Raw genomic sequence first — 57,671 nt, 5'->3', positions numbered from 1 at the left:
TTTTCATGGTGGCCTCCGGCATCAACTTCTCTCTGTATTATGCACTCTACCGCAACCGGCTGCGGGATATTTACCAAAATGAGGAGCTGCGATTCTATCTGCTGATCATTGGCACTGCCACGCTGCTGATCTTTTTCAATCTACAGTGGGAGTATCATGGCAGCGTCTTTACCACGCTGCGCCACGCCTTTTTTCAGGTGGCCTCCATCACCACCACCACCGGCTATGCCACGGTGGACTATGAAGTGTGGCCCCAGTTCAGCCAGTCCATTCTCTTTTTCCTCATGTTTGTGGGTGGGTGTGCCGGTTCCACCGGTGGCTCCATCAAGGTGATTCGTTTGCTGGTATTGGTGAAGTTGATTAAGCGGGAAATCATGCGTATTCTGCATCCCCGGGCAGTGGTGCCGGTGCGCATTCATCACCGGATGTTGGAGCCTGATGTGATTGCCAGCGTCACCAGCTTCTACATTCTTTACCTGCTGATTATGGCAGTGGGAACCATGCTGCTCAGTCTTGAAGGGCTGGACCTGACCAGTGCATTCAGTGCGGTGGCCGCCACCCTTGGAAACATTGGGCCTGGTTTCGGTTTTGTGGGGCCCGCACAGAACTATGCTGCTTTCAGCATGCCTGCCAAAGGACTCATGTCTCTTTTTATGCTCATGGGACGGCTGGAGCTTTTCACCGTTTTTATACTCATAACTCCCGACTTTTGGAAAGAACAGGCATAGTTTCTTGACAGATCATATAGTTTCTTGACAGATCAAAAGAGCAGGCGTATAATCAGTCATATAAATGAAACCTTCAGAATAGCCATGACACGGGACATGTCTCGGGCATTTCTTCAGTTGACAGAGAAAAGACGACCTGGCTGAAAGCGTCTTACTGACAGAATCCTGAGGTACCATCCGAATAGCTGCTTTCATTAATTGAGAGCCGGTGACTCCGTTATCGTCTTAATGAGATGACTGACCAGAATACAGTCAATTCAGGTGGAACCGCGAACCCTTTTCGCCCTGATCCCAGGGAGTGAAGGGTTTTTTGATGATTGAAAAAGGAGGAACAAAGATGTCTATGATTAAAGTGACACTCAAAGACGGCACTGTCCGGGAATACCCCAAAGGAGTAACTGTTCAGCAGGTGGCAGAAGATATCAGCCCTGGATTGGCAAGGGCGGCCATAGGCGGCGAAATTAACGGCGAGCCGGTGGATTATGTCACGGCACTGGAGTCAGATGTTGAATTAAGCTTGGTGAAATTTGAAGATGAAGCAGGAAAGGTCTTTCTGCGGCATACAGGTTCCCACATTCTGGCCCAGGCAGTGAAGCGCCTTCATCCAGAGGCAAAACTGGCCATTGGCCCTGCCATCAAAGACGGGTTTTACTATGACATTGATACAGATCACTCTTTCACACCGGAGGATCTGGAAATAATTGAAGCCGAGATGAAAAAAATCATTAAAGAAGATCATAAAGTCTCCCGCTTTGAACTGCCCCGGGATGAAGCCATTGATTTCGTGAAGAAACACGGGGAAGACTATAAAGTGGAGCTTATCGAAGACCTGCCGGAAGATGCGCCCATTTCGTTTTATCAGCAGGGAGAGTTTGTTGATCTCTGTGCCGGTCCGCATGCTCCTTCCACCGGACGGGTGAAGGCCGTGAAGTTGATGAGTGTGGCAGGTGCCTACTGGCGGGGCAGTGAGAAGAACAAAATGTTGCAACGGATTTACGGCACGGCATTTGACAAAAAAACGGATCTGCAGGACTATCTTGACAAGATGGAAGAGGCTAAGAAACGGGACCATCGGAAAATCGGCAAAGAGATGGATCTTTTCAGCATTCAGGAAGAAGGCCCGGGCTTTCCTTTCTTCCACCCCAAGGGCATGGTCATTCGTAATGAACTGGAAAATTTCTGGCGCTATGAACATGTAAAAAGGGGATACGATGAAATCAAAACCCCTATTATTCTCAACGAAGACCTGTGGCATCAGTCCGGCCACTGGGATCATTACCAGGAAAATATGTACTTCACACAGATTGATGAAGGTAATTATGCCGTCAAGCCCATGAACTGCCCCGGTTCCATTCTGGTATTCAAACGTAAAATGTACAGTTACCGGGACTTGCCTCTTCGCATGGGTGAACTGGGATTGGTGCATCGCCACGAAATGTCGGGCGTTCTCCATGGGCTCATGCGGGTACGTTGCTTCACACAGGACGATGCCCATATCTTCATGCTGCCGGAGCAGATTAAAGACGAAATTATCGGGGTTATTGACTTTGTTGACTACGTTTATAAAATGTTCGGATACAAATATCATGTGGAACTCTCCACCAGACCTGAAGATTCCATGGGAACCCAGGAAGAGTGGGATCTGGCCACGGAGGCGTTGCGGGAAGCCCTGGATGCCCGGGGACTGGCCTATAAAATCAATGAAGGTGACGGCGCGTTCTATGGCCCTAAAATTGATTTCCATCTGGAAGACTGCATTGGCAGAACGTGGCAGTGTGGCACTATTCAGCTTGATTTCCAGATGCCCCAGCGTTTTGATATCAATTATGTGGGTGCAGATGGCGAGAAGCACCGTCCCATTATGATTCACCGTGTTATTTTCGGCAGCATTGAGCGGTTTATTGGGATTCTCATCGAGCATTTTGCAGGCAAGTTTCCATTGTGGCTGGCACCGGTGCAGGCACGCATATTGCCCATCTCTGAACGACATTATGATGCGGCTAAAGTGTTGAAGCAGCAGCTGGCACAAGCAGGAATCAGAGTGGAACTGGATGACCGCAATGAAAAAATCGGATATAAAATTCGGGAAGCCCAGCTTCAGAAAGTGCCGTATATGATGATTATGGGAGACCGGGAAGTGGAAGAAAACAAGGTGAATTTGCGGAGTCGTGACCGTGGTGAGCTGGGTGCTGTGGATGTTGATGAGTTAATGGCTTCACTGATCAAGGAAATTCAGGAGAAGCAGTTACCTCAGGAAGCATAACAGGTTAGACGGTTTTTTCCATCAGATTTTAATAATATCATCACAGGCATTGACATTTGATAGATAACCTGATAAACTGTTTAATTGTCAAGAACAACAAGTAGAACGATCCGTTTCTCACCCTGCGGTAGCGACTCGACAGGGTCCATGACTGGTGCTTTCGATGGTGCTTGATGCCGGCAAATGAACGGCAGACGCAGGTGACTATCACTTCCCGGGTGTAAAGGGATTGGCTCTGAAAGCAACAGTAAATGAAGAAACAGAAGCGGATTGGTCCTATGACCGATCCGCTTTTTATAGTCGCACTGTCAACAGAGTACAGGGAGGTGTCATACGATTAAAGAACTGCAAATTAATGAACAAATCAGGGACAAAGAGGTCAGACTGACAGATCAGAATGGTGAACAGCTGGGAATTGTATCTGGCAAAGATGCATTGCAGATGGCCATCGACCGAAATCTTGATCTGGTGAAAATTGCGCCCATGGCCAAGCCGCCGGTTTGCCGCATTATGGATTACGGCAAATACAAATACGAGCAGGCCAAAAAGGAAAAGGAAGCTCGCAAAAACCAGAAAGTGGTCAATGTGAAAGAAATTCGCCTCAGCCCCAACATTGAAGAACATGACATGCAGGTAAAAGCCAATCAGGCCATTAAGTTTCTGAAGGCCGGCGACAAAGTGAAAGTTACCCTGCGTTTCCGGGGGCGTCAGTTGGCCAACATTGGCCTTGGGCAGCGGGTGATGGATGCTTTCAAAGAGATATTAAGTGAAGCGGGGAATGTGGAAAAGGCGGCCAAGATGGAAGGTCGTCAGTTAATCATGTTCATTGCCCCCAAGCCATAAATAAGTGAACTTGCAAACAAGGAGGAAAACACAATGCCAAAAATGAAGACTCACCGTGGCGCTGCCAAGCGTTTCAAGAAAACAAAATCAGGGTTCATTAAACGTGCAAAGGCATTCAAAAGCCATATTCTGACGAAAAAGTCAGCCAAGCGCAAACGGAACCTGCGTAAAGCCACATCTGTTTTCAAAGGCGAGCTGAGAGCAGTACGTCAGATGATTCAATAAGCGAAGACGGAAAGTCAAAAGAGGAGGATCAACACAATGGCTAGAATTAAAAAGGCAGTGAATGCCAAGAAAAAGCATAGAAAAATCCTGAAGTTGGCGAAAGGCTACCGCGGTGCCCGAAGCAAACTGTTTAAAACAGCTAACCAGACAGTGATGAAGGCTCTGAGCCATGCATACAAAGGCCGCAAACTGAAAAAACGTGATTTCAGAAAACTGTGGATTACCCGTATCAATGCGGCCACCCGTATGAACGGCATGTCTTATTCCCGTTTCATGAATGGTCTGAAACTGGCGGGTATTGAAATGAACCGTAAGATGCTGGCAGAAATGGCCATCCATGACAAAGAAGGTTTCTCACAGCTGGTGGAACTTTCCAAGAATAAGTTAAACGCTTAAAGCAAAACAAGTTGAAGTGAAGAGCCCTTGGAGGGGAACGAAACCATTCGTCCCCACGGGGGCTTTAATCGTTTTTTTTAGGGTCGTGGAAACAGGATCTTTCTCTTTTCAGGTGTTGAGACATCTGATATAGTAATAGCAGAAACAGGGGCCAACGTATGGCTGACGACATCATGAAAAGGAAGGCAGAACATGAATAGTAATGAGTTGAAAAGCAGATTATATCTAAATCCGGCACGTATTTTGGTAATGGGATTTGCGGCGGTGATTTTGGTGGGAATGAGTTTGTTGATGCTGCCAGCAGCATCCATTGATCAAACGTCTGTCGGATTTGTGGATGCTCTGTTTACGGCCACATCAGCGGTATGTGTGACAGGACTTGTGGTGGTGGATACGGGCACGCACTGGACCGTCTTTGGAAAGACAGTGATAGCCTTTTTGATTCAAATTGGCGGTATCGGATTCATGAGCATGGCGACTCTTTTTGCGGTCATACTGGGGAAAAGAATCTCTTTAAAAGAACGGCTGCTGATCCAGCAGGCGGTGGGACAAAACACACTTTCAGGGGTGGTGCGCTTTTCACTTTATCTGTTGGCGCTGACCTTTGGGTTGGAACTGGTGGGTGCACTGCTTCTTTCGTTTCGTTTTGTGCCTGAATACGGCCTGGCCACAGGCGTTGGCTATGCAGTGTTTCATGCGGTCTCTGCCTTCTGCAATGCAGGTTTTGACTTAATTGGAGATGGGCGCAGTCTGACTCCCTATGTGTCAGATCCTCTGGTGAACTTTACCGTAGGAGGACTGGTGATTTTGGGGGGCTTGGGCTTTACGGTGGTGTTAGACATCATTAATCATTATAAAACGCGCCGCTATGCTTTACATACCAGGCTGGTTCTTATGATGACAGTCATTTTGCTGGCGGGCGGAACTTGCTTATTTCTGTTGCTGGAATGGAATAATCCGGAAACGATGGGAAATTTGCATTTTCTTGAAAAAGTGCAGGCAGGGTTTTTTCAATCACTGACAACACGAACAGCGGGATTCAATACCGTAGATACCGCAAGTCTCACTACGGCATCCCAGCTCCTGACAGTTATACTGATGTTCATCGGCGGATCACCTGCTTCAACAGCGGGAGGAATTAAAACCGTTACTTTTGGTGTCATGTTGATCATGGCTGTTTCCGTTATCCAGGGCAAAGAAAACGTGGAGATTTTCCGGCGAAAAATCCCCTTTGACATAGTTAATCGGGCGGTGACCATTCTGGTCATTGGGTTGTTGATGGTGGTGATGGTCACCATGGGATTATCGATCATGGAGCCACACTTTTCTTTTATGGAAATCTTATTTGAGGTAACTTCTGCTTTTGGAACAGTAGGCCTTTCCACTGGAATCACCTCCATGCTCAGCACACCGGGAAAGGTGCTGCTGATTATCACCATGTTTGCCGGCAGGGTGGGAACACTTACCATCGCCTTTGCACTGGCCAGCCGTCAGAGCCGGTATCAGAACCTGGTACATTATGCCGAAGAGCGGGTGATGGTGGGATAACAAATAGCGGGAACTGCCTTCCAAAGTGTCAGCGATTGGTTTGGAATGATAAATGTGGGGAGGAACAGAAATGAAGCAATTTGCGGTTATTGGCTGTGGCCGCTTTGGGACGGCTGTTGCCAAGACATTGTATAAAAACGGGTATGACGTGTTGGCCATTGATGAGTGCGCTGACATTGTGCAGCATCTTTCAGAGAGTGTGACCCATGCGGCCAGTATCGACGTAAAAGATGAACATGCCCTGCGGGCTGTGGGAATGCGCAACATTGATGTGGCTATTATTGCCATTGGCTCAGATATCAAAGCCTCCATCATGGCAACACTGGTGGTTAAGGAGCTGGGTGTCAAATATGTGGTGGCCAAGGCCCAGGACGAACTGCATGCCAAGGTACTCTATAAAATAGGGGCAGACAGGGTAATTTTTCCCGAACGCGACATGGGCGTGCGTCTGGCGTATAACCTTACTTCCACCAACATACTGGATTACATTGAACTGGCACCGGACTACAGCATTATGGAAATTACCGCCCCGGAAAAATGGATTGATAAAACCCTGCAGGAGGCCAATGTACGGTCAAAATATGGTCTTAGTGTGTTGGCTGTCAAACATGGGGAAGCCATCAACGTTTCGCCCCATGCGGATGCCGTTGTGCGACGTGGAGATGTGCTGGTGGTGGTGGGTTTAAATGATGACTTGCAAAAGGTACAGGAGAAAGTCTGATGAGATTAATTGGAATCAGCAGCACTGCCAATGAGATCTGTAAGAAAACAATTGCCCTCCACCAACGGCGCCATCGTCGGGAGCAGGGGCTTTTTCTGCTGGAAGGCTTCGGTGGCATACAGGATGCCCTGAAAGGCGGCTGGGAACCGGTTTATTTTATAGCTGATCATGGATTCATCAGCCGGGAAGAAAATCAATCCTTGATCCAACACCTTTCAGCATTTCGAATTCCTGGATATGAAATGCCTTCACACTTGATGAAACGAATGGCAGATACAGAGCATCCTCAGGGGGTGCTGGCGGTCTTTCGTCAACCAGTTCACCAGGTACAACAATTGCTGGAGAAACCCTGTGGATTTTGGCTGATGCTGGATCGTATTCAGGATCCGGGAAATTTGGGAACCCTGATTCGCTCGGCAGAAGCTGCCGGATTGGCGGGAGTGCTGCTCACCCACGGTTCCACAGATCCATATAATCCCAAGGCTCTTCGGGCGGCTACCGGGGCTGTCTTGCATTTGCCGGTGATTGAGTTATCAGAAGCCGATTCTGACGGTATCAGCCTAAAAAAAGCGGGTTTGCGTTTAGTGGGGGCGGCTCTTGAAGGCGGCAGTTCATGTTATGAGCAGAGTTATCAAAGTCCATTGGTATTAGTGATCGGCAATGAAGCCAAAGGAATCGGTGATGCTCTCATGAGAAACCTGGACCAGCGGGTGACCATTCCCATGAAAGGGGCGATCCAATCTCTGAATGCGGCCATCGCAGGCAGTATTCTCATGTTTCATCTCGCCCGGGAACTGAACAACCCTTCAGGGGAAGCCTCTTGTATTCCCTGAGAGCCTGTGGTATAATCGGTTCGATAGAATCTGGATATCATCGCTGTCAAGCTGTGAAAACGGTGACGTAGCGGCGAAAGATTCAAAGGCTGTGAATGGGAAAGTACATCACAGAGGAGCTTCGAAAGAGAAAGGTGCCTCCGGCTGAAAGCACCTGATCCTCACTGTGATGGAAGTTCGCCCGGGAGCTGCGGTGCTGAACCTGTCAGTAGGCATCGACGAAAAGACCACGTTACGGTTATGAGAGATTGACGGTGTCACAGGCCCCCTGATGGGTCGGTGGTTGAATTGCCGTCGGTTATAAGGGTGGTACCGCGGAACAGCTTTCGTCCCTTCAGGGAGACGAGGGCTTTTTTTGTTACCTGAAACACCTGATGTATCATCAGCACAGCGGAGCATAATCATCCACTTGAAGGGAGTTTATGGAGATGGAAAAAAATTTGAAACAACTGGAGATCGAAGCAAGAGAAGTGTTGCAGGCTGCCAGAGATGCCAAAGAGCTGGAGAACCTCCGAGTGAAGTATCTGGGGAAAAAAGGCTCACTCACCGAGTTGTTGAGAAGTATGGGAAGCCTGCCAAAGGAAGAACGACCCCGCATGGGCCAGGTGGCCAACGAAGTGCGGGAGGCGGTGGAGGCAGCCATGAATGCAGCACGGGATCGTATTGGCCGTTTGGAAATGGAGGCACGGATTGCCCGGGAAACCATTGATATCACCATGCCTGGGAAAGTATTCTCCCAGGGAACCAAGCATCCGCTGACTCAAACCCTTGATGAATTGAAAGAAGTATTTATCGGCATGGGATTCACTGTAGCAGAAGGACCTGAAGTGGAAACGGTTGTCAATAATTTTGACATGCTCAATGCTCCGGCAAATCACCCTTCCCGGGAGATGACGGATACCTTTTATATTAACGAACAGGTGATTTTAAGACCACAGACATCGCCGGTCCAGGTGCGGGTGATGAAAAGCACCAAGCCACCGATCCGCATCATTGCACCGGGACGTTGTTTTCGAAACGATACCCCTGATGCCACCCATTCTCCCATGTTTAATCAGCTGGAAGGACTGGTGGTGGATAAGGGCAGCACTCTGGGGGATCTGAAGGGCAGTCTCGAAATTTTTGCGCGACACCTTTTTGGAGAACACACACAGATCAAATTTCGACCCCACTATTTTCCCTTCACCGAACCCAGTGCTGAAGTTGATGTTACCTGCTTTAAATGTCAGGGAGAAGGCTGTAGTGTCTGCAAAGGCAGTGGGTGGATCGAACTGCTGGGCGCCGGAATGGTGCACCCCAACGTGTTGCGCAACTGCGGTATCGACCCTGAAACATACAGCGGCTGGGCATTTGGAATGGGAATTGATCGGATCGCCATGCAGAAATACGGCATTGATGATATTCGGCTGCTCTATGAAAATGATCTGCGCTTCCTTTCACAGTTCTAAGGAAGAATCTGCTAACTGACGATCCTTAAGAAGAAAAAAAGCTGACTGAAGTTCCGATGATGATCTGAATGACGTGTTAGGCAGCCGGAAATGGCGTTGCACGGTGGTATATGCTCTCTGGTTCCACTTTCCATTTTCGGTGTTGCACCTGTGGACTCCAGCAGCATGAGGCAATGGGGTGGGTGCTGCAAAGAAGAACTGATGATATGAGGAGGAGTAGCGATGCTGGTACCTGTTAAATGGCTGGAGGAATATGTGACTTTATCAATGGATACAAAAGAATTTGCTGATCAAATGACCATGTCGGGATCAAAAGTGGAAGAGGTCAGAAATTGGGGAGAAAATCTGGAAAAATTGGTGATTGGAAAAATTCTGTCCATCCAACCACATCCCAATGCTGATAAGCTGGTGGTGACCCACTTGGATATAGGAGAAGAGAAACCGCTGCAAATTGTCACCGGTGCCACCAATATCAAAGAAGGCGATACAGTACCGGTTGCTCTTGAAGGCACCACACTTCCCAATGGAGTGACCATTGTGGGAGAAGACTTGAGGGGTGAGGCATCTCAGGGGATGATGTGCTCCCATGATGAACTGGGAATCACCAAGAACCTGATTCCCGAAAGTATGAAAGATGGCATCTGGATTTTGGATGAAAAGACACCAGGCAGCCGGTTTATTGATGCACTTCCGGCAGTGGACCAAATTATCGAATTTGAAATCACTTCAAACCGACCTGATTGTATGAGTGTGATCGGTATTGCCAGAGAGGCAGCAGCCACCGTTGGCGAAACGCTTAAAGTGCCTGCAATCACCCTTGAAGAAGCTGGAACTGATTGGACAGATACTGCCAGTGTACGTATTGATGATCCTGAAGGCTGTCGTCGTTATGTGGCACGAAAAGTGGAGAATATTGTGATACGCCAGTCACCCCAGTGGCTTCAGCAACGATTGATGCAGGCAGGGGTGCGGCCCATCAACAATGTGGTGGATGTCACCAACTATGTGATGCTGGAAATGGGGCAGCCGCTTCACGCTTTTGATGCAGCCATTGTTGCCCGGCAATCCATCGTTGTTCGCCGTGCAAAACCGGACGAAACCACCAAGACCCTGGATGGTACTCTGCGTAAGCTCAATGACCAGATGACCCTCATCACCGACTCGGAAAAAGTGCTGGGGATTGCCGGCGTTATGGGTGGTGAAAATTCAGAGGTGACGACAGAAACCCGTGCCATTATATTGGAATCAGCCTGCTTCAACGCTGACCGCATCAGAAAGACCTCTCAGCAGTTAGGTCTTCGTACAGAAGCCTCTGCCAGGTTTGAAAAAGGACAAGATCCTGAGCTATCTCTCATGGCAGCCAACCGGGCGTGTCAATTACTGGAAGAGCTTGAAGCCGGGCAGGTATGCCCGGGTGTTATTGATGTGTACCCTCAGCCGGCAACTCCCAGGGAAAACACCCTTCGGCCGCATCGGGTGAATGCGTTGCTGGGTACTGATTTAAAAGTGTCTGAGATGGTGGAAATCCTCCATGCACTGGAAATAAAAGCTCATGAAGCAGATGAATTAATTCACATTACCGTGCCCACTTTCCGGGATGATCTTGTTCAGGAGGCGGATTTCATTGAGGAAATCGGCCGCATTTATGGCTATGACAAGATCAAGGCAACTCTGATGACAGGAGATATCATGGTGGGGGGGCTCTCTCACCGGCAGAAAATGGAGGAAGTTTTGAAGCGCACCATGAGTGGGCTGGGTTGTTATGAAGCCGCCACCTACTCCTTTGTCAGTCCTTCAGGTGTCGATCTCATCAGATTGCCTGAGGACAGCTTCAAACGGGATTTTGTTCGGTTGTTGAATCCCCTTGGTGACGAAACCAGTGTGATGCGCACCACACTTTTACCCAACATGATGGAAGTGTTGCGTCGCAATGTGAGTCGTTCAGTACCTGCGGGCAGCTTCTATGAAATTGGCCAAGTATTTTACGGCCAACTGGATGAAGCAAAAGCGGTGCTGCCTTTGGAAGTCAAAGAGCTGGTGATGGGAATTTATGGAGAGGGAAATGATTTCTTCGTCCTGAAGGGAATGCTGATTCATCTATTCAAGACATTGGGACTGGCATCGCCCGATTTTGAACGGGAATCCAACCACCCCACCTTTCATCCCGGACGTTGTGCCAATATATATGTAGGTGATCAACTGATGGGAACCCTTGGAGAAATTCATCCTCTTGTTGCCGCCAACTATGATATGGACGATGTAAGGGTTTTTGTGGCAGAAATTAATGGCGATGCCGTACTGGCAATGGCAAAAATAGATCCTCTCTACAAACCCCTGCCCCGTTACCCGGCGGTTGTTCGTGATCTGGCAGTGGTGGTGGATAAAATGTTGTCGGTGCAAACCATCGAAATCCTCATACGTCGCCAGGCGGGTGAACTGCTGGAAGACTGCCGCCTTTTTGATGTATATCAGGGAGCGCAGGTGGGCGAAAACCAAAAAAGCGTGGCTTACACCCTCACCTTCCGTCACAATGAACGTACCCTGAAGGACAAGGAAGTGAACCAGTGCTATGATGCAGTGGTGTCATCTCTCAAGAAAGAACTGAATGCAGTCCTGCGGGCATAAACCCCATGAACCTTAACAAGAAGCGGCATGCCATTACGCATGCCGCTTTTGGCAAGCTTTTCACAGCTCCAAAGGTGTGTTATAATGTAGGTCATTAATCCGGGCCAAGGGGTGAGAAACGGTGTCAGAAAAGAAAAACCGTGTACTGATACGCATCAACGGACAAGAGTATCCCATTGCAGGTAAGGAATCCAAAGAATACCTGATTCGGGTGGGATCCTATGTGGATGAAAAAATGCAGGAAGTCAGTCGTCTCAACCGCCAGCTGAGCGTTTCGCAGATCTCAGTACTCACAGCCATCAATGTGGCAGATGAAATGCTGAAGCTGAGAGATGCCTACGAGACATTGCAGCACACAAAACCCCCGACAAATGAAGAACTAAGCAATGTGAAACAAGAGCTGGATCAAAAAAACGGTTCGCTTCAGCAAGAAAAGGAATACTCACGCACACTGCAGCGAAAACTGAACAATGTGAAACAGGATCAGGAAAAACTGCGGGAAAGCAACCAACAGCTATTGAGACAGCTGCGAGAAAAAGATCAGGAGCTTGTCAACGCTCAGGAAATTATCGGAGATCTGCAAGAGCAGCTGTATGAAAATCAGATGAAAGTGGCTACTTTGGAGAAACAGCAGGGGCAGACAGCCGAGGCTTAGTATTGCCCTGATTACAGGAGGAGACCCATATGTCCAACGTATTTGATGTGCTTAAAGAGAGAGGTTATGTTGCACAGGTAACCCATGAAGAAGATTTGCGGCAGCTGCTGGGGGAAAAACCGGTCACATTTTACATTGGGTTCGATGCCACAGCAGAAAGCCTTCATTTGGGTCACTATGTTCAGATCATGGTGATGATGCACCTGCAGAAGGCGGGCCATCGTCCGTTGGTACTGCTGGGAGGCGGTACTACCATGGTGGGTGACCCATCGGGTAAAACAGATATGCGAAAGATGTTAACTCAGGAACAGATTCAACATAATGCACTGCGCTTTAAAGCGCAGTTTGAACGGTTCTTGGAGTTTGGCGAAGACAAGGCGTGCATTGTGGATAATGCTGAATGGCTGTTGGAATTAAACTATGTAGAATTTCTGCGCAACATTGGGCGGCATTTTTCTGTTAACAGAATGCTGGCGGCAGAATGTTATAAATCACGTCTTGATCAGGGACTCACCTTCCTGGAGTTTAACTATATGATTATGCAGGCCTACGACTTTCTGGAATTATATCGTCGGTATGACTGTCAGCTGCAAATGGGTGGCGACGACCAGTGGTCCAATATTCTGGCGGGGTATGAACTGATCCGTAAAGTAGAACGGGATAATTCCTTTGCCCTCACTTTTCAGCTGTTGACCACAAGTGAAGGGAAAAAAATGGGCAAAACTGAATCTGGCGCTTTGTGGCTGGATCCCGAAAAAACATCCCCGTATGAGTTTTATCAATACCTTCGCAATGTGGATGACAGAGATGTGGAAAAAACCCTGAAATTGCTCACCTTTGTATCTATGGAGGATATAAAAGAACTGTGCAGCGCCGAAGGGGCTGCCCTCAACAGGGCCAAAGAAGTGCTGGCCTTCGAAGCGACTAGGATTGTGCATGGTGAAGAAGCCGCCCGGCATGCCCAGGAGGCAGCACGAGCCGCTTTCAGCGGCGGTGTATCAGAAGACATGCCCACCACAGCGTTGAATGAAACTGTTTTGAAAGACGGACTTGATATCCTGACACTGCTGATGGAAACCGGGCTGGCAGCCAGTCGTTCAGAAGCACGGCGACTGGTGCAACAGGGCGGGATCAGTATTAACGATGAAAAAATCGCTGCCATCGAAACGGTGATCACCCTTGACTATTTAGATGATGGGCAGATGATCATCAAAAAAGGCAAAAAAGTCTACCATCGAGTCGTTGCAGAGTAAGCACCAATACATTTCTGGTAGCCGCATAACGGACAGGTGAAGGAGGAATCGGTGAATGCCGCTGACAAATTCCATGGAGTGGATGATGAACCCCCGCTTTGAACAGCAGGTATCAGAAGATGGACCGGCTGCCTTTCTGAACCCGGAGCGCATCGAAGCGGTCAATCGGCTGGTGGCCAGTATGGATGGCTATGTACCGACCCCCTTGGTGAATCTGCCGGCCCTGGCAGGCTTCTGGGGTTTGGGAGCCATTTACGTTAAAGATGAATCAAAGCGATTTGGCCTCAACGCTTTTAAGGTACTTGGAGGAATCCATGCCGTTGCCAATGTCATTTGCCGGCGGCTGGGAGTCGGCATGAATGATATGACCTTTCAACAGTTGATCTCAGAGGAAACGCGGGAAAAGCTGGGTGATCTGTTATTTGTCACAGCCACAGACGGCAATCACGGCCGGGGAATTGCCTGGGCTGCCCGGCAAATGGGACAGCGGGCAGTGGTGTTCATGCCCAAAGGATCTTCTGCCTGCAGGCTGGAAATGATTCAACAGGAAGGTGCCGAGGCGAGCATTACTGAAATGAACTACGATGATGCTGTGCGTCATGCCCGGGAGTATGCCCAGGCTCATGATGGTATCGTTGTGCAGGATACTGCCTGGGAAGGATATGAAGAAATCCCTGCCTGGATTATGCAGGGATATGCAGTGATGATGGAAGAAATCAGCGGGCAATTGAAAGAACTGGGAAAGCTGCCGCCCACTCACGTGTTTCTTCAGGCTGGTGTCGGCTCTTTTGCAGGAGCCATTCAGGGTTATCTGGCGGCCAAATGGGGTGAACATCGGCCTCAAACCGTTGTGGTGGAACCTGACCAGGCAGATTGTTACTTTCGAACTGCCAGTATTGACGACGGCATGCCCCATGCTGTTACCGGTGACATGGCCACTATTATGGCGGGTCTGGCCTGTGGTGAGCCCAATTTGCTGGGCTGGAAAATCCTGCGGAAATATACCCGGGCTTTCGTTTCCTGTGCTGATCCCCTGGCTGCCAGGGGTATGAGAATTCTGGCTGCCCCCATGGCGGGAGATCCTGTCGTTATCTCCGGAGAATCAGGAGCTGTGGGCATGGGTGTTCTGGCAGAAATGATGCAGCAAAACACCGATGGAGAGCGTCTGGCAAAAGCCCTCCAAATGAATGCCGAATCCCGTATTCTGATCATCAGCACTGAGGGAGACACAGACCCTGACCAGTATCGGCGAATTGTATGGGAGGGAGCATATCCTTCACAAAAGTAAACAGAGCCGCCTCCGGCGGCTCTCATGCTATAGATACAGCTGGTAATCTTCGCTGTGCTTGATAAAGTCGGTTTGCAGCTGCAAGCCGTTTTTTTCGCCGCTCAACACTTTTCTGACAATGGCTTGGGCAAGGTGGGTGACCGGCTTTTCATTGAAGATTTCATCGGGAGTTAAAAAAGCAGCTTCGGTGTTTTCAAAACCGTCGGGAACTGGTTCGCCGCCTAAATCTTCCATGCGGTATACCTGATAGCTGTCCACCACTCCATTGACTCGAAGGTTTCGAAGGGCCAACAGTTCCAAGGCCTGGGTGTGCACACTGGTTTCCTCCATGATTTCTCTGGCAGCACCCACTTCAGGAGCCTCTCCTTTGTCCAAATGACCGCCTGGCAGCAGCCAGTAACCCTTGATGCGGCCATAGTTTTGACGCACCATTAAAAAACGGCCGTCTCGTTCCACCAGTCCACCCACGCCAATGAAGTTTTGGGGATAGACCCATTTCATCAGTGCCATCTCGTTGATTTGCCGGGCATGGTGCCGGATGGCCCGTTTCCTTTCCACCTGGTCGGCATCAAGCGTAAACTCGATGAGCTGCTCCTGGTCATTGGCTTCAAAAAGCATTTTACCAGTGGGAGAAATGATGCAGGAATGGCCAAAATAATTGGCGCCCACCCGATTCACAGCAGCCACAAAAACCTGGTTTTCCATGGCCCTGGCTTTTAGCAGTGTCATCCACTGATCGAAAAAGGGACTTGAGTACTGAGCGGGAACAGTGACCAACTGGGCACCCTGCTGTGCAATGCCCCGGGTGGTTTCGGGGAACATGATGTCGTAACAGTTGGCCACTCCAAAAGGTACGTCATTTGCCTGAAAAAGAGGGATTCGGTTGCCGCGGTTAAACGTTTTTCCTTCCAGGTGCCGCTGGCTCACCAGATGCATTTTTCGGTAACGGTCCTGGGTGGTGCCATCAGGATTTAATACATAAGTGGTATTGAACAACCGATCGCCCTTTGATTCAGGCACACTGCCTCCCATGATCACCGTATGATAGTGGCGCGCCAGATGATTGAGGAACGAAAGTGTCTTGGAAAGCACTTGGCTATGATGTTTCATTCGCCGGTAGTCAAAACCCACCGACCACATTTCCGGGAGCATGAGAAGGTCTGGTGGTTGCGTCGCCTGTTGCAACAGTTTTTCGATGGTACTGCAGTTGGCATCGAAATCGCCTTTGATAATATCCATTTGAATCATCGTGATGTGTAGGGGTTTCATTGTATCAGCCTCCAAGTAATAAGTACCCCTTTAGAAAAAAAACCAACAGTCAGGCAGGTGACGCAATGAAAATAATACCTGGTGGAAATCATCGGAGAAAAGAGATGGGCGGTAAACAACTTCAGCATTGGATATTGGCGGCTTTGGTTTTCAGCCTGCTGATGACGGGTGGGCTCATCGGTTGCCGGAAGCATAACGATGTGGATCAACTGGGAGCAAGAGATACCGAAACAGAGAGTATTAATGAAGATGGTCTGGAACAATCACAGAAAGAGCTGGAGGAATCGCCGGCAGTCGATCTCATTGATGAAGCGATGAAAAAAATAAATGAGCTGACGGCGGCAATGAGCCTGGAAGAAAAGGCGGGGCAGGTGATCATGCCGGCCTTTCGACAAACGGCTGAAGGAACACTGCTTCACCGACTGGATGAGTTTACCCGTGATATGCTGTTGGAAATTCAACCGGCGGGAGTGATTTTGTTCTCTGAAAATATCGATCATGATTCACAAGTGAAATTGCTCATCGAAGCATTGCAGGCCAAAGCAACCGTGCCCCTGCTGGTGTCGGTGGATGAGGAAGGTGGGCGAGTCAGTCGGCTGGGGGCAAAAGGAATTTCAGTTCCCCGGCTGCCTGCAGCTGGTGTTTTTGGAGAATCCGGGGATGTAAAAATGGTTTATGAAGCTGGCCTTGAATTGGGAAAAGCCATGAAGATGCTGGGTTTCAATATGAACATGGCACCAGTGGCAGACGTCAATACCAATCCCCTTAATCCGGTAATCGGTGATCGCTCCTTTGGCAGCGACCCGGTTGAGGTGGGACGAATGGCGGTTTCAATGGCCAATGGGTTAATGGATGCAGGCATTATTCCGGTACTGAAGCACTTTCCCGGACATGGTGACACTCATCAGGATACGCATCAGGGGGCCGTCAGTCTTCCACATGACCAAGAGCGACTGGTTTCGATAGAGTTGATTCCTTTTCAGCGCGGAATTGAAGCTGGATTGCCGGTCATCATGACCGCGCACCTACATGTACCGGCCTATGACAATGCTTTCCCCGCCACACTGTCGCCGGCCGTTCTAACAGGATTGCTGCGGGAAACACTGGGGTTTGAAGGGGTAATTATGACAGATGCACTGGACATGCAGGCAATCACCGACGAGTGGTCAACCGGAGAAGCAGTCATTCTGGCACTGGCTGCGGGGGCAGACCTGCTGCTGATGCCCCCTGAACCCCTGGTTGCCAGAGACGCCATTGTGACGGCGGTGACAAATGGAGAGTTGCCTCAGGAACGACTGGATGCAGCTGTGGAGCGTGTATTATTGTTGAAATGGGAAGCTGGTCTGATAAACTGAAACAATAACTGCTAATATATTCATCATGGGAGGGAAGAAAAATGGATCCGCGAGTGATACAAAAGGTATATGATTTTTTTAAGCTTGAAGACAAAGTGGCTATTATCACAGGTGCCGGTAATGGCATTGGCAAGGCAACGGCCATCATGATGGCTGGATTAGGAGCCAGGGTGGTTGCCTGTGACATTGAAACAGAGCGTGTCAATGAAACTGTGGCAGAAATCACCAGAGATGGCCTGACAGCCATGGCATTCACCTGTGACATCACCCAGCCAAACCAAATTCAGTCGCTGGTGGACAGAACGCTGGAAATTTTCGGAACCGTGGATATTCTGGTGAACAACGGGGCAACACTGGGAGGCGGAAAACTGGTGGACGAAGTCGATGAGCCGGAGTTCGACCGCCTGATCGATGTGAATTTGAAGGGCGTGTACCACTTTATCAAAGCGGTACTGCCCATTATGCGGGCAAAGCAGTATGGGAAAATCGTCAGTGTCAGTTCGGTGGCAGCCATTGCCGGCGATTTCAGTGATATTCATTACAGCGCAGCTAAAGGTGGAGTGATTGCCATGAGCAAAACGCTTGCCAGAGAACTGGCTCAGGAGAAAATCAATGTGAATGTGGTGGCTCCGGGGCTAACCAATACACGGATGGCTCACGAGTGGGAATTTCCGTCGGCGCTGGAACGTTTTCACCGCATCGGTGAACCGGAAGACATGGCCGCAGCCATCTGCTTTCTCGCTTCTGATGCTGCCGGGTATTTTTCTGGCCAGGTGATCTCTCCCAATGGCGGCGAATATATGCAGTAAAAAGACTGATTTTCCAAATAATGAGGAGGTGAAAGGGTGAAAGAGCCGGTGGTGTATCTTTCAGGCGGAAAAGAGTTACTGGATCAAGTCAAGCCATTGTGGGAAAAGCTGAATGTTCACCACAGACAACATGCAACCCACTTTGCTGATCAGTTTGACCGCCTTACATTTGATGTTCGAAAACAAAAATTTCTCAGTGATGAAGCAATGAAGGTCCGGGTTGATCTGGTGAAGGTAAAAAAGGAGAGTGAATACGTCGGCTATTGTGTCAGCACCATTACAGATGAGAATATGGGAGAAATTGATTCGCTTTATGTGGAGCCCGAATATCGTCAGTATGGCATTGGTGACCGGCTGATGCGCCTTTCGATGTCATGGTTTAATGAACATAGGGTGGATCATTGCATCATCGGTGTGGCTGAAGGAAATGAGCGTCTTTTTGATTTTTATGAACGCTATGGGTTTTACCCCAGAAAAACTATTTTGGAGCAAAAAAGACGGGACTAACTGATTGAAGTGATAATCAAGCATAGTTGAGGGCTTGGAGGATAGAGCAAGGTGCAAAAACGACCGGAAACTGTGAAGCAGTTTTCCGGTCGTTTTTCAGGTGGTCATCACGACAGAATCGAATCATATAGATTTCTGCAATAGCGAAATCACCCTATTTTGCAGCTGTATGTTGTGAAACATTGAAAGAAAAAATGCGTATCTATAATCATAGAAACTGATTGGAACGGTTTGACAAAAGTGATTTGCAAAAATAAGTCAAACAATTTGAGAGACGGGGTGTGGAATATGAGAGGGAGAAAACAATGGCTGCCAGGCGGTTTGTTGATCGTTTTAGGAACGATTTTGCTGCTGAATAATCTGGGATACACAACGATTTCCATTGGCTGGCTGATACGCCAGTTTTGGCCGGTGGTGCTGATTTTGTGGGGTATTTCGTTTTTGGTTGGTCGAAAGGGAACCGGTGAACTCGTCACAGGGCTGGTGCTGGTGGTGCTTGGCGTGGTTATGTTGGGCAATCGTCTCGGATGGTTTGTTTTTGAAATGAAGAGAATGTGGGCGTTTTTATGGCCGCTGGTACTTATCATTATTGGTGTCAACTTTTTACGGGGGCCAAACGTGACAGGACGAAGCAATACTGCTTTTATGAGTGGCATCGAGAAAACGAAGGCATCCTGGGAATTGGAAGATGGCACTTATTGGGCAATTATGGGTGGTATTTCGCTTGATTTAAACAAAGCACGTCTGGAACCTGGCAGGGAGTATCAACTGTCGTGTAATGTGTTAATGGGCGGAATAGAAATCATTGTTCCGGCAGAAGCAACTGTCTACTGCGAGGGATCAGTGATGCTGGGAGGGCTTGAAATGCTGGGAGAAGAAACAGGCGGCATATATGCTTCACTGGCAGCAGAGCGGGTTGCTGCCGAATCTCATGCACCTGTGATTCGAATCCATTGCCGTGCTGCCATGGGCGGCATTGAAATATCCTGACTACGGTCTTTTCGTCCACTTCATCAGAAAGAACAGCCATAAAACAATCAAAGGCGCCAGCAGGTAGACTTCCACGCCCTCAAACCAGCCAGACATGAAGGCACCCCAAAGCACGATGGAAACCAGGGATATGAGTGTTAACATCAATTGACGGGGTGGGGGAAGCTGGCGTCGTGGCACTGCATGTGGCTCCTTTCAAGGTGCTTTTATGAATGATTGATGCGCGCAGAAGCAGCAGTTGCAATGGAGTGGTTACTCAGTTTATACCCACCTGTTTTGATGGCAAGCTGGCAATCCAGAAACCATTTAAAGTGAAATTATCACTCATGCCTTTGGTGCTGCCGCTGTCAGCAACAGTATGATCATGAGCATATTCATGATCCATAAGCGGAGATAAAAGTGCCAATACCTTGACAGAAAAGAGATCCTTCTGTAGGCTGGTAGTAAGGGAGTCCGGTGTCCCATGGGATAGCCGGGCTTTTTGGTAAAAAACCATCCCGAGGGAGGATTAATCATTGGCACAACTGACTTTTATTCATTCCACCATGAAAAGCGGCAAATCCCTTGATTTGCTGAAAACAGATCATGCTTACCGGGAACGCGGCTACAAGACCCTGCTCTTTACTTCGGAAGTGGATACCCGTTACTTAGACGATGATGGGTTACGCGACCCGCGGAAGGGTCAAATTACCACCCGTATTGGGTTGAAAGCGGAAGCATGGTTGATCGAGAAGGTGGACATCTGCCGTTTGGCCAGAGAAGAAAACCCGGACTGCATTCTGGTGGATGAGGCCCAGTTTCTGGCTGAAGAGATGATTCTCAATTTAGCTGAACTGGTGGATCATGAAGGAATTCCGGTCATCTGTTATGGCCTGAAGAATGATTTTAAGGGAGAATTGTTCCCGGGAAGTAAAGCACTACTGATCTATGCGGACACGCTTCGGGAAATTGAAACAGTTTGTGAATACTGCACCAATAAAGCTTCCATGAACTTGAGGTTGATTGATGGCACACCAGTTTTTTCAGGTGCTCAAATCCTCATGGGAGACAATGAGTACAAACCAGTATGCCGCAAGTGCTATCAATCAATGAAAAGACAACAGGCTGTAAAGTCAATGCAGTCAAACGGAGATTAAAACGGAAGCTACAATAAAAGCCCTCCCGGCCGGGGGGGCTTTTGCTTTCGGGATACTTTAGAAAAATGGCACATTTTTGGCACATTTTTTGGAACTATGCCAAGTTCACCAAATCCTGAAAGCATTGATTTTACTGGAGCTAGTAGCCGGATTCGAACCGGCGACCTGCGCATTACGAATGCGCTGCTCTACCATCTGAGCCATACTAGCAAATCGTTCAATACCACACTATTTTACCACAGATTCCAAAAGAGGAAAAGTATGAATAGCAATTTGAATGGCAGGAATCAAAAAATAATTCATCAGCAACGATTTCTCTACCAGCTTTTGATTGATGAAAAGATGACATGTATCCATTGATGAAACAGGCGACGATCTTTTTGTCGGGAAAGCGTTGAATTAAAAAATGTAAGGGTAATAAGTCTGGTAACGACTAGCAAGAAAGACGGATTATAAAGCATACCAATCGGAAATGAGTGAGTACTATGTTGATTTATCAGCCACAGGAAATCCAACGATACCTGCAAGATCTTCTGAGCAATCAAAACATTTCCATTGAACCCATTGGTAATCATGAGCTGGGCCGCCACCTGGTTTACCGGGTGAATCTTCCGGGAGAAGCACCGCTTGTCTTTAAACTCTATTGTAAAAAGAATCGACGACTTCGGGAAATTGCGGCCCTTCAGCGGCTGGAAGAATCACAGGTGAAGTGTGCCCGAATGAAGGCAGTGGGTATGCTGGCTGATGGAACAGAGTGGCTGTTATCCACTTTCATTTCAGGGATCGTGCTTGACCGGGTGTGGAAACAGATGAATGATGAGCAGGAACAGCACATGTTTGAATTGCTGGGAGACGAACTGGGGAAAATCCACAGTGCTGCCACTTATCCCTTTTTTGGGCACTGGGATGAAAATGGAAATAGTCTGTACAAGCTGAAGCATTACTTTTCAGAATTTGTTCGCAGCAGTGAATACGTATTTCGGCACATTGAAGCCCAGCAGCTGCCGGATTGGAGGCTGCTGGAAAAAGCCATCCGTATGATTCGCCGGAATTATTCATTGGTGAGTCCCATACGAGTCTCCCGTTTGACGCATCATGATTACGACGGCAGAAATATTCTTGTTCAACAGGAAGGAAAACAATGGAATATTACGGGTGTACTGGATTTTGAACAGAGTTTCCCCGGAAACTGCGAAATCGATCTTGCGGGAATTTATGCGCGTTACCTTATGGGAGCCACCCACCGGGAAGACTGGTTTCTGAAGGGGTATCAACGGCACTTGCCGGTGGACAAAGATTTCTGGCGGCGATTACCCTACTATCTTTTATGTAAGGGGGTAGTGATCTGCAGCTGGACCTATCATCAGGCACCCGATTATTACCAGGAAGGGGTGCACCTGATTCAACGGTTCTACTCATTAGTGGAAGAAGAACAGTAAAAATGGGGAAATATACCCCGGCGGAATTGTCTTAAAAATCACAAAAAAATGTTGATTTTCCATGAAAGTAGCAGTATGATAAGAGTGAGTAGGGCATAATGACCCGCAAATTTAAAAAGGAGGGGCATTATAACCCAAATCTCCAGATGACAACTTAGGGGAAAACGTTGTCATACATCGTATGTGAGGAGGAAGGTTAATGTCAATGCATGATTTTTTGAATCAGGTGGCAGCCAACAACCCAAATCAACCAGAATTTTTACAGGCAGTACATGAGGTTGTGGAGTCTATCTGGCCGGTGTACGAGAGTCATGACAGCTTGTATCGAAACAAAATACTTGAGCGAATCGTTGAACCGGAACGGGAAATCAAATTTCGGGTTACCTGGGTGGACGATCGGGGAGAAGTTCAGGTGAACCGTGGGTATCGTATTGAGTTTAACAGCGCCATTGGACCATATAAAGGCGGCCTTCGTTTTCACCCCACTGTTAATCAGTCGATTCTCAAGTTTTTGGGATTTGAGCAAATTTTTAAAAACAGTCTCACCACGTTACCCATGGGAGGTGGCAAAGGCGGTTCAGATTTTGATCCCAAAGGAAAATCAGACGATGAAGTGATGCGGTTTTGTCAGAACTTCATGTTAGAACTCTTTCGGCACATTGGCCCTGATACAGACGTACCTGCAGGCGATATTGGTGTGGGCAAGCGTGAAATTGGCTATTTATTTGGCATGTACTGCAAAATCAAAAATGATTTCACAGGGGTGTTCACAGGTAAAGGAATGGAATGGGGAGGCAGCCTTATTCGGCCTGAAGCCACCGGTTATGGATGCACATATTTTGCAGAAGAAATGTTAAAAACCCGCGGTAATTCACTGGAAGGCAAAACTGTTGTTATATCCGGTTCGGGTAACGTGTCACAGTACGCCATACAAAAAGTCAATGATTTGGGTGGTAGAGTGGTGACAGCATCTGATTCGGGCGGGTTTATTCATGATCCTGATGGAATCACCGGAGAAAAATGGGAGTATCTGCTGGAGCTTAAGAACGTAAAAAGGGGTCGTATCAGTGACTACGCAAAGGTGTACGGAGTAGATTACCATGAGGGAAAACGGCCTTGGCATGTTCCCTGTGATGTGGCGCTTCCCTGTGCCACTCAAAATGAAATAAATGGTGAAGAAGCCAAAGCGTTGGTCAATAATGGATGTTTGTGCGTATCGGAAGGTGCCAACATGCCCTCAATGCCGGAGGCTGTCGAAATTTTCCAGGAGAATCAAATGCTCTTCGGCCCCGGAAAAGCTGCCAATGCAGGTGGCGTGGCTACTTCAGGGCTTGAAATGTCTCAAAACAGCCTGCGCCTCAATTGGACGCGCGATGAGGTGGATAGTCGGTTAAAATCCATCATGAGCGCCATTCATGAGCAATGTGTTGAACATGGGAAAACCGGCACCTATATCGACTATGTCAAGGGAGCCAACGTCGCCGGATTTTTGAAAGTTGCCAATGCCATGCTGGATCGTGGACTGGTATAGCAATCTGGTATACAGTATAATGAGGGCAGTGTTGTGAACCACTGCCCAGTAGAAATCATCAGATGACGGGAACGATTTCCCGTCATCTTTGCCGAAGGAGGTTGGTCAAATGCAACGCTTTGTCTCGTTTGCCTATCAGATGTTGCAGGCTGCGGGAAAGGAAACCAGCCGACTGGAGTTTGTGCATGCGATTTTCAAAATGGTGCAACAAGCAGCCAACGTGGACGAAACCAGCCTGTTTTTTTACTATGACCTTAAGCTATACCAGTTTCTGGCTGAGTACCGGGGCCAACCGGCACTGCGCTTATGTAAAGTGAACCCCCTGGCAAAATTGGATCATCTGTGGGATTATAACAGGTTGACGGATGTGTGGATGCCTGCTTTCTTTCAGGTCTACGTTGATTCCCGGGGTTTTTCAGACTGGCAGGTGGAAAACTGGGGCGGTTGTCATGTCATGGAGCAAAAAGTGCCTTCTGGTGATGCTGATGAAGTGACAGGGGTCTTGCTGGTACCGTTTCTTTATCAGCATGACAAAATGGGAATCGTCTTATTGAAACAAATGGGAGGACGTCCCTTTGATTCAGAGCTGAAACCGCTCTTTGAAGGATTAAGTCAGGCGTTGTCAGAAGCTTTTAATCATCAGCATGTACATCATGCCTGTCAGGAAAGAGTCAAAGAATTATCCTGTCTGTATGAAATCTCTCATCTGGCAGGTCTGACCAATGGCTCGAAAGAAGATGTGCTTGCCCGAATTGTCACAATGCTGCCTGCTGCGATGCAGTTCCCAGAAATAGCCACAGCGCGTATTTGTCTGGATAACCAGTGTTTTACCAGTCCGGGGTTTCAGGAAAGTGATATTCGGTTGACTGCAGCCATTACTTCGGAGAAACAGAACTGGGGAACATTGGAGGTATTCTACCTCCCTGGACATATGGATTTCTATGACGACATTTTTCTAAAAGAAGAGGAAAAGTTAATTCAAACGGTATCCAGCCAGATTGCCCTGCTCATGGAACGGAAGGAAGCTGAGGAATTGAGCCGTCGGCTGCAGAATCAGCTGCTTCATGCGGACCGGCTGGCTACTATTGGTCAGTTATCTGCCGGAGTGGCTCACGAAATCAACGAACCGCTGGGTTCCATTTTAGGATTCAGTCAATTGATCAAAGAAAGCAACACGGATGAAACAACACTGAAGGATATTGACAAAGTCATTAAAGCCACGCTTCACGCCCGGGAGATCATACGCAAACTGATGTTGTTTTCCCGCCAGATGCCTCCCAGAAAAAGTCGGATCAATGTGAATCAAATCATTGAGGAAGGACTATATTTTCTGGGGAGTCGCTTTGTCAAGAATGCCATACAATTGGAACGGCACTATGGAAAAAATATACCTGAAATCATTGCTGATCCTGGCCAAATACATCAGGTACTGGTGAACTTGGCTGTTAACAGCATGCATGCCATGCCAGATGGTGGTGTCTTTACCATTGAAACCAATGCTGTCAACGAAGAAGTACACCTGACAATCAGGGATACTGGTGTGGGAATGACTGAAGAAGTGCGCCAGAAAATTTTTCTTCCCTTCTTCACCACGAAAGATGTACAGGAAGGTACCGGACTGGGATTATCAGTGGTGCATGGAATTGTGACCGCCCACCACGGCCGCATTGAAGTCATCAGCCGCCCCGGTGAGGGAACATCTTTTGTGATTATTCTGCCGGTAAATGAAGCGGGGAAAGGAGCGGTTCAATGACAAAGGAATCCATACCAAAAGAGAAAGAACAGATACTTGTGGTGGATGATTCAGCTGATACGCTGGAAATTTTGGAACGCAAACTCGCCGGAAAAGGCTATCAGGTTTATCTGGCCAATCAGGTTGAAAGTGCGCTTCGAATCCTGGAAACCACAGAGATTGACCTGGTGATCACTGATTATAAAATGCCGAGACTCACAGGGCTTGATCTGATTCGTCATATAAGAGAGCGGGATCAGGACCTTCAAATTATCATGATCACCGGTTACCCTACGGTAGAAAGTGCAGTGGAAGCCGTTAAAAGTGGCGCGGAGGAATATCTGACCAAGCCATTTACAGATGAGGAGTTTTTTGCCTGTCTGAACCGCGTCATGGAAAACGTCCGCAACCGGAAGCTGGCCAGAGGAAAAGCTGCTCCCGACGGCAGTCGATACGGCATCGTGGCGGCATCTGAACCGATGAAAGAAGTCTTTCATGCCATTGATAAATCGGCAACAAATCCGGTGACTGTTTTGGTAACCGGAGAGAGCGGCACCGGTAAAGAGCTGGTCGCGCGGGCGATCCATTATCACAGCGAACGGGCAAAAGCACCTTTTGTTCCCGTTAACTGTGGTGCCATTCCGGAAAATCTGTTGGAAAGTGAGCTTTTTGGTTACATGAAAGGGGCTTTCACAGGTGCTAACGAAACCCGGGCGGGTTTTTTCATCACTGCTGATGGGGGTACCCTGTTTCTCGATGAGATTGGTGAGACCAGTCTTGCCATGCAGGTGAAACTACTGCGAGTGATGGAGGATGGAATGGTAATGATGGTGGGTTCTCAGCATCCCCGTCGGGTGAGCGTTCGTCTCATTGCAGCTACCAATAAAAATTTGAGAGATCTGGTAAAGCAGGGTCGCTTTCGGGAAGATCTTTACTATCGCTTGAATGTCATCAATATTCAAATACCTGCCCTGCGTGAGCGGGGAGATGATGTGGTACTGCTGTCTAATTATTTTTTACAGAAATGTGCAGGGGAGATTGGTCGTGATGTACCGGTTTTATCCGATGAAGTACTTCAGATTTTTAAGCGATACGAATGGCCGGGCAATGTGCGTGAGTTGGAAAATTTGATTCAGCGACTGGTGATCATGGTTGAATCTTCGCGGGTAACACAGGCCGATCTGCCTGCGTTTATGAAGGGCGGCATTTCCATTGCCAAGGGGTTCGAACGAACCCTTGAGCAGGTGGAACAAGAGTACATAATTGATGTGCTCAACTATACCGGGGGGAACAAAACTAAGGCTGCTGTCATTTTGGGAATCGACAGAAAAACCCTGAGACGGAAAATTGATGGCGTTGCAGATAATGATGATGGTGATAACACTCTTTGAACGATAAAGGCTTTGTGAAAAAATAGTAAAATCGGGACTAAATAGAACACCGGGGCATTTCACCTCGGTGTTCTTCTGTATAACTGGAAATGGTTGAAAGAATGAAAGTCTTGTAAATGTTGAAAATACAGGAAATATCAAAAAAATACACCGATCGAATTAGTTGGCACGCCTCTTGCTTATATATAGAGGTACCAGAAAAAGTCCAGCGGCCCGTCAAACGGGCGAAACGAATAAGGAGGGTTTCTCATGTTAAATGCGAAAAGAGAAGTAATGGAAAAAGAAGCAAAGGTGCAGGTAACCGGTATGTGTCTGAGCTGTGCGCATCAGGATGGCTGTGCAATGACGCACCATGGCGGCGCCAATTTGTACGGATGTGAGGAGTTTGAAAGTGCTGCCCAGCGTTCTGATCAGGTGGATTATCGGGAAGAAATGAAAACTACCCCTGTATTAGGGCTTTGTGCCACCTGTGATTCCAAAAATCAATGTGCACATAAGACAGCTCCCGGCGGTGTGTGGCATTGCGAAGAATATCGTTAAAAAACTGACTGTTTGAATCAGATGAATGAGACCGGTGGTTCCTTGTTGGAAACACCGGTTTATTTTTTGGTACGATCATTTGAGCCGTCTTTCCATTACAATCAAACTGGGTTATAATCTTCTTGCGTGGGTATGATTCTATCAAAGGTGCCGTGGAGGCGGAAGGAGAAGTGACTGTGATGAAACTGAAGGAAGTGCTGGCAAAAAGAGATCAACTGAAAAATCAGATCTATGCATTGAAGCGATCCATTGCGTTATGTCAAATTCATTTAAAAGATGAGGAAATGATCCAGGATTTAACCGACATCAAAGCGGTGCTGGATGCTGAGTTTAATGATTTGAGCAATGGATTAAAGGCCATTGAGGAAATTGAAATGTAAGGCTGCCTTGTGAAGTAAATAGAGTTCAAAGGGATAAGGGGGAGGTCAATGAAAGCGCTGGTTAAAAAAAACCGGGAAGCTGGCCTTTGGATGGAAGAAGTCCCTGTACCGGAAATTGGTAAAAATGATGTGCTGATCAGAGTTAAAAGAACATCTATCTGTGGAACGGATATCCATATCTATCACTGGGACGAATGGTCACAAAAGACCATTCCCGTGCCAATGACCATTGGGCACGAATTTGTGGGTGAAGTGGTGGCGATTGGTGAGAATGTACATGATGTGGAAATAGGCGAAACGGTGTCTGGTGAAGGTCATGTGGTTTGTGGTCGTTGCCGCAACTGTCTGGCCGGTCGTCGCCACTTATGCATGAACACCAGTGGTGTGGGCGTCAACCGGCCGGGTGCATTTGCTGAATACCTGTCTATTCCTGTGACAAATGTCTGGCACTGTGATCCGGCGATTCCCCTTGAGGTGCTTAGCTGCTTTGATCCCTTTGGTAATGCGGTACATACAGCTTTAAGCTTTGATCTGCTTGGAGAAGATGTGCTGATCACAGGTGCTGGACCCATTGGCATAATGGCCGTCGCTGTTGCCAAGCACGCAGGTGCCCGATATGTTGTGATCACCGATGTGAATGAGTACCGATTGGATTTGGCGCGTCAAATGGGAGCCACCAAGGCCATTAACATCCAAAATAACAGCATCGAAGAAACTTTCCGCGAACTTGGCATGAAAGAAGGGTTCGATGTGGGGCTGGAGATGTCTGGCAATGCATCCGCTTTTCGGAGCATGATCAGTCACATGTGCCATGGAGGTAAAATCGCTGTGCTGGGTATTCAACAGCCGGAAACAGTGATTGACTGGAATACAATTGTTTTCAACGGGTTAACCATAAAAGGCATTTATGGCCGTGAAATGTACGAAACCTGGTATAAAATGACAGCAATGATTCAGTCGGGGTTAGATATTTCGAAGGTCATTACTCACCGATATCATTATACAGAATTTGAGGAGGCGTTCAGGGTGATGGCTTCCGGCAAATCCGGTAAAGTCATCCTAAACTGGGACGAATAGCTGTTCAAAGCATCGATTAAGCTTGTAGTGACATCCGGATGACCGCGGCCCGCTGCCCAAAGATCACCATCAGGTGCTGACCGTTTCTGAAGTACATCAATTTGAGTCGATGACGGTCGGATGTCAATGCATGATAAAACAGGAGGTACCAGTAAATGCAGTCTTTACGAGAACATGAGACCATCACACTGTTTTTCGCTGAAGAACCTACAGCCAACAGCCTCAACGATCTTCTTCAGCAAACCTATGAGGTGCTTGACCAGCATCAATCTTGTCGCGAGGTTGTCATTGACATGAGTCAGATCAACTACATCGATTCCGCGGGGATTACCTTTCTGATCGGTCTTTACCGCAACCTGGCGCGCAATGAGACAAAACTGCGCATCAAAGGGGCGCGAACTGAAATCCGGGATCTGTTCCAGATTGTTAATCTGACCGAACTATTTCAGGTGGAAGCCGGATAATCGGTGTGAAATATCTTTCAGAAAACCACCTGAGGCGGTTTTCAATATGGCCCAAAGGAGTGATGGCATGGAACAACGAGTGCTCTTCTACGATGGAATCATTGAATCAGGTGACCTCGTGGAAGAAGCCATGCTGGTGCAGGGGGGACGTATTGTTGCTCTGGGCAGTCGGGATCAACTGGAAACACTGACGCCGATTCATCGAAAAGTATCGTTGCGAAATCACTATGTCATGCCAGGCTTCGTTGACAGTCACATTCATCTGATGGCCTATGGGTTTTCTCTTGAATCCATCGATCTGAGTGGGGCAGATTCTGTTGAGGAGATTCAGAATCGATGTGCCCGCTACCTTGAAGAAAAGCAACCGCCGCCGGGAAAATGGATCATTGGTCGTGGGTGGGATCAAAACCTTTTTCAGAAGAGTGTGTTTCCTGAGTGCCAGGATCTGGACGCCATCACAGTTCAAAATCCCCTCCTGTTGTTGCGTGTGTGTGGCCACATTGCTGTTGCCAATACACCTGGTTTACAGGTGGTCTATCCTGAACCGGAACGCATGAATCCTGCCATGAAACCCTGGCTGGAGCGAGGAATTGTGTTGGAAGATGAGCTGGAATGGTTTAAGACCCGGATGGAGCCAAAGCCTGACCGGGAAGAGTTGAAACAGGCGGTTCGAAGGGCAGCGGGTGAACTCGCCCGCTTTGGAGTGACCGCTGTTCATTCTGAAGACTCTTATGACCTCGGGTACAGCGGTGATTTTTCAGATATACGCCACACCTATCAGGAACTGGAATCTGAAGAAAAACTAACGGTACGTGTCTATCAGAAAATTTCAATGCCTACCATGAAGCATTTGGATCAATGGTTGTCTGAGGGGCAACGCACTGGTTGGGGCGATGATTTCTACCGGATAGGGCCAATGAAGTTATGGCTGGATGGCACTCTTGGCGGCCGTACAGCGGCGTTGCGGTTGCCCTATACCGATGACCCGCAGAATCATGGCATGCTTCTTTATGCAGATGACGAACTGGAAAGAATGGTGTTCAAAGCCCATGAAGGTGATATGCAAATCTGTCTGCATGCCATCGGTGATGCAGCGCTTCATCAGGCCCTCTGTGTATTTGAAAAAGTGGCAGATGTTTATGGGATACCATTGCGACACCGAATCATTCATTGTCAAATTGGAGATGCTAAGCTCTATGAACGAATGGCGGCACTGGGTGTGTCAGCAGACCTTCAGTTTGCATTTACTGCCTCAGACTGGACCATTGTCGAGCCGCGTTTGGGGCGAGAACGGGCAGCCACGGCCTATGCCTGGAAAACGCTTCTAAAGGCTGGCATCCCTCTTGCGGCTGGCTCAGACTGTCCTGTGGAAATCCCCAATCCTTTTCAGGCGATTCAGGCGGCAGTTACCCGAAAAGACATGAAAGGTCAGCCGGAAAATGGATTTAATCTTTTGGAAGCACTTACCCTGAAAGAAGCGCTCGCTGTTCATACAATGGGTTCGGCAACGGCTGCGGGACTGCAACGGGATCAGGGCAGTCTGGAACCCGGGAAGCTGGCAGACTTCATTGCTGTCTCCCACAACCCTCACCATCTACTGCCGGACCAATTGGCTGCCATGAAAGTGATGGGAACATGGGTGGGAGGCCGGCCGGTGTGGCAAGCCATTCCTTTCGATAAGCACATAATTGATTCTCTTTAGAGGGAGGTGATTCCCTTGGCAAAAGAAGAACAGCAAAATCAGGATCAGACCAAAGAAACCAAAGACAGAAAATTTGACATGAATAAGCAAGTGCCTAAAAAGGCAGCCATCCTGGTGATTGCCGGCGTTGTGTTGATGGCAGTTCTAATAACGGCTTTGGTGCTGTGGGCTGTGGTTGGGCGACAACGGGCATCAGACCAAGTGGCAGAACCGCCGCAGCTGGCAATGGAACTGCCGGATAGTGAAATGCCAAGCGCTGCTGAAGCACCGACGCTATCTGAACAACCCACTGTTTCGGAAGAACATCAACCTCCAGTGGTCCCGAACGATGAGGCAGCTTCCAATGCACCTGTCCATACTGAATTACTGCCGGTATCCATTGCTGGGGAGTGGGGATTCATCAATTCGGTGGGTGATGTGGTCATTACGCCCCAGTTTGACGCGGTATCTCTTTTTTCTGAGGGGTTGGCTGCGGTGAAACGACAGGGGAAAACCGGTTATGTGAACGAGTTTGGAGAACTGGTGATTCCCCTGGCATTTGAAGAGGGCCTTGCGTTTCAAGAAGGCCTGGCAGCGGTTTCCCTTGACAGGCGCTGGGGATTTGTAAACCAAAGTGGGCAAATGGCGATTGAACCCAGGTTTGATGATGTTTATTATTTTTCTCAGGGAATGGCACCGGCAAGGCAGGGAGATCGCTGGGGTTATATAAATCCTCGGGGTGATTGGGTGGTGGAACCTGAATTTAGTCGTGCTTTTCCTTTTGAAGGGGGCATTGCCCAAGTTCAATGGAATGGCCGGGAGGGGTATATCAACCTGGCGGGAGACTGGATCTGGGATCCTCGAATTCACCAATGAGAATAGACAAAACATCACTGATCTGGGGTGTGGCAGTTGTCTTCGTGGTGACGTGGATGATGGCACACCCGCCTGAAGAAAAACGCGAAGTTTCCATGGAGGTTCAGGTAACGACTTCGGCAGACCAGTGGCTTCATTTGCATCGTCATGAAAACCATCATCCTGAAACCTTTGTACGGGGATTGTTCCTCGAAAACAAGCGGTTGTCAGACTACCGCATTGATCGGGCATTGAGTGCCCAGACCATCAGTCAATTGAGATTTATGGCTGCAGAAACCGGCTTGAGTGAAGAAGCAGCCTGGATTCTGCTCCAGGGGTGTGAGGCATTTCAGTTAGATCCGTGGATGGTCTTGGCGTTGATCGATATTGAAACGGGCGGCACCTTTCGGGGTGACCTGGTGGGCAGCAATGATGATCGGGGGTATATGCAGATTACGCCCATCACAGAGCAACATCTTTTTAATCGTCACAGCGGCCAGTGGTCTTTCGCCTATGATCCGGAGATGATTTTTGAGTCATGGTACAATCTCACGCTGGGCATGCAGTACTTGCGGGAGCTGGCGGATCGTCAGGATGAAACAGACTGGGTTCAAGTGCTGAGTGAGTATAACAGAGGGCCCGATGGGCTTCGAATTTATTTTGATCGGCATCAGACAGTGGAAACATCCTATAGCCGGCGGGTGTTGGAAAGAAGCCGGGAATGGGAGGAACGCTATCAAAATAATGGTCATTTATTTTGAAATCTTCTTCAATGAGACTCGTAACAGAAAGTACATATCACACTGATGTGACGAAGACAGCTTAGGCCCTGAGCAAAAGGGGTTTAAGCTGTTTTTTTACAAGGAACATAGTAATATTTATACATTGAGGTGAATATAATACCGTTATTCCAAAATGCGTGGACAAATGTATTTTGAAAAACAATTGATATCAAATGAAATATATGGATGAAGAACAACTACACGAAATAGAACTTGCATAAAAAACCAACTTTCGATATAATAGAGTAAAATTATTTGCATCAAACGACGGAATTTCGGCAGCTGTGCAACCGAATGAGCCGGCGATGACCAAGAAGGAGGTCCAATTAATGAAAGCTGGTATTTTGGGCTCAACAGGCTATACCGGAGCTGAACTGGTACGCATTCTGATTCAGCATCCTGAGGTGGAACTTGCCTTTGTTGATTCCCGCAGTTATGAACATCAACCCTTTGAAGCGGTCTACTCCAACCTGAAGGGTCAGGCAGAGATGACCGCTGTTTCTGTAGATCCGGAAAATCTTCCTGAAAAAGTGGATATTGTTTTCTGTGCACTGCCACATCGAATCAGCCAGCACAAGGTGATTTTGTTGCAACGGCAGGGGATTCGAGTGGTGGATTTGTCGGCAGATTTTCGACTGGATCAGCAGTCTGTTTACGAGCAATGGTACAATACACCCCATGAAGCACCGGAACTGCTGGAAAAAGCTGTTTACGGTTTGCCTGAGTGGTATGCCGAAGAATTGAAAGAAACACGGCTGGCAGCAAATCCGGGATGCTTTCCAACCAGCATTTTATTACCCTTATTGCCGCTGTTGAAAGAAAACCTGGTGACTGGCGAGCATTTGGTGATCGACTCCAAAACCGGGGTTTCTGGTGCGGGGCGTGGCCCGTCGGCGGTGAATGTATTTTCACAGGTGAACGAAAATGTACGTGCTTATGGGATTGGTACTCACCGGCATACGCCGGAAATTGAACAGGAACTCAGTAAGGCCGCTGGAAAATCAGTCACCCTACAGTTTACCCCTCATTTGGTCCCCATGGACAGGGGTATCCTCAGTACCATTGTCATGCCGTTACCTGAAGGGCTGACGGAGAGAAAACTGCAGGACTGTTACCAGGCATATTATGATCACAAACCCTTTATTCGGTTATTGGGGACAGACACCCTCCCGGAAACAAAAGCGGTAAGAGGTTCGAATTTTTGCGATATCGCGTGGAAGGCTGACCGGCGATCAGGCAATCTGATACTGGTGTCGGTCATCGATAACCTGATAAAAGGATCATCAGGAGAAGCTGTCCAAAATATGAATCTGATGCTGGGGCTGCCTGAAGAAATGGGGCTTCATCATCTCCCCATCTGGCCTTAGGCATCTTATATAATGCTGATAGTCAAACTGAATAAAGGTAAAACACATTCAAAAATCATACGATGACACAAAAAGCATCCATCAACAAAGGAGATGAATAAAGTGACATATGAAGTGATACCCAATGGCCATGTTACCAGCCCTCGGGGATTTCTGGCGGGCAGTGTCCACACGGGGGTCAAAAAAGAAAAAGATGATCTCGTACTACTTATCAGTGAGACTGCGACAACATCAGCCGCGATGTTCACACAAAATCTTGCGGCAGCAGCGCCGGTTCATATCAGCCGCGAAGTGTTTGATGAGGGCGATGTACGTGCGGTGCTGGTGAATAGCGGCAATGCCAATGCCTGCACCGGCAGCCGGGGAGAAGCGGATGCCCTGGAGTTGCAGCAGATAACGGCGGAAATGATGAAAATGAAACCACAACAGGTGGCATTGGCCTCTACCGGGGTGATCGGCGTACCCCTGCCCATGGATAAGATACGGGCAGGCATTCCCACAGTGATCAAGGCTTGCCATGCCCAAGGGGGGCCTCAAGCAGCTCAGGGAATCATGACCACCGATACGATACGAAAAGAAATGGCCGTGACCACGGTGATCGACGGGAAAACCGTCACCATTGGCGGAATGGCCAAAGGCTCTGGAATGATTAATCCCAATATGGCCACCATGCTGGGATTTATCACCACCGATGCGGCTGTAGAGCTGAGCTACCTGAAAGAAGCGGTGGCTGCAGTGGTGGAAGATACTTATAACATGATCACGGTGGATGGTGACACCAGCACCAACGATACGGTGATGGTACTGGCCAACGGCCAGGCGGGGAACAAGCCCCTGAATGATCAGCATCCTGACAAAAAGAAATTCATGGATGCCTTGTATGCAGTGAACGAAGCCCTGGCAATATCCATTGTGAAAGATGGTGAAGGAGCCACGAAATTAATGGAAGTCATCACCGAGGGATTCGCCACCAAAACAGATGCCCGATTGGCTGCAAAAGCCGTACTAAACTCAAACCTGGTGAAAACCGCTATTTTTGGTGAAGACGGCAATTGGGGCCGCATTGTTTGCAGCTTGGGTTATTCAGGTGCTGCATTCCAATTGAATGATGTGGCACTGACGCTGGCCAACAGCCGGGGAGAATCGGTGCAAGTGCTGTCGGCGGGGCTGCCCCTTAACTATTCTGAAGAGAAGGTGGCGGAACTGCTGAAAGATAAGAAGGTGATGATTCGTCTGACAGCAGCTTCAGGCGAAGCGTCAGCCCGGGGATGGGGATGCGATCTTTCCTACGATTATGTCAAAATTAATGGATCGTACCGCAGTTAATTATCACCTTACGCTCTGACGAAACACCCATTAATACCCATTGCATCGATACAAGGAGGAAAAATAAGTGAGTCAATCAACCAACGGCGGCGAGTTCAATCCTGAACTGCTGCTGCAAAGTTTACCATATATTCAGCAGTACCATCAAAAAATCATTCTGATTAAATACGGCGGTAACGCCATGGTGAATGAAGAACTGAAAGGGCAGGTCATAAAAGACATCGCCTTCATGAAATACGTGGGCATGAAACCAGTCATTATGCACGGTGGCGGCCCTGAAATCACCGGAATGATGGAAAAGCTGGGTCATGAAACCAAATTCATCAATGGCCTGCGGGTGACAGACGAATTGACGATGGAAATTACTGAGATGGTGCTGACGGGAAAGGTAGCCAAAGATCTGGTGGGCCGACTCAGCCGATACGGGATCAAATCCATCGGCATCAGCGGGCAGGACGGTGGCTTGATCAAGGCACGACAAAAGAAGCCGGAGCTGGGTTTTGTGGGAGATGTTGTTGAAATCAATCCTGAACTGGTATTTGATTTACTGGAGAAGAACTATGTGCCGGTGATTTCTTCCATAGGCTGTGATGAGAAAGGAAAGCGCTACAATATCAATGCCGATGAGGCCGCGGGCAAAATGGCGGTGGCATTGGGAGCTGCTGTGCAACTCTTGCTGACAGATGTGCAGGGAGTCATGAAAGAAGAAGGCACTCAAAAAGTGGTGATTCCGGAACTCTGCCCCAAGGAGATCAAGCATTACATTGAAAAAGGCGTGATCACGGGCGGGATGATCCCCAAAGTGAACTGCTGTGTGGAGTCTGTTGCCAACGGTGTGCGTCGGGCCCATATCATTGATGGCCGCGAGTCTCATTCGTTGCTTTTTGAAATCTTTTCAGACAGCAGCAAAGGCACCACAATCAGTGAATAGAATAGAAATGATGCCTGGGGCCGGCTGAGCGTTGACGATGTGTCGCATAAGGCGCATAATAATTACCAAAGCAACAGTACCTTACAAGGAGATACCAAAAATCAGTTGAAATGGTTTCTGAGAAGGAGACGATGAGATGATGAACATGACAAAAGAAGAAATGATTCTGGCAAGTGACCAGGTACTCATGCAAACGTATAAGCGGGTTCCCGTGGTATTCACCTCTGGTGAGAAATGTATCCTCACCGATTCTGAAGGAAAGAAATATCTGGATATGATGGGCGGCCTGGCTGCCTGCGGATTGGGACACAGCCCCCGGGTGCTGGTTGAGGCCATTAACCGGCAAGCGGCTCAGCTGATTCATATTACAAATTATTTTTATAATGAACCGCAATTGGAACTGGCCCGGCTCTTAACAGCCAATTCTTTTGGAGACAAAGTATTTTTTGCCAATAGCGGTGCAGAAGCCAATGAGGGTGCCATTAAGCTGGCCCGAAAATATGCCTATACGAACTTTGGGCCGGAAAAATATGAAATCATTGCCATGACCAGTTCATTCCATGGTCGCACACTGGGAACTCTCAGCGTGACCCACAATGAAGCTTATAAAGTTGGCATTGAACCACTGCCCAAAGGATTCACCTTTGTTACTTTCAATGACGAAAAAGCCCTAGAGGAAGCCATTACCCCCAATACTTGTGCCATTATGCTGGAACCTTTGCAGGGTGAGGGGGGTATTACTCCCGCCACACCGGCATTCATGAAGAAAGTGAGGCAACTGGCAGATGAACACCAGTTGCTGGTAATTGCCGATGAAATTCAATGTGGTTTCGGCCGAACAGGAACCATGTTCGCCCATGAACAGTATGATATGATTCCGGATATTATGACGCTGGCCAAGTCTCTGGCGGGTGGGTTCCCCATCGGCGCCATTATCGCCACCGACAAAGTGGCTTCAGCTTGGAAGCCGGGAGATCACGGCACCACTTTTGGTGGAAATCCCCTGGCCTGCGCAGCAGGAACTGCTGTGTTTCAAGAGTTGTTGAATCTGGAAATTCCCTCGAAAGCAGCAGCCAATGGCGCTTATTTTCTGGAAAAGCTTCAAGAACTGGTGGACAAATATGCGTTTGTTAAACGCACCAAGGGAAAAGGGCTTATGGTGGGTCTTGAGTTGGACTTCCCTGGGGCGGCAGTGGTGGAAAAAGCCTTTGACAAAGGATTGATCATTAACTGCACTGCAGGTAATATCATTCGGTTTGTTCCTCCTATGATTATTACAAAAGAAGAGTTGGATACATGCGTCACTATTTTGGATGAAATTTTTAGTCAAATGTAAAGAACCAGGTTTTTCATTGCTATAATTCTGTCAGGATGAGCATGCAGATAAAGAATCTGAACGAAGTAATTGAATTTTTTCGACCCGGCAGTGGTTCTGCCGGGTTTTTCAATTGGATTGGAAAAGGGATGCAAAAAACGAAAAAATCTGCTGCAGACAGTTTTGATCCCAGGGCATACATGGTATACTGCTGGTGAGCAACTTGTGCAGGCATGCACATGTGCCCACAACAAATTAAGTCACAAGACCGGATCATCATTCAAATGACAGGCATCAGAAAAGGAGCAATTATGAAATCACCTTGTCTATTGTGTGGCGGGCAGACAAATCCGCTTCATCATCCAGGATTAAAGGCAGATTACCGTGTCTGCGGAAAGTGTGATTTGATTTTTAAAGAAGCAGCAGACCTCATCAGCAGTGATGAAGAGATGCGTATCTATAACTGCCATCAAAATTCCATCCAAGACCCCCGCTATGTGGATTTTTTTGAACGCTTTTTGAACGATGCGGTGTTCCCTTATGTGAATCAGGGAAAAAGAGGACTGGATTTTGGCAGCGGACCATCACCGGTGCTGGCACAGCTGTTGGAGCGGGATTATGGCTATTCTATGGATATCTATGACCTGTTTTACGCGCCGGAAAAAGTTTATGAAGGGAAAAAGTATGATCTGATTACCTCGACAGAAGTAGTGGAACACTTGCGGGATCCGAAGGCGTATTTTCGGCTTTTTCGAACACTGCTGAAATCCGATGGGATTTTAGCGGTAATGACCTTATTTCATCGAAACGACACCATTCATTTTCTCAATTGGCATTATGCAAGAGATCGCAGTCACATCTCTTTTTTCACACCCAAGACAATGCAGTACCTGGCCGAGCAGACTGGGCTGAAGATGATTCACACAAATCATGAACGTTATACGACATTTATGCTGGATGAAGCATGGCAGAAAATGCCGGAAAGCAACCAGAAACCATAAACATTAGATCGCCTTCGACAGCGTTTCAATAAACGGTTATGGTAGAAGCTGCACAGGCTGCTTTCGATGCAGCAATAAAGACCGGAAGGCTTTAAAAGCCCCGGTCTTTATACGTTTCAGTGAGCTGATTTCGGGTATGAAGCAATCGAAAGCATCTGCGGAAAAGCGAAAGGAGGTTGCATAAGTGGCTCAATGGCAAATGATGGGATGGGTGAATGTCGTGTTGGTGGTGCTCATGGGCGCTATTTATCCCCTGAAGCAAAAAATGAAAAGTAATAAGAAGTTGATCCCCATTTACCGGGTGGTCCGGGTGGCTCATCCGGTGGTTGGTGTTGTCATGATTTTGATAGGACTGCTTCACGGTGCCATGGTGCTGGGGCAGTTGCGGCTGCACTCGGGCAGTCTGGTGTTGATGACGTTGATTTTGATGGCATTGGTGGCTCTTGCCGGTAATAAATTGGCAGTTTTCAGAAAAACCTGGCGGCCAATCCATCGGATACTGGGGCTGCTTCTGGTGGTGCTATTGTTGGCACACCTCCTGTTCCCCTGGTGGCTATAAATGTAGAGGGCACATTAATTGCCTGAAAAGGAGAGGGTTGTGTTGGAAGAAAAGCGTAAGCTGTCCCGGGTTTTATTTCAGATTCGTGCCCTGGTTAAAAAAGAGAACATGGCGTTTACAGGGAAGGTTGAAAACTTGAGTCTCAATGGATTACTGATTCATCTGACGGAAAAAACGGATGCCCTGCATTCAGGCGACAACGTGGATGTGACCATTGATCTTGCAGGAGAATCGTCGGGATTGTTCATCAATATAACGGGCCAGGTGGTACGCCTGGAAGAGGATGGCTCCCTGGCACTTCACCTGACCCACATTGATCTGGACTCATTTGTTCATTTAAAAAACATTCTGGCCTATAACAGTGGTGACTATGATAAAATAATGGATGAGTTCATGGAAAGCCTTCAGGAGACATCCTCAGACTGATAAAAGGCCTTCCATTCCAAGTGCTTGACGAATATCACCAAAAACCCGGCTCATCAGGTCACTGGAACTCTCTTCAACAACCGTTTCGGCAGGAATTAACGGCAGGATGGTGACTTTCACAGTGGTAGCAGTGATGCGCCCTCGTTCTTCATAAATGCGGTAACTGCCGTCGATGGCAACTGGAAGAATAGGGATGCCTGCTTTTTGGGCCAGTTTCAGACTGCCGGGCTTAAAGGCACCGATTTCACGGCTTTTGCTCCGGGTGCCTTCAGGAAAAATCACCATGGATTGACCGCTCTCCAGACTTTTTTGAGCTTGCTGAATGGCGCGAAGTGACTGCCGGATATCCTTCCGATCAATGTAGCTGCACTCAATGAGATCCATCCAGCGGCTGATCACCGGTAAACGGCGCAGTTCCTGTTTGGCCACAAAGCCCATAGGCAGCGGAACAACGCTGACCATAAGAGGGATATCCATGTAACTTTGATGATTGCTGACAATGAGAACCGGGCCTTCCGCAGGTACATGTTCGCTGCCGGTTACTTCAATATGGCTGCCGGTTTTTCGCAGTAATCGTGAAGACCAGATCTGGCCGGTTTTCTGTGTGAACCGGCGTTTTTCTTCGGTGTGGCCTGCTTTTTCCATGCGTTTACCTCTCAGAGCCTGAACAAAAATATAAAGCAGATAAATGATGAAATCAATTAACCAGTAAATGGTTCGAAGCATGGTGTGGTCACCCTTTCTGAAAGTTGAATGCCTTATTCAGTGTATCACATTACACTGGGGAAGAAAAGAAAATGCAGTGGTCTCTTATCCTTCTAAAAAGCCATTATTTCAACATTAATCACACGCAAATCATGCACCAAAGCATACACTGTGAAGAAAATAGTCTTGATATCATTTCGTTATCATAAGGAGGCCGTTCCAATTGAAAACAGTGAATCTGTCCGTCTGTCAAATGATGGTGGTGGAAAACAAGGAAGATAACCTGAAAAAAGCAGAATCAATGATTCGTCGGTCAGTTCTGGAAAATAAAGCTAACCTGGTGGTGTTGCCGGAAATTTTCAATGGCCCCTATAGCATTGAAGCCATGCAAGCTACAGCGGAACCGGAGGGCGGGCCAACAACACAATTACTGTCCCGTCTGGCAGCTGAGCTGAATATCGTCGTGGTGGGTGGATCCATTGCCGAAGCTGCTGATGACCGTATTTACAACACCGCTTTTATTTATAATGAGGTAGGAGAGCGGGTTGGACGTCATCGAAAGATGCATCTTTTTGATGTCAATATTGTCGGAGGCGTTTCATTTCAAGAATCTTCCATTGTGGCACCGGGAAATGATGTGACAGTGGTGGAAACATCTCTGGGAAAAATTGGGGTAGCCATCTGTTATGACATGCGATTTCCGGAACTGATGCGCCTCATGACCCTGCAGGGGGCTGAAATGATCGTGGTACCGGCGGCATTCAATACAACCACCGGGCCGGCTCATTGGAAAGATACCATCAAAATGCGGGCAGTGGATAATCAGGTCTTCTTTGCGGCCGCTTCTCCGGCCCGCAACCTGGCCTCTGATTATCATGCCTATGGTTTTTCCCAGGTGGTGGATCCATGGGGAACAGTACTGGCAGAAACAGATGAAACGGAGGGAATCATTACAGCAACTCTTAATCCCCAGCGTTTGACAGCTGTTCGTGAGCAGCTGCCGTTACTGAAACATCGTCGTACAGATCTGTATGAGCTGAAGGAGTGTCAATAAAAATGGCAGGTCGGAACCAGGCGGTCAGGGTCATCGATCGTTTTGAAGGACAGGATGCTGTGGTTGAAACTCATACCGGATGGTTAAGAATAAACCAGAGCCTGTTGCCTGTCAATGTGGTGGAAGGAGATCTGATCATTCCACTTGAAGACGGCACCTGGCAGATAGATGTTGAAGGAACAGAAGCCCGTCGCCGATTGATACAGAAAAAAATGGACCGGCTCCTTGAGAAAAAATACATGCAACAGGGTGTACCAAATGAGAATGGAGACAATGATGACGGTGCTGATGACGATCATGGTCATCGGTGATAGGGAGGCGATTGGAGAATCCCTTTTTCAATAAGTCATGTTGCCTGAAGAACAATGCTGCCATCAGTACAAAGAATGATGAGAATAATGGTTGACAGTATTTTTATGCATGTGGTAGACTATGAGACAGGTTTAATTAACCAAACCAATGGTTGATGGTATTGAAAATTGAATGATGTCAAGAATAGAGGCTGCACCGCGAATGAGTCGCACCCGGATGAAAAGGGAGGGGTTTCCCAATGCCGGAGTGTTAAAGGTCAAGGTGCCGAAGAGAGCGAAAAAACCCTTTTCGTAATCTGGGGGATCGGGTGAAGAATCCGTCCACTGTCATGGGATACCCCATGGAGTGCTATTCGCCAATGAATGGAATGGCCAGTACCCGCCAATGATTCGCATTGCGGCTGGTCCTGTCGTTTGTCGTGCGAAGAGCTCCCGGGGGAAATCCCGGGAGTTTTTTAAAACAAAAAAGGAGGCGTTCAGTTTGGGACTTAAGATCGGTGTGGTAGGGGCAACAGGCGCTGTTGGAAGAAAAATGCTGGAAACACTTGCAGAAAGAAAGATACAGGTTGATTCGTTGAGATGCTTCGCTTCAGAAAGAACCGCCGGTCAGTTGATTGACTGGAACGGCCGGCAGATCACCATAGAACTGTTGACCCCGGAAACCATGAAGGAGTCTTTTGACTATCTGCTGTTTTCAGCCGGTGGCAGCGTGTCGGAGAAATTTGCAGCCATAGCCCAGGAAGCAGGCAATATCATCATCGACAATTCCTCCCAGTGGCGAATGACCGAAGGTATTCCCCTGGTGGTGCCAGAGGTGAATTCCCACACGTTGAAAGGATACCGGGGGATTGTTGCCAACCCCAACTGCTCCACCATACAAATGGTGGTGGCGCTGGCACCCCTCCACCGGGTCTTTGGCATTAAACGAATCGTGGTGGCGACTTATCAGGCGGTTTCCGGCAGCGGCCATAAAGCCATTGTGGAACTGGAAAACCAGCTGCAAGATCCCGAAGCACTGCCTCAGGTATACCCGAAACGCATTGCAGGCAATTGCCTGCCACACATAGATGTGTTCAATGAAAATGGGTTCACTAAAGAAGAGTTGAAAATGGTTTATGAAACTCAGAAAATCTTAGAGGATGATACCATTGAAGTGAATGCCACCGCGGTGCGGGTACCGGTTTTCTATAGTCACAGCGAGTCCATTACAGTTACCTTCCATGAAGAGCCAGACCTGGAAAAACTGCGGGAATTACTGGTACAGGCACCGGGAGTCATGGTGATGGATGATCTTTCCAATCTGGTTTATCCCACACCCCTTTTCACCGCTGGTAAAGATGATACCTGCGTGGGACGCATCCGAAAAGATCTTTTCGATCCCAAAACAGTGTCGCTTTGGGTGGTGGCAGACAACCTGAGAAAAGGTGCGGCCACCAATGCCGTTCAGATTTTGGAGAAAATGGAAGAGTTGAAAGCTGTTTGAGATGGGTAAAATGTTGACGAGGAGAAGGGGAGGTCATGATCATGTTTAAAGGAGCAGGGGTTGCTATTTTGACACCTTTTAAAAATGGGCAAGTGGATTTGGAGGCCTATGGAAAGCTGGTGGATTTTCAGCTGGAAAAAGGCATTCAGTGCCTGGTAGTACTGGGGACAACCGGGGAAGCCAGTACCCTGAATGAAACTGAACGTGAAGACATGGTTCAATTGACGGTCAACAAAGCAAAGGGAAAAGTGCCGGTGATTGTCGGTGCCGGCAGCAATAACACAGCGATTGCCGTCAAGTATGCCAAACAGGCGGAGGCACTGGGTGCTGATGGCGTACTGGTAGTGACGCCCTATTATAACAAAGCCACACAAAATGGCCTGGTGGCCCACTTTACAGCTGTTGCCGAAGCAGTTGATGTGCCGGTGGTACTGTATAATGTTCCCAGCCGTACCGGCGTTAATATTGAACCTGCCACGGTGGCGCGCCTGGCGGAGGTGAAGAACATTGTGGGAATCAAAGAAGCCAGCGGCAATATTTCCCAGGTGCTGGAAATCAAACGGCTGGTGCCGGCAGATTTCATGATTTGGTCCGGGAACGACGATAACATTCTGCCGATCTACTCTGTCGGAGGTCATGGCGTGATCTCGGTGATGGCTAATATGATTCCCGGCGAAACCCAAGCCATGTGTGAGGCTTTCATGGCGGGCCGCATTGAAGAAGCCATCCAATTGCAGGTTAAAACCAAAAAACTGTTCAACCTGTTGTTTATGGAAGTCAACCCTATTCCCATTAAAGCAGCCCTGTACCTCATGGGAATGATGGCCAATGAACTGCGGCTCCCTCTGACACCCATGGAGCCGGACAACATGGAACAACTGAAACAGGAAATGATTCGGCTGAATATCATCCAATAAAGGGGGAGTGGTCATGCACCTGCTGGTGTGGGGAAAAACAGGAAAGATGGGGCAAATGATGATCAAAATGGCCAAGGAAGATCCCTTTTGGCGACAGGTTCAAGGCATTGGATCCCATGACGATGTGGATTCAGAACATCTGAAAGCTGATGTGGTCATTGACTTTTCAAATCCCAGGGCGCTGGATGCTGTGCTGGATTTTTGCCTGAAGCGACAATGTCCCTTGGTGATTGGCACCACCGGATACTCGGAAGAGCAGATTGCCAAAATACAGACAGCTGCCACAAAGATACCGCTGGTGTATTCCACCAACATGTCGCTGGGAATGAACCTGCTCTTTTCACTGGTGAAAAAAACAGCATCCATATTGAAAGATTCTGTGGACATTGAAGTGGTGGAAGCTCACCACAACCGAAAGAAAGACGCTCCCTCCGGCAGTGCCTGTACCATTGTCGAAGCCATTGAAGACGGCCTTGGTGCAAAACATCCCCATGTTCATGGCCGTGTGGGAGAAGCTCCCCGGCAAAAAGGAGAAATCGGCATCCACAGCCTTCGGGGAGGGAACATCGTAGGCCGTCACGAAGCCTGGTTTATTCATGAACTGGAGAGCCTCACCCTGGTGCATGAAGCCCATGACCGGTCTGTCTTTGCCAAAGGGGCCCTGGAAGCTGCCAAGTATGTGGTGGGAGCTGACATTGGCTATTACGATATGACCCATGTGCTGGGCCTTTAATGAAACGCTTGAAGAACAGAGGGTAAGGATATTATATAATGGAGTCAAAAGAATAAGTGGATCGTCATAAGCAGATGATCTGACATAATGGAGGGAAAAAATGGAAGCACAGGAAATCATTGCATACATTCAAAACAGTGTCAAAAAGACACCCGTGAAAGTCTATGTTAAAGGAAAACTGAATACCATCGACTGGGAGACATTCCCCGGCAAAGCCTTTATCAGCGGTGAGACCGGCGTGTTGTTCGGTAACTGGAAGCCGGTGGAAGCCTTTCTGAAAGAACAGGGAGAAGCCATTGAAGATCTGGTGGTGGAGAACGACTGCAATCTCTCCGGTGTACCGCTATTGGATACGAAGAAATTGCAGGCTCGTATTGAGCCGGGGGCTATCATTCGGGAAAAAGTGGTAATTCAGCCCAACGCCATTGTCATGATGGGCGCTGTCATCAATATTGGTGCTGTGATTGGCGAAGGCACCATGATCGATATGAATGCAGTGGTCGGAGGACGGGGAATCATTGGCAAAAACTGCCATTTGGGTGCCGGAGCCGTGGTGGCCGGCGTGGTTGAACCAGCCTCAGCCACTCCGGTGATTATTGAAGATAATGTGCTGATTGGAGCCAACGCGGTGATTCTGGAAGGTGTTCGTGTTGGTGAAGGTTCTGTGGTGGCAGCTGGTGCCATTGTGACTGAAGATGTGCCTGCAGGTGTGGTAGTGGCCGGTACACCCGCCAGAGTCATCAAAACCATTGACGATCAGACACGCTCTAAAACCGGACTGGTGGATGCACTGCGTCAGTTGAATGAGGAATAGACCATGAGTATCATTGTTCAAAAATATGGGGGAACCTCTGTCAGCACGCCTGAACGGATCAAAGCAGTGGCAAACCGCGTGATTCAGAAGAAAAATCAGGGGCATCAGCTGGTAGTCATCGTTTCGGCCATGGGGAAAACCACCGATAGCCTTATTGAACTGGCCCGCCAGGTCACCGACAGTCCGGCCCCCCGGGAAATGGATATGTTGTTGACCACCGGTGAGCAGGTGAGTATTTCACTGCTGGCCATGGCTCTCATGGACCAGGGGCAACCGGCGATCTCTTTTACAGGTCCCCAGCTGGGCATTCAAACCACTGCACTGCATCAAAAGGCGCGTATTCTGGATATTGACGTGAGTCGTATCCATCAGGCTTTGGCGCAGAATCAGGTGGTGGTGGTGGCAGGCTTTCAGGGAGTCGCAGAAAATAAGGAAATCACCACACTGGGAAGAGGCGGCAGTGACACCTCTGCAGTGGCTCTGGCAGCAAAGCTGCGGGCAGCCTGCGAGATTTATACTGATGTGGAGGGCATCTATACCATGGATCCCCGCAAACTGCCGGGGGCTAAAAAGTTGAACTATATCACCTCTGAAGAAATGATGGAAATGGCCAGCCTGGGTGCCGGTGTGCTGCATCACCGGTCAGTGGAACTGGCGCATAAATTTAAGGTCCCATTGTATCTGGCGTCGACTTTCAGCGATCAGCCGGGAACCTGGGTTGTGAATGGAGGCAATGAAGGAATGGAAGAGAGCTTGGTAACAGGGATGACCTCCAGTCGATCAGATGTCCAGGTCACCTTGATGAATCTGCCGGCGGGAATGAAGAGCCTGCGCCGTATTTTTTCCGAGATGGCAGAAAAAGAAGTGAATGTGGATATGATATCCCAGATGATGAACGGGAATCAACGCATGTACGTCAGCTTCACCATTCCCCGGGAAGATGTGCAGGTGGCACGCAGCCTCATGGAATCCTGGCATGCAGAAGACGATGCCATTCACTGGGATATTAACGAAAAAATCGTGAAAATGTCCATCGTGGGGTTGGGTATGCGCACTCATTCCGGCGTGGCTGGCAGAGTTTTTGCTGCTCTGGAGGGAGCCGGGATTGAACTGAAGATGGTGACCACCTCTGAAATCAATATCTCATGGGTGCTGGCAGAAGAAGACGAGGCGAAAGCCATTCAAGCCATCGGGCAGGCCTTTGAGCTGGCCGAAGAGGAGTAATTGAAAGATAAAAATGAATAGCAGTAAAAAATCGGCCAACCCCGTAGCATGAAGGGGTTGGCCTTTATAGAGAAAAGAGAAGGGAGTTGGTAAGCCTGCGTATTGGTTCTGGGTTGCTGATTACTGCTGGTCAGTCAGATCAACATGCGAATCAGCAGATTAGCGCTGCACACGTCCGGAGGCATCGCCCTTTAACAGGTTCTCCACCTCGGGAACAGTGACCATGTTGAAGTCTCCGAAAATGGTGTGTTTCAGAGCAGAAGCGGCCACACCAAATTCCAGGGCATCTTTGAAGTTTTTGCCTTCCAGAAGACCGTAAATGATACCGCCGGCAAAGGAATCACCGCCGCCAACCCGGTCAACAATGCGCACATCATATTCACGGGAATGATAAAACTCATTACCGTCATAGGCGCAGGCCGACCAGCCGTTGTCGGAAGCTGAGTAGGATTTGCGCAGTGAGCTGATCACATATTTGAATCCAAACTGTTCTTTCATCTGCTTAAAGATATCCTGATAGCCGGCCAGTTCCAGATCACCTGAAGTGACATCGGTTTTACCGGGTTTAAAGCCAAGCACTTTCTCAGCGTCTTCTTCATTACCAATGCACACATCCACATATTGCATCAGATTGGACATGACGGTTTTGGCTTCTTCAGGAGTCCACAGGTTTTTACGGTAGTTCAGGTCAACTGAAACAGTCACATCATGCTTTTTGGCGGCTTTCAGGGCAGCCTCTGTCAGGGCCGCTGCTTTTTCGCCCAAAGCAGGGGTAATGCCAGAAAAATGGAACCAGGAAGCATCGCTGAAAATCGCGTCAAAGTCAAAGTCGTGAGCAGTTGCTTCCGCAATGGAAGAACCGGCTCGGTCATAAACCACCTTGGAGGGGCGCATGGAAGCGCCGGATTCCAGATAATAGATGCCCACACGGTCGCCGCCCCTGGCAACATAATCAGTGTGAACACCGAAACGGCGCAGGTGATTGACGGCTGCCTGGCCGATTTCATGCTTTGGCAGCTTGGAAACGAAATAGGCATCATAGCCGTAGTTGGCCAATGAAACCGCTACATTGGCTTCCCCGCCGCCGTAGACAACGTCGAAAGACTCAGCCTGAACAAAACGCTGATAACCGGGGGGCGAGAGGCGCAGCATGATTTCACCGAGAGTGACTACTTTTTTCATTACATTTTCCTCCTTATCATTCCATAAATGGGATACAGTTCCAGCGGGTTTTCATCGATTGGAAACAACTTCGAAGATGTTTTGAAAGGGCCGATTGATGAATGGTTTGTGTTCGAAATCAGGGAAGGTTTGATGCGTTACTGCCCCCGGGCTTCCCTGACCTTTGCCACCAAAGCCTGTGCGGCTTTGGTCATGTCTTCCGGTGTGCCTTTGGTCAGATTGCCACCCACGCCGACGGCAATACACCCATTATTGATCCATTGGTCAACATTTTCAAGACTCACGCCGCCGGTGGGCATCAGAACCGCCTGTGGCAGTGGGCCTTTGACTGCTTTAATGAAGTCAGGACCGCCCAGACTTCCGGGGAAAACCTTGATAACATCGGCACCGGCTTCCATGGCCTGAATCATTTCTGTCAGTGTCATGCAGCCAGGCATGTATGGAATTTGATATCGATTGCATAACTTGGCAGTTTCAGCATCAAAGGCAGGGCTCACCACATACTTGGCACCTGCCAAAATGCCGATGCGGGCTGTTTCGCTGTCAAGTACAGTGCCGGCACCCACCAGCAGACGATCTCCAAATTCCTCAGTCAAAGATTCAATGACCTTGTGAGCTCCCGGCACGGTGAAAGTGATTTCAATGGCATCAATGCCGCCTTCCATGCAGGCCAGGGCAATTTTGCGTGCATGTTCGCTGTTTTCAGCACGTACCACAGCGACCACACCCACTGCTTCGATGCGCTGAAGCACTTCATATCTTCTCATTTAATGGCCTCCTTTTCAGCTTAATCGGTTCATAATATGAAACAATGATCTGCTTTGTGAAACCTTACACATATCTTATAATGACTTCTCTCAAAAAGCAATACCATTTACATAAGAATTTTACCCATATCACAATAAAAACCAAAGGTAATGAAAAAACCCTCCTGTACAGATAGGAGGGTCGCGAGAAGGTATGTTATGAGTCGCTGGCAAATACCAAATGATAACCATCAGTTGCAGCGAGATAAATTTTTTCGATTTCTTCATCTGCCAGTTCTTCGCAAGGTCCCTCATAAGTGATCTTTGCCCCCACACCGCAGTTGGAACTTAACTGGCGGGGAACCGGCATCAACTCACAGGAGAAGCCTTCCCGTTTGGCAAAGCGGTTAAACTTAATGGCGCCGGAATGGGTGAAGAACAAGACCATGTATTCTTTCATTCAAAACGTCCCTTCAGGATTTTTTTGCCTGAAGTTGGTAAGTGTCCTCAGACATATCAATGTCTACAGTATAACCTGCATTTTGCAAAAAACGCAAGACATTTCCCTTGGCAGTCTCATTGTCCACCAGAATCGTCAGGTCTGTTAGTTGTTGATCGATTGCTTTTTTGGTGAGAAGAACCGGTTGAGGGCAGGATAAACCACGCGCATCAATGCTATTCAACATTTACGCCTCCTTTAGCGGTACTAACCGCCAGATCAGAATTCAAATAAGCAATACCTGCCATAATGGCCAGGCCAATGATCAACACAAGCTTCCCATTGGGAGTGGCTCCTGCCGGGCTGGAGGCCAGTGACATGTTATGGGCAAAAGCGGCGCCCACCAGTAATCCCATCACTGTGATGGCAGAATCAGTGTTGCCCTCTGCAGCAAGAATCAGCTGACGCAATGGGCAGCCGCCCAGCAGTACGGCAGAAAATCCAACGCCCAGCATTCCAAGAAAGTTCCAAAGTGTTTCGGTATGCGCCACGGGTTGACCGGCAAAACCCACATTGAAATTGCCTGTTACCAGGTTACCCACCAAAGCGACAACAAAAATACCGGCGAAGCCAAGAAATAGATGATTGTCTCTAAAAAGAATAATGTCACGAATGCCACCCATGGTGCACAGGCGGGTGCGCTGTGCCAGGGCTCCCACAATTAAACCGGAAGCCAGGGCAATGAAAAGAGGTGCCCGCATGGAGCCGGGGCCGCTTTCACTGAAAAAAAGAACGCCGGGAAAAGCGATTAAAACCATAAGTAATAACACATTCACCAATGGAAACGCATAACCTTCAGACTTGGCCAGGGTATAATTTCGTTTCAAATTATAACCTCTGTTCAGAAAAAAGATGCCGATGGCAATACCCACTACAAAACCGCCTGTTGCGGGAAGCGCATTTAAATCGCCGCCGGCAAGACGCAAGACCATTCGCAGGGGGCATCCCAGAAAAACCAGGGCGCTGATCATCATCAGGGCACCAAGAAAAAAGCGGATAAATGGAGCGGAACCTCCCTTTGATGCAAATTCACCCCGTGATTTTGCCATAACGAACGCACCAATCACCAGCCCCATAACTTCGGGCCGGGCATACTGAACCACATCTGCCCGGTGCATGCCCACACCACCGGCAATGTCTCTTATGAAGCAGGCAATGCAATAGCCCATGTTTGCCGGGTTTCCAAAAACCACCAGCAAGACTGATAATAGACCAACCACACCTCCTGCTGCCAACATACCTTTCTTACTGTCCAAAATAATTCCTCCTTTTAAAATGAACTTGATAATAATATAACCAGAGCATCTTTATCATACCAAGTTCTGCAAGGGAAGTTAAATCGAGGTTTTCAATGAAATGTGGACAAGTCATTCAAAACATCTATCGTAAGAAGTGTGCGTATTTGATATGATTGAGACATCATTGGGAACACTGACGCAAGCAAAAATGATTGTAGAATGTATTGTACGAGTGATCATTCATATCACAACCATGAGAGGGGCTATTTTATGAACATATATATGGATAATGGAGCGACTACCTTTCCAAAGCCGCCGGAGGTTGCAGAAGCCATGGTCCGTTACATCACACAGGTGGGCGGGAATGTAAACCGGGGTAGTTATACCAGTGCCTTTGATGCCGGAGACGTGGTGTATGAAACACGTGAAATGTTGGCAGCACTCTTTAACAGCCATGAACCTGAGCAAATCATTTTCACCCGTCATGTCACAGAAAGCCTGAATCTAGTCCTGAAGGGGTGCTTTAATCCAGGTGATCATGTCCTGGTAACTTCCATGGAGCACAATGCAGTGATGCGCCCCCTCAATGCCCTTTTGGAAAAAAGTGTCACATTTTCGTGTATTCCCTGTACCCCAGAAGGCATGTTGCAGAGTGATGCCTTCGAAACAATGCACAAACCCCACACAAAAGCCGTGGTGATGACCCACGCCTCCAACGTGAGCGGCGGTGTAATGGACATTCAAAAGGCAGCTGATTTTTGCCGCACACATCGTCTTGACTTGATTATTGATGCCGCGCAGACAGCGGGCGTACTGCCCATTGATGTGATAAAATTGGAACCGGCAGCTGTTTGTTTCACCGGCCATAAAGGCCTCTATGGTCCTCAGGGTATTGGAGGCGTCTGGCTGAGCAAGGCTTTCAGCCGAAAACTGCAACCATTAATGGAGGGTGGTACCGGCAGTTTTTCTGAAGAAGAAGTGCAGCCCCGGCATTTACCGGATAAATTTGAACCCGGTACATTGAATCTTCCAGGAATTTACGGACTTCATGCGGCGCTGAGTTGGCTCAAAAAAACAGGAATCGACGCCATTCACCATCATGAAATGACACTAACGCAACAATTTCTGGAAGGGCTCAGCACGATTCCCCAGGTGCAAGTGGTCGGGCCTCTCGATCGGGCTAAACGAACGGCTGTGGTTTCCATCACCACGCAGCAAATGGATCTGGGAGAAATGGCCCACCGGCTGGGGAAGGATTATGGGATTGCCACCCGGTCAGGCTTACACTGCGCTCCCCGGGCGCATCAAACCTTGGGGACTTTTCCCACAGGAACAGTTCGGTTCAGTTTTGGATATTTCAATACGTCACAACAGGTAGACGCTGCCTTGAGATCCCTGAAAGAGTTGTTAAATAATTAATTAAGCCCTTTGGACTTGACAAAGGAAAACGAATTCATTAGACTGTAATATATCACTGATATATCACAAGGATATCAGTGATAACGTTATCAAAAAAGAAGAGGAGAGTGACGTATGAAAAAACGTATGACTGCCATTCTGTTGTTGTTTCTGGCACTGGCAATGGTAACAGCCTGTTCGAGTCCGGCCCCTGCCGCACCAGCCGGAGGTGAAAGTGCAGGTGGTGCTGAGGCACCTGCGGCAGCCCCTGTTGTGATTCAAATCGGATATGAGAACCACCCCGGTGAGCCGGTGGACCTGGCTGTGAATGAATGGGCCCGGTTGCTGGAAGAACGCAGTGGTGGTAATATGAAGATGGAAGTATTCCCTTCAAGTCAGCTGGGTTCCAAGAATGACATCATTGACCAAATGCTGGCAGGATCTTCAGTCATTACCCTGGCTGATGGTGCTTTCTACGCAGACCGTGGTGTGCCAGATTTTGGGATTGTTTTCGGCCCATACCTGTTCCCCACCTGGGATGATGCCTGGCGCCTCATCGAAAGCGATTGGTATGCTGAGCAATCAGGATTACTGGAAGAGCAAGGGCTGAAAATCTTATCCTCCAACTGGAAGTATGGTGACCGTCACACTCTCACCAAAAATCCGGTACGTACCGTTTCTGACCTTCAGGGCATGAAAATTCGAGTACCCAATAACACAATCCAGATCAAAGGCTTTGAAGTGCTGGGCGCAGCTCCTACACCCATGGCCCTGGGCGAAGTGTACACCTCCCTCCAACAGGGAACCATCGATGGCCTTGAAAACCCGCTGCCGGTGCTGTACAACGGTAAATTCCATGAAGTTGCCAAATATCTGACCCTGGATGGTCATGTGCGCAACTTCACCACCTGGATTACCGGCACCCAGTTCTTTAACACTTTGACAGCTGAGCAACAGCAATGGTTGATGGAAACTGGCAATGAAGCCGGCTTCTTCAACAATGAACTGGCTGACGAAGCAACTGAAGAAACCCTGCAGCTGTTCATTGATGAAGGTGTTGAAGTGATTGAAGTGGATATTGCCGAGTTTGCGGCCGCGGCCGAAGTTTTTTATTCACTGCCTGAGTTCACTTCCATCTGGTCAGAAGGTCTTTATGAAACAGTGAAAGAAGCCATGCAGTAGACTGTGATTCATAATCTGTAATCAATCAGCCGGGAAGGCGGGTAACCCCGCTTTCCCGGTTTAAATGGAAGGACAGGATGATGGTGAAAAACAAGCCGCTGAATTATCTGCTGAACCTGGATCTGGTTTTAACCGGGGCTACCTTTCTGGTACTGGTAACCATTACCTTTGCCGGTGTCATTATGCGCTATTTTGTGAATCGCCCGCTGGTCTGGCTGGAAGAAGTACAGCTGATGTGTTTTGTATGGATCGTTTTTTTTGGAGCCGGTGCCGCCTTCAGAACCGGCAGTCATGTCGCGATTGACATGGTGGTGGATCGCTTTCCCCAACAACTTCGAAAAATCACGGAGATATTGATTTACATAGCTGTTATTATTGTACTCTGCTACTTCATGGTTCAGGGCTGGAGTCTGGTGCAGCAGATGGGGCAAACCAACCGTCTCACCAACATCTTCAAGATTCCTTACACCCTGATTTATGCCGCTTTTCCCATCGGGTGCGTGCTGATGATCATCAATTACTCCATTGCCACATATACACAGGTATTTAAACCGATGATTTTTGGAAAGGAGGGTGACGCGTAATGGAAATCAGCGTGGTGGGCCTCTCGGCTCTCGTGTTGCTGCTCTTATTGTTTTTGAAAGTTCCGGTGTTTGTTTCAGTACTGGCAGGTTCGTTGATCTATTTCATCAATACTCCCAGTGTGCCGCCGCAAATCATTGCCCAGCGCGTTATTGCCGGCATTGAAAGCATTCCGCTGCTGGCTATTCCTTTCTTTGTTGCAGCAGGTGTATTCATGAATTATTCTGGTGTTTCCAAGCGGGTCATGCAGTTTGCCGAGGCCATTACTGGTCATATGAGCGGCGGTCTGGCCCAGGTGAATGTCCTCCTATCAGCTCTGATGGGTGGCCTTTCCGGCTCCAACCTGGCAGATGCGGCCATGCAATCCAAAATGCTGGTGCCGGAAATGGTTAAAAAAGGCTATTCCAATGAATTTTCCTCGGTGGTCACCGCCACCTCTGCCATGGTCACGCCTTTGATTCCTCCGGGCATTGCCATGATCCTCTATGGTTCCATTGCCAATGTATCCATCGGGCGGCTCTTCATTGCCGGTATTGGCCCGGGTGTTCTCCTGACCATTTCGCTGATGATGCTGGTTTCTTTTCTATCAAAACGACGTGGATACAAACCGGTGCGTGAAAAGATGATTGCCGGTAACGAACTGACCAAAGCCATTGGTGTGGCAGTGCTGCCTTTGATGCTTCCAGTCATCATTATTGGGGGAATACGTCTGGGTATTTTTACCCCCACCGAGGCCGGTTCTGTGGCCATTGTCTATGCATTAATGCTGGGTGTGGTTTACCGGGAAATGAACCTGCGGGATTTTCTGAAGGGGTTGAAAGAAACCATTACCAGTACTGCGTCCATCATGATCATCGTAGGTGCTGCTTCAGCCTTTGCCTGGATTCTCACCCGGGAACGGGTGCCTCAAACCATCACCGAATTTATTGTCAGCAATGTGGATAATAAATATCTGTTTCTCATGATGGTGAATGTTTTTCTAATTGCAGTGGGCATGTTTATAGAAGGAAACGCGGCCATGATTGTGCTGGTACCCTTACTGGCACCGGTGGCAGCAGCTTATGGCATTCATGAAATCCACTTTGCCATGGTTTTCATTTTCAATATGGCCATTGGAGCCCTCAGCCCACCCATGGGAACCCTCATGTTCGTCACCTGCGGCATCACCCGGTGTCGGATCAGTGATTTCATACGGGAGGCGGTGCCTTTTTACATCCTCCTGCTCACTTGTTTAATGCTGCTGACATTCTTCCCCATCTTCTCATTGGGGCTTGTGAATCTAATTTACTAGAAAAGGTGATCCCATGAAACCAGCTGAAGCCGTGAAAACTACCCCCAAGCTGCCCTTAAAGGAACAGGCGTACCACCACCTGAAAGACCAGATCATCAAGTGTCAGTTAATGCCTGGAAGCCTTCTTTCTGAGAATGACATTGCCCTGGAAATGGGCATCAGCCGAACTCCGGTACGGGAAGCCATTCTGCGCCTCAGTGAAGAGGGCTTTATCACCATTTATCCCCGCAAGGGGATGATTGTTTCGCCGGTGTCCTTTAAAGATATTCAGGAAGTCTTTCAGATTCGCATGATGATTGAACCCCAGGCCGCCGTGCAGGGAAATGCCAACATGACACTGAAAGAACTGCAGCATTGGGTGAGTGCTTTTGAGGCCTTTCAGCTTTGTCCCGAGCGGGCCTGTTTTGAACGGTATTTTGAGCTGGATCTGGGTTTTCATCAATATATGATCAGCAGCCTTCAGAATGAACAGCTGAGCCAGTTCATGGACCATGTGTACGACCGGGATTACCGGATTCGCGCGTTGTCCACAGTGGTGGCGGCAGATATCGAGAAACGCTCGCGACCAGAACACATGGACATATTGGAAGCTCTCATCAGCCGAGAGCCTCAGCGAATTACCACCGCCATTACAGAACATCTTGAAAATGCCATTGGTGCAGCCAAGGCAAAAATTCGATAACAGCAACCTGTATACGAAGCCATACAAGCAGAGGAGAATCCCATGGAAGCAACAATGAAAGTGGTGCATATTGATGCACCCGGAAGTATTCAAATCGTGGAAAAACCAGTGCCTACTCCCCCAAAAGGCGAGGCGCTGCTTAAAGTGAACTATTGTGGTATTTGCGGCTCTGATATCGCCACTTTCACAGGCAATCAGCCTTTTGCCACCTACCCCCGTATTCCCGGCCATGAGTTTTCAGCGGAGATCGCAGCCATTGAACCCAACGAAGCAGGCCTTGAAGTGGGGATGCAGGTCACTGCCAACCCGTACTTTAACTGTGGTACCTGCTATTCCTGCCGTCGCGGCCTGGTGAATTGCTGTCAACAGAACGAAACCATGGGTGTGCAGCGGGATGGTACGTTTTCGGAGTACATTGTGATGCCCATTGAACGCATTTATTCCGGAAATGGACTGGATGCCAAAAATATAGCCCTCATTGAACCCTTCACCATCGGGTACCATGCCGCCAACCGGGCAGATATTCAGGCAGGTGAAAAAGTGTTGGTGCTGGGAGCGGGCGCCATTGGTATTTTCGCCATGATTTCGGCCAGGCTGAGAGGTGCCACGCTGTATGTGGCAGATTTTAATCAGACACGTCTCGACCACGCCCTGCAATTGGGAGCCACCGACGTGGTAAATTTGGGAGAACGGGACCTGATGGATGCAGTCAGGGAATGGACCAACGGCGACGGTATGGACACAGTGATGGAAGCGGCTGGAATTCCTGAAAGTTTTCTCAATGCCATTGAGGCAGCAGCTTTTGGCGGCAAGCTTTCCCTCATCGGTAACGGTTCCCGTGAAACCACCTTTAACCACTCTGTGCTACTGAAGAAGGAACTGAATGTATTTGGTTCCCGCAACAGCCTCCATGATTTCAAGCCGCTGATTGAGCTGGTTAAATCCGGAGCTGTGGCGATTGAAAGCATGGTCACCCATGTCTATCCTTTTCAGGATTCCATTCAGGCTTTTGAAGCACTGGTGCAATCCCCCGCTGATAAACTGAAAGTATTGATTCGTTTCGATTAGAAAAAATGCTTAGGTGGAGCGCTTTGAGGGGCTCTCCTGAGCATTTTTGATGTAGGAGATCATTAACCAGAAGAACAGGAGGAAATTCCATGAGATTGAATCATGAACATCTTTCCAACCCCACCCGATATCCCATTCAAGTCATTCAATTTGGAGAAGGCAACTTTCTAAGGGCCTTTGCCGACTGGATGATTCATCGAATGAATCACGAACTGAACTGCCAGATGGGTGTTGCTGTGGTACAGCCTCGCAACAGCCAAAAAGTAAAAGAACTGATGGCACAGGACGGCCTTTATACCCTTATTACCCAGGGAATCCACCAGGGGGAGCTAAAGCAGGAGACCACTGTCATCGACTGCCTGCAGGAGGGTGTAAACACTTATGAGAATTATGATGCCTATTTAAAGCTGGCAGAAGCTCCTGATTTAAAGCTGATGATTTCCAACACCACTGAAGCAGGGATTGTCTACAGTGAAACTGATGAGCTGTCAGATCGCCCCCAAAGCTCTTTTCCAGGCAAACTCACCGCATTGCTGCATCATCGCTTCAAGACATTTAATGGTGATTCGTCAAAGGGACTGTTACATCTTCCCTGCGAACTCATTGAAGAAAATGGGAGTAAACTGAAAGAAATCGTGTTGAAACTGGCAAAACGCTGGCAGTTGGAACCTGCCTTTGTTCAATGGGTGGAGAAACACAACATTTTCTACAATACACTGGTGGATCGAATTGTTCCTGGCTATCCTGCCGACGAGGCAGCCACCCTTGAAAAAGAACTGGGATATACCGATCCCTTCATGGTGACATCAGAATGGTATCATTTGTGGGTGATTGAAGGGCCTGATGTGATTAAGGATGTTTTTCCGGCGGATA

General features: G+C 48.4%; 58 protein-coding genes, 1 tRNA gene, 1 riboswitch and 1 other annotated feature (2 of these 61 only partly in view). Of the genes, 50 read left to right on the top strand and 9 right to left on the bottom strand.

Annotated elements, in window-relative coordinates; translation table 11 throughout:
- The 13 genes from QOL74_RS02095 to dpaL all read left to right on the top strand — a co-directional run.
- On the top strand, nucleotides 1-728 hold the 3' portion of the coding sequence (locus QOL74_RS02095; RefSeq protein ID WP_283407767.1) for a TrkH family potassium uptake protein. 721 nt of this gene lie to the left of the window's left edge; the window shows 728 of its 1,449 coding nt (coding positions 722-1,449); its start codon lies beyond the left edge, outside the window; the stop codon is at nucleotides 726-728.
- 343 nt (nucleotides 729-1,071) lie between these two features.
- Entirely contained in the window at nucleotides 1,072-2,991 is a 1,920-nt protein-coding gene (gene thrS / locus QOL74_RS02090) for a threonine--tRNA ligase (RefSeq protein WP_283407918.1), read from the top strand.
- A gap of 336 nt (nucleotides 2,992-3,327) precedes the next feature.
- Nucleotides 3,328-3,834, top strand: coding sequence for a translation initiation factor IF-3 (infC, locus tag QOL74_RS02085; RefSeq protein WP_283407917.1), 507 nt, complete (start codon nucleotides 3,328-3,330; stop codon nucleotides 3,832-3,834).
- Between the two features lie 33 nt (nucleotides 3,835-3,867).
- Nucleotides 3,868-4,059 carry a 50S ribosomal protein L35 gene (gene rpmI / locus QOL74_RS02080; RefSeq protein WP_283407766.1) on the top strand — a complete coding sequence of 64 codons (192 nt, stop codon included), beginning with the start codon at nucleotides 3,868-3,870 and terminating at the stop codon, nucleotides 4,057-4,059.
- Between the two features lie 36 nt (nucleotides 4,060-4,095).
- Nucleotides 4,096-4,455, top strand: a complete 360-nt coding sequence (gene rplT / locus QOL74_RS02075) for a 50S ribosomal protein L20 (protein WP_283407765.1) — start codon at nucleotides 4,096-4,098, stop codon at nucleotides 4,453-4,455.
- A gap of 192 nt (nucleotides 4,456-4,647) precedes the next feature.
- The gene (locus QOL74_RS02070; protein ID WP_283407764.1) at nucleotides 4,648-6,003 is read left to right on the top strand and encodes a TrkH family potassium uptake protein; all 1,356 of its coding nucleotides are present in this window, start codon (nucleotides 4,648-4,650) and stop codon (nucleotides 6,001-6,003) included.
- A gap of 70 nt (nucleotides 6,004-6,073) precedes the next feature.
- Entirely contained in the window at nucleotides 6,074-6,724 is a 651-nt protein-coding gene (locus tag QOL74_RS02065; RefSeq protein ID WP_283407763.1) for a potassium channel family protein, read from the top strand.
- Complete coding sequence (locus tag QOL74_RS02060; protein ID WP_283407762.1) at nucleotides 6,724-7,557, top strand: TrmH family RNA methyltransferase; 834 nt, start codon at nucleotides 6,724-6,726, stop codon at nucleotides 7,555-7,557. Before QOL74_RS02065 ends, QOL74_RS02060 begins: the two co-directional genes overlap by 1 nt.
- Nucleotides 7,558-7,639: 82 nt before the next feature.
- Nucleotides 7,640-7,894, top strand: a binding site (T-box leader).
- A 91-nt stretch (nucleotides 7,895-7,985) separates the two neighbouring features.
- Complete coding sequence (pheS, locus tag QOL74_RS02055) at nucleotides 7,986-9,005, top strand: phenylalanine--tRNA ligase subunit alpha (protein WP_283407761.1); 1,020 nt, start codon at nucleotides 7,986-7,988, stop codon at nucleotides 9,003-9,005.
- Nucleotides 9,006-9,227: 222 nt separating this feature from the next.
- Nucleotides 9,228-11,630, top strand: coding sequence for a phenylalanine--tRNA ligase subunit beta (gene pheT / locus QOL74_RS02050; RefSeq protein WP_283407760.1), 2,403 nt, complete (start codon nucleotides 9,228-9,230; stop codon nucleotides 11,628-11,630).
- Nucleotides 11,631-11,751: 121 nt separating this feature from the next.
- Nucleotides 11,752-12,285: a cell division protein ZapA gene (locus QOL74_RS02045; protein ID WP_283407759.1), complete on the top strand. Its 534-nt coding sequence runs from the start codon at nucleotides 11,752-11,754 to the stop codon at nucleotides 12,283-12,285.
- A gap of 29 nt (nucleotides 12,286-12,314) precedes the next feature.
- Entirely contained in the window at nucleotides 12,315-13,538 is a 1,224-nt protein-coding gene (gene tyrS / locus QOL74_RS02040) for a tyrosine--tRNA ligase (RefSeq protein ID WP_283407758.1), read from the top strand.
- A 61-nt stretch (nucleotides 13,539-13,599) separates the two neighbouring features.
- The gene (dpaL, locus tag QOL74_RS02035; protein ID WP_430383848.1) at nucleotides 13,600-14,826 is read left to right on the top strand and encodes a diaminopropionate ammonia-lyase; all 1,227 of its coding nucleotides are present in this window, start codon (nucleotides 13,600-13,602) and stop codon (nucleotides 14,824-14,826) included.
- A gap of 27 nt (nucleotides 14,827-14,853) precedes the next feature.
- Here the strand turns inward: dpaL and QOL74_RS02030 are convergent, their stop codons facing one another.
- A complete protein-coding gene (locus QOL74_RS02030; protein WP_283407756.1) occupies nucleotides 14,854-16,095 on the bottom strand; it encodes a nitrilase-related carbon-nitrogen hydrolase in 1,242 nt (413 codons plus the stop codon).
- 65 nt (nucleotides 16,096-16,160) lie between these two features.
- Between QOL74_RS02030 and QOL74_RS02025 the strand changes: the two genes are divergently transcribed.
- The 4 genes from QOL74_RS02025 (at nucleotide 16,161) to QOL74_RS02010 (ending at nucleotide 19,756) form a co-directional block, all read left to right on the top strand.
- Nucleotides 16,161-17,450, top strand: a complete 1,290-nt coding sequence (locus QOL74_RS02025; protein WP_283407755.1) for a glycoside hydrolase family 3 N-terminal domain-containing protein — start codon at nucleotides 16,161-16,163, stop codon at nucleotides 17,448-17,450.
- Nucleotides 17,451-17,491: 41 nt separating this feature from the next.
- Nucleotides 17,492-18,259, top strand: coding sequence for an SDR family NAD(P)-dependent oxidoreductase (locus QOL74_RS02020; RefSeq protein WP_283407754.1), 768 nt, complete (start codon nucleotides 17,492-17,494; stop codon nucleotides 18,257-18,259).
- A 36-nt stretch (nucleotides 18,260-18,295) separates the two neighbouring features.
- Nucleotides 18,296-18,766: a GNAT family N-acetyltransferase gene (locus QOL74_RS02015; RefSeq protein WP_283407753.1), complete on the top strand. Its 471-nt coding sequence runs from the start codon at nucleotides 18,296-18,298 to the stop codon at nucleotides 18,764-18,766.
- 288 nt (nucleotides 18,767-19,054) lie between these two features.
- Nucleotides 19,055-19,756 (top strand): LiaI-LiaF-like domain-containing protein, encoded by a 702-nt coding sequence (locus QOL74_RS02010; protein WP_283407752.1) that lies wholly within the window; start codon nucleotides 19,055-19,057, stop codon nucleotides 19,754-19,756.
- Here QOL74_RS02010 and QOL74_RS02005 read toward each other — a convergent pair whose 3' ends face one another.
- Complete coding sequence (locus tag QOL74_RS02005) at nucleotides 19,757-19,936, bottom strand: hypothetical protein (protein WP_283407751.1); 180 nt, start codon at nucleotides 19,934-19,936, stop codon at nucleotides 19,757-19,759. It abuts the gene before it with no gap.
- A 335-nt stretch (nucleotides 19,937-20,271) separates the two neighbouring features.
- On the opposite strand from QOL74_RS02005, the gene QOL74_RS02000 reads away from it, so the two are divergent.
- On the top strand, nucleotides 20,272-20,892 hold the full coding sequence (locus QOL74_RS02000; protein WP_283407750.1) for a thymidine kinase: 621 nt from the start codon (nucleotides 20,272-20,274) through the stop codon (nucleotides 20,890-20,892).
- A gap of 134 nt (nucleotides 20,893-21,026) precedes the next feature.
- On the opposite strand, the gene QOL74_RS01995 is transcribed toward QOL74_RS02000, so the two are convergent.
- Nucleotides 21,027-21,102 (bottom strand) — tRNA-Thr (locus QOL74_RS01995).
- A gap of 275 nt (nucleotides 21,103-21,377) precedes the next feature.
- On the opposite strand from QOL74_RS01995, the gene QOL74_RS01990 reads away from it, so the two are divergent.
- The 18 genes from QOL74_RS01990 to QOL74_RS01905 all read left to right on the top strand — a co-directional run bounded on the left by QOL74_RS01990 (nucleotide 21,378) and on the right by QOL74_RS01905 (nucleotide 39,689).
- A complete protein-coding gene (locus tag QOL74_RS01990; protein ID WP_283407749.1) occupies nucleotides 21,378-22,331 on the top strand; it encodes a phosphotransferase family protein in 954 nt (317 codons plus the stop codon).
- Between the two features lie 199 nt (nucleotides 22,332-22,530).
- Nucleotides 22,531-23,862 (top strand): NADP-specific glutamate dehydrogenase, encoded by a 1,332-nt coding sequence (gdhA, locus tag QOL74_RS01985; RefSeq protein WP_283407748.1) that lies wholly within the window; start codon nucleotides 22,531-22,533, stop codon nucleotides 23,860-23,862.
- 109 nt (nucleotides 23,863-23,971) lie between these two features.
- On the top strand, nucleotides 23,972-25,615 hold the full coding sequence (locus tag QOL74_RS01980) for a sensor histidine kinase (RefSeq protein WP_283407747.1): 1,644 nt from the start codon (nucleotides 23,972-23,974) through the stop codon (nucleotides 25,613-25,615).
- Complete coding sequence (locus tag QOL74_RS01975) at nucleotides 25,612-26,985, top strand: sigma-54-dependent transcriptional regulator (RefSeq protein ID WP_283407746.1); 1,374 nt, start codon at nucleotides 25,612-25,614, stop codon at nucleotides 26,983-26,985. The genes QOL74_RS01980 and QOL74_RS01975 overlap by 4 nt, the downstream gene beginning before the upstream one ends.
- A gap of 249 nt (nucleotides 26,986-27,234) precedes the next feature.
- Nucleotides 27,235-27,525, top strand: coding sequence for a hypothetical protein (locus tag QOL74_RS01970; protein ID WP_283407745.1), 291 nt, complete (start codon nucleotides 27,235-27,237; stop codon nucleotides 27,523-27,525).
- A gap of 179 nt (nucleotides 27,526-27,704) precedes the next feature.
- Complete coding sequence (locus QOL74_RS01965; protein WP_283407744.1) at nucleotides 27,705-27,905, top strand: hypothetical protein; 201 nt, start codon at nucleotides 27,705-27,707, stop codon at nucleotides 27,903-27,905.
- Nucleotides 27,906-27,953: 48 nt separating this feature from the next.
- The gene (gene tdh / locus QOL74_RS01960) at nucleotides 27,954-28,982 is read left to right on the top strand and encodes an L-threonine 3-dehydrogenase (RefSeq protein ID WP_283407743.1); all 1,029 of its coding nucleotides are present in this window, start codon (nucleotides 27,954-27,956) and stop codon (nucleotides 28,980-28,982) included.
- 155 nt (nucleotides 28,983-29,137) lie between these two features.
- Complete coding sequence (locus QOL74_RS01955) at nucleotides 29,138-29,446, top strand: STAS domain-containing protein (RefSeq protein WP_283407742.1); 309 nt, start codon at nucleotides 29,138-29,140, stop codon at nucleotides 29,444-29,446.
- Between the two features lie 67 nt (nucleotides 29,447-29,513).
- Complete coding sequence (locus QOL74_RS01950; protein ID WP_283407741.1) at nucleotides 29,514-31,148, top strand: amidohydrolase; 1,635 nt, start codon at nucleotides 29,514-29,516, stop codon at nucleotides 31,146-31,148.
- 15 nt (nucleotides 31,149-31,163) lie between these two features.
- The gene (locus QOL74_RS01945) at nucleotides 31,164-32,003 is read left to right on the top strand and encodes a WG repeat-containing protein (protein ID WP_283407740.1); all 840 of its coding nucleotides are present in this window, start codon (nucleotides 31,164-31,166) and stop codon (nucleotides 32,001-32,003) included.
- Nucleotides 32,000-32,743, top strand: coding sequence for a transglycosylase SLT domain-containing protein (locus QOL74_RS01940; RefSeq protein WP_283407739.1), 744 nt, complete (start codon nucleotides 32,000-32,002; stop codon nucleotides 32,741-32,743). The genes QOL74_RS01945 and QOL74_RS01940 overlap by 4 nt, the downstream gene beginning before the upstream one ends.
- Before the next feature lie 350 nt (nucleotides 32,744-33,093).
- The gene (gene argC / locus QOL74_RS01935; protein WP_283407738.1) at nucleotides 33,094-34,131 is read left to right on the top strand and encodes an N-acetyl-gamma-glutamyl-phosphate reductase; all 1,038 of its coding nucleotides are present in this window, start codon (nucleotides 33,094-33,096) and stop codon (nucleotides 34,129-34,131) included.
- A 102-nt stretch (nucleotides 34,132-34,233) separates the two neighbouring features.
- The gene (gene argJ / locus QOL74_RS01930; RefSeq protein ID WP_430383844.1) at nucleotides 34,234-35,457 is read left to right on the top strand and encodes a bifunctional glutamate N-acetyltransferase/amino-acid acetyltransferase ArgJ; all 1,224 of its coding nucleotides are present in this window, start codon (nucleotides 34,234-34,236) and stop codon (nucleotides 35,455-35,457) included.
- A 67-nt stretch (nucleotides 35,458-35,524) separates the two neighbouring features.
- Nucleotides 35,525-36,388 (top strand): acetylglutamate kinase, encoded by an 864-nt coding sequence (gene argB / locus QOL74_RS01925; RefSeq protein WP_283407736.1) that lies wholly within the window; start codon nucleotides 35,525-35,527, stop codon nucleotides 36,386-36,388.
- Nucleotides 36,389-36,524: 136 nt separating this feature from the next.
- Nucleotides 36,525-37,724 (top strand): aspartate aminotransferase family protein, encoded by a 1,200-nt coding sequence (locus QOL74_RS01920; protein ID WP_346771697.1) that lies wholly within the window; start codon nucleotides 36,525-36,527, stop codon nucleotides 37,722-37,724.
- Nucleotides 37,725-37,942: 218 nt separating this feature from the next.
- Nucleotides 37,943-38,704: a class I SAM-dependent methyltransferase gene (locus tag QOL74_RS01915; protein WP_283407735.1), complete on the top strand. Its 762-nt coding sequence runs from the start codon at nucleotides 37,943-37,945 to the stop codon at nucleotides 38,702-38,704.
- Nucleotides 38,705-38,888: 184 nt separating this feature from the next.
- A complete protein-coding gene (locus QOL74_RS01910; RefSeq protein ID WP_283407734.1) occupies nucleotides 38,889-39,263 on the top strand; it encodes a hypothetical protein in 375 nt (124 codons plus the stop codon).
- Between the two features lie 42 nt (nucleotides 39,264-39,305).
- Nucleotides 39,306-39,689, top strand: coding sequence for a PilZ domain-containing protein (locus QOL74_RS01905; protein WP_283407733.1), 384 nt, complete (start codon nucleotides 39,306-39,308; stop codon nucleotides 39,687-39,689).
- On the opposite strand, the gene QOL74_RS01900 is transcribed toward QOL74_RS01905, so the two are convergent.
- Entirely contained in the window at nucleotides 39,681-40,415 is a 735-nt protein-coding gene (locus tag QOL74_RS01900; RefSeq protein WP_283407732.1) for a lysophospholipid acyltransferase family protein, read from the bottom strand. The genes QOL74_RS01905 and QOL74_RS01900 overlap by 9 nt on opposite strands.
- A 211-nt stretch (nucleotides 40,416-40,626) precedes the next feature.
- Between QOL74_RS01900 and QOL74_RS01895 the strand changes: the two genes are divergently transcribed.
- The 7 genes from QOL74_RS01895 (at nucleotide 40,627) to QOL74_RS01865 (ending at nucleotide 46,930) form a co-directional block, all read left to right on the top strand.
- A complete protein-coding gene (locus QOL74_RS01895) occupies nucleotides 40,627-41,448 on the top strand; it encodes a carbon-nitrogen hydrolase family protein (protein WP_346771702.1) in 822 nt (273 codons plus the stop codon).
- Between the two features lie 2 nt (nucleotides 41,449-41,450).
- Entirely contained in the window at nucleotides 41,451-41,759 is a 309-nt protein-coding gene (locus QOL74_RS01890) for a DUF3006 domain-containing protein (RefSeq protein WP_283407730.1), read from the top strand.
- A 177-nt stretch (nucleotides 41,760-41,936) separates the two neighbouring features.
- Nucleotides 41,937-42,119, top strand: a riboswitch (Lysine riboswitch).
- Nucleotides 42,120-42,240: 121 nt separating this feature from the next.
- On the top strand, nucleotides 42,241-43,242 hold the full coding sequence (locus QOL74_RS01885) for an aspartate-semialdehyde dehydrogenase (RefSeq protein WP_283407729.1): 1,002 nt from the start codon (nucleotides 42,241-42,243) through the stop codon (nucleotides 43,240-43,242).
- Between the two features lie 41 nt (nucleotides 43,243-43,283).
- Nucleotides 43,284-44,159 (top strand): 4-hydroxy-tetrahydrodipicolinate synthase, encoded by an 876-nt coding sequence (gene dapA / locus QOL74_RS01880; protein WP_283407728.1) that lies wholly within the window; start codon nucleotides 43,284-43,286, stop codon nucleotides 44,157-44,159.
- 13 nt (nucleotides 44,160-44,172) lie between these two features.
- On the top strand, nucleotides 44,173-44,892 hold the full coding sequence (dapB, locus tag QOL74_RS01875) for a 4-hydroxy-tetrahydrodipicolinate reductase (protein ID WP_283407727.1): 720 nt from the start codon (nucleotides 44,173-44,175) through the stop codon (nucleotides 44,890-44,892).
- Nucleotides 44,893-44,992: 100 nt separating this feature from the next.
- Nucleotides 44,993-45,706 carry a 2,3,4,5-tetrahydropyridine-2,6-dicarboxylate N-acetyltransferase gene (gene dapD / locus QOL74_RS01870; protein ID WP_283407726.1) on the top strand — a complete coding sequence of 238 codons (714 nt, stop codon included), beginning with the start codon at nucleotides 44,993-44,995 and terminating at the stop codon, nucleotides 45,704-45,706.
- A 3-nt stretch (nucleotides 45,707-45,709) separates the two neighbouring features.
- Nucleotides 45,710-46,930: an aspartate kinase gene (locus QOL74_RS01865; protein ID WP_283407725.1), complete on the top strand. Its 1,221-nt coding sequence runs from the start codon at nucleotides 45,710-45,712 to the stop codon at nucleotides 46,928-46,930.
- A gap of 159 nt (nucleotides 46,931-47,089) precedes the next feature.
- Here QOL74_RS01865 and QOL74_RS01860 read toward each other — a convergent pair whose 3' ends face one another.
- The 5 genes from QOL74_RS01860 to yedE all read right to left on the bottom strand — a co-directional run bounded on the left by QOL74_RS01860 (nucleotide 47,090) and on the right by yedE (nucleotide 50,613).
- Nucleotides 47,090-48,112, bottom strand: coding sequence for a sugar kinase (locus tag QOL74_RS01860; RefSeq protein WP_283407724.1), 1,023 nt, complete (start codon nucleotides 48,110-48,112; stop codon nucleotides 47,090-47,092).
- Between the two features lie 137 nt (nucleotides 48,113-48,249).
- Nucleotides 48,250-48,879: a bifunctional 2-keto-4-hydroxyglutarate aldolase/2-keto-3-deoxy-6-phosphogluconate aldolase gene (locus tag QOL74_RS01855; protein WP_283407723.1), complete on the bottom strand. Its 630-nt coding sequence runs from the start codon at nucleotides 48,877-48,879 to the stop codon at nucleotides 48,250-48,252.
- A 196-nt stretch (nucleotides 48,880-49,075) separates the two neighbouring features.
- Complete coding sequence (locus QOL74_RS01850) at nucleotides 49,076-49,318, bottom strand: putative Se/S carrier protein (protein ID WP_283407722.1); 243 nt, start codon at nucleotides 49,316-49,318, stop codon at nucleotides 49,076-49,078.
- A gap of 13 nt (nucleotides 49,319-49,331) precedes the next feature.
- Complete coding sequence (locus QOL74_RS01845; protein WP_283407721.1) at nucleotides 49,332-49,544, bottom strand: sulfurtransferase TusA family protein; 213 nt, start codon at nucleotides 49,542-49,544, stop codon at nucleotides 49,332-49,334.
- The gene (gene yedE, locus QOL74_RS01840; RefSeq protein ID WP_283407720.1) at nucleotides 49,534-50,613 is read right to left on the bottom strand and encodes a YedE family putative selenium transporter; all 1,080 of its coding nucleotides are present in this window, start codon (nucleotides 50,611-50,613) and stop codon (nucleotides 49,534-49,536) included. The genes QOL74_RS01845 and yedE overlap by 11 nt, the downstream gene beginning before the upstream one ends.
- Before the next feature lie 252 nt (nucleotides 50,614-50,865).
- Here yedE and QOL74_RS01835 point away from each other — a divergent pair, with 252 nt between their 5' ends.
- From QOL74_RS01835 to QOL74_RS01805, 7 genes are all read left to right on the top strand, one after another.
- Nucleotides 50,866-52,014, top strand: coding sequence for an aminotransferase class V-fold PLP-dependent enzyme (locus QOL74_RS01835; protein ID WP_283407719.1), 1,149 nt, complete (start codon nucleotides 50,866-50,868; stop codon nucleotides 52,012-52,014).
- 114 nt (nucleotides 52,015-52,128) lie between these two features.
- Complete coding sequence (locus QOL74_RS01830) at nucleotides 52,129-53,175, top strand: C4-dicarboxylate TRAP transporter substrate-binding protein (RefSeq protein ID WP_283407718.1); 1,047 nt, start codon at nucleotides 52,129-52,131, stop codon at nucleotides 53,173-53,175.
- 77 nt (nucleotides 53,176-53,252) lie between these two features.
- Complete coding sequence (locus QOL74_RS01825) at nucleotides 53,253-53,759, top strand: TRAP transporter small permease (protein WP_283407717.1); 507 nt, start codon at nucleotides 53,253-53,255, stop codon at nucleotides 53,757-53,759.
- Nucleotides 53,759-55,048 (top strand): TRAP transporter large permease, encoded by a 1,290-nt coding sequence (locus QOL74_RS01820; protein ID WP_283407716.1) that lies wholly within the window; start codon nucleotides 53,759-53,761, stop codon nucleotides 55,046-55,048. Before QOL74_RS01825 ends, QOL74_RS01820 begins: the two co-directional genes overlap by 1 nt.
- A gap of 13 nt (nucleotides 55,049-55,061) precedes the next feature.
- Nucleotides 55,062-55,730, top strand: coding sequence for a GntR family transcriptional regulator (locus QOL74_RS01815; RefSeq protein WP_283407715.1), 669 nt, complete (start codon nucleotides 55,062-55,064; stop codon nucleotides 55,728-55,730).
- Between the two features lie 42 nt (nucleotides 55,731-55,772).
- The gene (locus tag QOL74_RS01810) at nucleotides 55,773-56,798 is read left to right on the top strand and encodes a zinc-binding alcohol dehydrogenase family protein (RefSeq protein WP_283407714.1); all 1,026 of its coding nucleotides are present in this window, start codon (nucleotides 55,773-55,775) and stop codon (nucleotides 56,796-56,798) included.
- A gap of 89 nt (nucleotides 56,799-56,887) precedes the next feature.
- Nucleotides 56,888-57,671 carry the 5' portion of a tagaturonate reductase gene (locus QOL74_RS01805; protein WP_283407713.1) on the top strand. Its footprint extends 668 nt past the window's final position, so only the first 784 of its 1,452 coding nucleotides appear in the window; its start codon is at nucleotides 56,888-56,890; the stop codon falls past the right edge of the window.

Source organism: Anoxynatronum buryatiense (assembly GCF_900182905.1).
Taxonomy (GTDB): domain Bacteria; phylum Bacillota; class Clostridia; order Peptostreptococcales; family Tindalliaceae; genus Anoxynatronum; species Anoxynatronum buryatiense.
The sequence above is the reverse complement of the archived record's forward strand: the minus strand, read 5'-3'. Positions and strand labels throughout refer to the sequence as shown.

Coding starts and splice junctions, on each gene's coding strand:
- thrS (WP_283407918.1), top strand. CDS start 1,072: ATGATTAAAGTGACACTCAAAGACGGCACTGTCCGGGAATACCCCAAA.
- rpmI (WP_283407766.1), top strand. CDS start 3,868: ATGCCAAAAATGAAGACTCACCGTGGCGCTGCCAAGCGTTTCAAGAAA.
- rplT (WP_283407765.1), top strand. CDS start 4,096: ATGGCTAGAATTAAAAAGGCAGTGAATGCCAAGAAAAAGCATAGAAAA.
- QOL74_RS02070 (WP_283407764.1), top strand. CDS start 4,648: ATGAATAGTAATGAGTTGAAAAGCAGATTATATCTAAATCCGGCACGT.
- QOL74_RS02065 (WP_283407763.1), top strand. CDS start 6,074: ATGAAGCAATTTGCGGTTATTGGCTGTGGCCGCTTTGGGACGGCTGTT.
- QOL74_RS02060 (WP_283407762.1), top strand. CDS start 6,724: ATGAGATTAATTGGAATCAGCAGCACTGCCAATGAGATCTGTAAGAAA.
- pheS (WP_283407761.1), top strand. CDS start 7,986: ATGGAAAAAAATTTGAAACAACTGGAGATCGAAGCAAGAGAAGTGTTG.
- pheT (WP_283407760.1), top strand. CDS start 9,228: ATGCTGGTACCTGTTAAATGGCTGGAGGAATATGTGACTTTATCAATG.
- tyrS (WP_283407758.1), top strand. CDS start 12,315: ATGTCCAACGTATTTGATGTGCTTAAAGAGAGAGGTTATGTTGCACAG.
- QOL74_RS02030 (WP_283407756.1), bottom strand. CDS start 16,095: ATGAAACCCCTACACATCACGATGATTCAAATGGATATTATCAAAGGC.
- QOL74_RS02025 (WP_283407755.1), top strand. CDS start 16,161: ATGAAAATAATACCTGGTGGAAATCATCGGAGAAAAGAGATGGGCGGT.
- QOL74_RS02020 (WP_283407754.1), top strand. CDS start 17,492: ATGGATCCGCGAGTGATACAAAAGGTATATGATTTTTTTAAGCTTGAA.
- QOL74_RS02010 (WP_283407752.1), top strand. CDS start 19,055: ATGAGAGGGAGAAAACAATGGCTGCCAGGCGGTTTGTTGATCGTTTTA.
- QOL74_RS01990 (WP_283407749.1), top strand. CDS start 21,378: ATGTTGATTTATCAGCCACAGGAAATCCAACGATACCTGCAAGATCTT.
- gdhA (WP_283407748.1), top strand. CDS start 22,531: ATGTCAATGCATGATTTTTTGAATCAGGTGGCAGCCAACAACCCAAAT.
- QOL74_RS01980 (WP_283407747.1), top strand. CDS start 23,972: ATGCAACGCTTTGTCTCGTTTGCCTATCAGATGTTGCAGGCTGCGGGA.
- QOL74_RS01975 (WP_283407746.1), top strand. CDS start 25,612: ATGACAAAGGAATCCATACCAAAAGAGAAAGAACAGATACTTGTGGTG.
- QOL74_RS01970 (WP_283407745.1), top strand. CDS start 27,235: ATGTTAAATGCGAAAAGAGAAGTAATGGAAAAAGAAGCAAAGGTGCAG.
- QOL74_RS01965 (WP_283407744.1), top strand. CDS start 27,705: ATGAAACTGAAGGAAGTGCTGGCAAAAAGAGATCAACTGAAAAATCAG.
- tdh (WP_283407743.1), top strand. CDS start 27,954: ATGAAAGCGCTGGTTAAAAAAAACCGGGAAGCTGGCCTTTGGATGGAA.
- QOL74_RS01955 (WP_283407742.1), top strand. CDS start 29,138: ATGCAGTCTTTACGAGAACATGAGACCATCACACTGTTTTTCGCTGAA.
- QOL74_RS01950 (WP_283407741.1), top strand. CDS start 29,514: ATGGAACAACGAGTGCTCTTCTACGATGGAATCATTGAATCAGGTGAC.
- QOL74_RS01940 (WP_283407739.1), top strand. CDS start 32,000: ATGAGAATAGACAAAACATCACTGATCTGGGGTGTGGCAGTTGTCTTC.
- argC (WP_283407738.1), top strand. CDS start 33,094: ATGAAAGCTGGTATTTTGGGCTCAACAGGCTATACCGGAGCTGAACTG.
- QOL74_RS01920 (WP_346771697.1), top strand. CDS start 36,525: ATGATGAACATGACAAAAGAAGAAATGATTCTGGCAAGTGACCAGGTA.
- QOL74_RS01915 (WP_283407735.1), top strand. CDS start 37,943: ATGTGCCCACAACAAATTAAGTCACAAGACCGGATCATCATTCAAATG.
- QOL74_RS01900 (WP_283407732.1), bottom strand. CDS start 40,415: ATGCTTCGAACCATTTACTGGTTAATTGATTTCATCATTTATCTGCTT.
- QOL74_RS01890 (WP_283407730.1), top strand. CDS start 41,451: ATGGCAGGTCGGAACCAGGCGGTCAGGGTCATCGATCGTTTTGAAGGA.
- dapA (WP_283407728.1), top strand. CDS start 43,284: ATGTTTAAAGGAGCAGGGGTTGCTATTTTGACACCTTTTAAAAATGGG.
- dapB (WP_283407727.1), top strand. CDS start 44,173: ATGCACCTGCTGGTGTGGGGAAAAACAGGAAAGATGGGGCAAATGATG.
- dapD (WP_283407726.1), top strand. CDS start 44,993: ATGGAAGCACAGGAAATCATTGCATACATTCAAAACAGTGTCAAAAAG.
- QOL74_RS01865 (WP_283407725.1), top strand. CDS start 45,710: ATGAGTATCATTGTTCAAAAATATGGGGGAACCTCTGTCAGCACGCCT.
- QOL74_RS01860 (WP_283407724.1), bottom strand. CDS start 48,112: ATGAAAAAAGTAGTCACTCTCGGTGAAATCATGCTGCGCCTCTCGCCC.
- QOL74_RS01855 (WP_283407723.1), bottom strand. CDS start 48,879: ATGAGAAGATATGAAGTGCTTCAGCGCATCGAAGCAGTGGGTGTGGTC.
- QOL74_RS01850 (WP_283407722.1), bottom strand. CDS start 49,318: ATGAAAGAATACATGGTCTTGTTCTTCACCCATTCCGGCGCCATTAAG.
- QOL74_RS01845 (WP_283407721.1), bottom strand. CDS start 49,544: ATGTTGAATAGCATTGATGCGCGTGGTTTATCCTGCCCTCAACCGGTT.
- QOL74_RS01835 (WP_283407719.1), top strand. CDS start 50,866: ATGAACATATATATGGATAATGGAGCGACTACCTTTCCAAAGCCGCCG.
- QOL74_RS01830 (WP_283407718.1), top strand. CDS start 52,129: ATGAAAAAACGTATGACTGCCATTCTGTTGTTGTTTCTGGCACTGGCA.
- QOL74_RS01825 (WP_283407717.1), top strand. CDS start 53,253: ATGATGGTGAAAAACAAGCCGCTGAATTATCTGCTGAACCTGGATCTG.
- QOL74_RS01820 (WP_283407716.1), top strand. CDS start 53,759: ATGGAAATCAGCGTGGTGGGCCTCTCGGCTCTCGTGTTGCTGCTCTTA.
- QOL74_RS01815 (WP_283407715.1), top strand. CDS start 55,062: ATGAAACCAGCTGAAGCCGTGAAAACTACCCCCAAGCTGCCCTTAAAG.
- QOL74_RS01810 (WP_283407714.1), top strand. CDS start 55,773: ATGGAAGCAACAATGAAAGTGGTGCATATTGATGCACCCGGAAGTATT.